52 protein-coding genes, 1 tRNA gene and 10 pseudogenes (1 of these 63 cut by a window edge) are annotated in these 56,707 nt (G+C 70.8%); 42 read left to right on the top strand and 21 right to left on the bottom strand.

Translation table 11 applies throughout. The annotated features are described in order from the left end of the window. The 13 genes from OO52_RS23470 to OO52_RS23410 form a co-directional block, all read left to right on the top strand. Window positions 1-546 carry the 3' end of a nucleotidyltransferase domain-containing protein gene (locus tag OO52_RS23470; RefSeq protein ID WP_030646409.1) on the top strand. The gene continues 642 nt to the left of window position 1, outside the view, so 546 of the gene's 1,188 nt are visible here — the last part of the coding sequence; its start codon lies off the left edge, out of view; its stop codon occupies window positions 544-546. Then, window positions 543-1,415, top strand: a complete 873-nt coding sequence (locus tag OO52_RS23465; protein WP_030646411.1) for a hypothetical protein — start codon at window positions 543-545, stop codon at window positions 1,413-1,415. Before OO52_RS23470 ends, OO52_RS23465 begins: the two co-directional genes overlap by 4 nt. Next, window positions 1,412-2,539: a pyridoxal-phosphate-dependent aminotransferase family protein gene (locus tag OO52_RS23460; RefSeq protein ID WP_030646413.1), complete on the top strand. Its 1,128-nt coding sequence runs from the start codon at window positions 1,412-1,414 to the stop codon at window positions 2,537-2,539. The genes OO52_RS23465 and OO52_RS23460 overlap by 4 nt, the downstream gene beginning before the upstream one ends. 4 nt (window positions 2,540-2,543) lie before the next feature. After that, window positions 2,544-4,796, top strand: a complete 2,253-nt coding sequence (locus tag OO52_RS23455) for an FAD/NAD(P)-binding protein (RefSeq protein ID WP_030646415.1) — start codon at window positions 2,544-2,546, stop codon at window positions 4,794-4,796. Continuing rightward, window positions 4,793-5,518: a maleylpyruvate isomerase family mycothiol-dependent enzyme gene (locus tag OO52_RS23450; protein ID WP_030646417.1), complete on the top strand. Its 726-nt coding sequence runs from the start codon at window positions 4,793-4,795 to the stop codon at window positions 5,516-5,518. The genes OO52_RS23455 and OO52_RS23450 overlap by 4 nt, the downstream gene beginning before the upstream one ends. Before the next feature lie 62 nt (window positions 5,519-5,580). After that, window positions 5,581-6,123 carry a thiamine pyrophosphate-binding protein gene (locus OO52_RS23445; protein ID WP_048910655.1) on the top strand — a complete coding sequence of 181 codons (543 nt, stop codon included), beginning with the start codon at window positions 5,581-5,583 and terminating at the stop codon, window positions 6,121-6,123. Window positions 6,124-6,125: 2 nt separating this feature from the next. Beyond that, window positions 6,126-6,674, top strand: coding sequence for a thiamine pyrophosphate-dependent enzyme (locus OO52_RS23440; RefSeq protein ID WP_030646420.1), 549 nt, complete (start codon window positions 6,126-6,128; stop codon window positions 6,672-6,674). A 26-nt stretch (window positions 6,675-6,700) separates the two neighbouring features. Further along, entirely contained in the window at window positions 6,701-6,961 is a 261-nt protein-coding gene (locus OO52_RS23435; RefSeq protein WP_030646422.1) for a phosphopantetheine-binding protein, read from the top strand. Beyond that, a complete protein-coding gene (locus OO52_RS23430; protein WP_030646424.1) occupies window positions 6,958-7,971 on the top strand; it encodes a FomB family phosphonate monophosphate kinase in 1,014 nt (337 codons plus the stop codon). The genes OO52_RS23435 and OO52_RS23430 overlap by 4 nt, the downstream gene beginning before the upstream one ends. Further along, complete coding sequence (locus OO52_RS23425; protein WP_030646426.1) at window positions 7,968-8,822, top strand: membrane protein; 855 nt, start codon at window positions 7,968-7,970, stop codon at window positions 8,820-8,822. Before OO52_RS23430 ends, OO52_RS23425 begins: the two co-directional genes overlap by 4 nt. A 50-nt stretch (window positions 8,823-8,872) precedes the next feature. After that, window positions 8,873-9,361: a CYTH domain-containing protein gene (locus OO52_RS23420; protein WP_030646428.1), complete on the top strand. Its 489-nt coding sequence runs from the start codon at window positions 8,873-8,875 to the stop codon at window positions 9,359-9,361. A 209-nt stretch (window positions 9,362-9,570) separates the two neighbouring features. Continuing rightward, a complete protein-coding gene (locus OO52_RS23415; RefSeq protein ID WP_199819959.1) occupies window positions 9,571-10,869 on the top strand; it encodes a hypothetical protein in 1,299 nt (432 codons plus the stop codon). Window positions 10,870-10,948: 79 nt separating this feature from the next. Then, window positions 10,949-11,021 (top strand) — tRNA-Gln (locus OO52_RS23410). A 48-nt stretch (window positions 11,022-11,069) separates the two neighbouring features. On the opposite strand, the gene OO52_RS23405 is transcribed toward OO52_RS23410, so the two are convergent. Further along, window positions 11,070-11,729, bottom strand: a complete 660-nt coding sequence (locus OO52_RS23405) for a response regulator transcription factor (protein WP_030646432.1) — start codon at window positions 11,727-11,729, stop codon at window positions 11,070-11,072. Next, on the bottom strand, window positions 11,726-12,910 hold the full coding sequence (locus OO52_RS23400; RefSeq protein WP_037629347.1) for a sensor histidine kinase: 1,185 nt from the start codon (window positions 12,908-12,910) through the stop codon (window positions 11,726-11,728). Before OO52_RS23400 ends, OO52_RS23405 begins: the two co-directional genes overlap by 4 nt. Window positions 12,911-13,232: 322 nt before the next feature. Between OO52_RS23400 and OO52_RS23395 the strand changes: the two genes are divergently transcribed. Together OO52_RS23395 and OO52_RS49855 are read left to right on the top strand one after the other, a co-directional pair. Further along, complete coding sequence (locus tag OO52_RS23395; RefSeq protein WP_234339727.1) at window positions 13,233-13,784, top strand: hypothetical protein; 552 nt, start codon at window positions 13,233-13,235, stop codon at window positions 13,782-13,784. Window positions 13,785-14,002: 218 nt separating this feature from the next. After that, window positions 14,003-14,494: pseudogene (locus tag OO52_RS49855) on the top strand (transposase); the annotation flags it as partial. A gap of 94 nt (window positions 14,495-14,588) precedes the next feature. Here OO52_RS49855 and OO52_RS23385 read toward each other — a convergent pair. Further along, window positions 14,589-15,005, bottom strand: coding sequence for a hypothetical protein (locus tag OO52_RS23385; RefSeq protein ID WP_030646439.1), 417 nt, complete (start codon window positions 15,003-15,005; stop codon window positions 14,589-14,591). 258 nt (window positions 15,006-15,263) lie between these two features. On the opposite strand from OO52_RS23385, the gene OO52_RS23380 reads away from it, so the two are divergent. From OO52_RS23380 to OO52_RS52135, 3 genes and pseudogenes are all read left to right on the top strand, one after another. Continuing rightward, the gene (locus tag OO52_RS23380) at window positions 15,264-16,115 is read left to right on the top strand and encodes a hypothetical protein (protein ID WP_231406586.1); all 852 of its coding nucleotides are present in this window, start codon (window positions 15,264-15,266) and stop codon (window positions 16,113-16,115) included. A gap of 30 nt (window positions 16,116-16,145) precedes the next feature. Continuing rightward, window positions 16,146-16,244, top strand: a pseudogene (locus tag OO52_RS52885) (IS5/IS1182 family transposase); the annotation flags it as partial. Between the two features lie 21 nt (window positions 16,245-16,265). Then, window positions 16,266-16,400, top strand: a pseudogene (locus OO52_RS52135) (transposase); the annotation flags it as partial. Between the two features lie 47 nt (window positions 16,401-16,447). Here the strand turns inward: OO52_RS52135 and OO52_RS23375 are convergent. Together OO52_RS23375 and OO52_RS23370 are read right to left on the bottom strand one after the other, a co-directional pair. Then, on the bottom strand, window positions 16,448-17,251 hold the full coding sequence (locus OO52_RS23375; RefSeq protein ID WP_030646442.1) for a phosphatidate cytidylyltransferase: 804 nt from the start codon (window positions 17,249-17,251) through the stop codon (window positions 16,448-16,450). Further along, entirely contained in the window at window positions 17,248-19,011 is a 1,764-nt protein-coding gene (locus OO52_RS23370) for a pyridoxal phosphate-dependent aminotransferase (RefSeq protein WP_030646443.1), read from the bottom strand. Before OO52_RS23370 ends, OO52_RS23375 begins: the two co-directional genes overlap by 4 nt. Window positions 19,012-19,297: 286 nt before the next feature. Between OO52_RS23370 and OO52_RS23365 the strand changes: the two genes are divergently transcribed. Both OO52_RS23365 and OO52_RS23360 read left to right on the top strand, forming a co-directional pair. After that, window positions 19,298-19,771, top strand: a complete 474-nt coding sequence (locus OO52_RS23365) for a nuclear transport factor 2 family protein (RefSeq protein WP_030646446.1) — start codon at window positions 19,298-19,300, stop codon at window positions 19,769-19,771. 90 nt (window positions 19,772-19,861) lie between these two features. After that, window positions 19,862-20,329, top strand: a pseudogene (locus OO52_RS23360) (helix-turn-helix transcriptional regulator); the annotation flags it as partial. A gap of 513 nt (window positions 20,330-20,842) precedes the next feature. Here the strand turns inward: OO52_RS23360 and OO52_RS23355 are convergent. Then, the gene (locus OO52_RS23355; protein WP_030646450.1) at window positions 20,843-22,264 is read right to left on the bottom strand and encodes a hypothetical protein; all 1,422 of its coding nucleotides are present in this window, start codon (window positions 22,262-22,264) and stop codon (window positions 20,843-20,845) included. A gap of 181 nt (window positions 22,265-22,445) precedes the next feature. On the opposite strand from OO52_RS23355, the gene OO52_RS54015 reads away from it, so the two are divergent. From OO52_RS54015 to OO52_RS47705, 3 genes are all read left to right on the top strand, one after another. Further along, a complete protein-coding gene (locus tag OO52_RS54015) occupies window positions 22,446-22,574 on the top strand; it encodes a hypothetical protein (RefSeq protein ID WP_267885021.1) in 129 nt (42 codons plus the stop codon). A gap of 63 nt (window positions 22,575-22,637) precedes the next feature. Then, window positions 22,638-23,237, top strand: coding sequence for a hypothetical protein (locus OO52_RS23350; protein WP_030646451.1), 600 nt, complete (start codon window positions 22,638-22,640; stop codon window positions 23,235-23,237). A 250-nt stretch (window positions 23,238-23,487) separates the two neighbouring features. Further along, window positions 23,488-23,919, top strand: a complete 432-nt coding sequence (locus OO52_RS47705) for an HIT family protein (protein WP_037824788.1) — start codon at window positions 23,488-23,490, stop codon at window positions 23,917-23,919. Window positions 23,920-23,996: 77 nt separating this feature from the next. Here the strand turns inward: OO52_RS47705 and OO52_RS50940 are convergent, their stop codons facing one another. From OO52_RS50940 to OO52_RS52880, 3 genes are all read right to left on the bottom strand, one after another. Then, on the bottom strand, window positions 23,997-24,134 hold the full coding sequence (locus OO52_RS50940; RefSeq protein ID WP_158712545.1) for a hypothetical protein: 138 nt from the start codon (window positions 24,132-24,134) through the stop codon (window positions 23,997-23,999). Window positions 24,135-24,433: 299 nt separating this feature from the next. Beyond that, entirely contained in the window at window positions 24,434-27,052 is a 2,619-nt protein-coding gene (locus OO52_RS23345; RefSeq protein ID WP_158712544.1) for a right-handed parallel beta-helix repeat-containing protein, read from the bottom strand. Between the two features lie 448 nt (window positions 27,053-27,500). Further along, entirely contained in the window at window positions 27,501-27,731 is a 231-nt protein-coding gene (locus OO52_RS52880; protein ID WP_037629350.1) for a helicase associated domain-containing protein, read from the bottom strand. A 1,430-nt stretch (window positions 27,732-29,161) separates the two neighbouring features. On the opposite strand from OO52_RS52880, the gene OO52_RS23330 reads away from it, so the two are divergent. Both OO52_RS23330 and OO52_RS23325 read left to right on the top strand, forming a co-directional pair. Then, complete coding sequence (locus OO52_RS23330; RefSeq protein ID WP_030646454.1) at window positions 29,162-29,581, top strand: ester cyclase; 420 nt, start codon at window positions 29,162-29,164, stop codon at window positions 29,579-29,581. Window positions 29,582-29,806: 225 nt separating this feature from the next. Then, window positions 29,807-30,325 (top strand): hypothetical protein, encoded by a 519-nt coding sequence (locus OO52_RS23325; RefSeq protein ID WP_158712543.1) that lies wholly within the window; start codon window positions 29,807-29,809, stop codon window positions 30,323-30,325. 384 nt (window positions 30,326-30,709) lie between these two features. Here the strand turns inward: OO52_RS23325 and OO52_RS23320 are convergent, their stop codons facing one another. Continuing rightward, window positions 30,710-31,237, bottom strand: a complete 528-nt coding sequence (locus OO52_RS23320) for a GNAT family N-acetyltransferase (RefSeq protein WP_030646458.1) — start codon at window positions 31,235-31,237, stop codon at window positions 30,710-30,712. A gap of 525 nt (window positions 31,238-31,762) precedes the next feature. Here OO52_RS23320 and OO52_RS23315 point away from each other — a divergent pair. Further along, window positions 31,763-33,244 (top strand): CoA-acylating methylmalonate-semialdehyde dehydrogenase, encoded by a 1,482-nt coding sequence (locus OO52_RS23315; protein ID WP_030646460.1) that lies wholly within the window; start codon window positions 31,763-31,765, stop codon window positions 33,242-33,244. Here the strand turns inward: OO52_RS23315 and OO52_RS23310 are convergent. Both OO52_RS23310 and snpA read right to left on the bottom strand, forming a co-directional pair. Continuing rightward, a complete protein-coding gene (locus OO52_RS23310) occupies window positions 33,201-33,698 on the bottom strand; it encodes an SOS response-associated peptidase family protein (RefSeq protein ID WP_234339730.1) in 498 nt (165 codons plus the stop codon). The two genes, OO52_RS23315 and OO52_RS23310, sit on opposite strands and share 44 nt — an antisense overlap. A gap of 300 nt (window positions 33,699-33,998) precedes the next feature. Next, complete coding sequence (gene snpA, locus OO52_RS23305) at window positions 33,999-34,763, bottom strand: snapalysin (protein WP_051818549.1); 765 nt, start codon at window positions 34,761-34,763, stop codon at window positions 33,999-34,001. A 587-nt stretch (window positions 34,764-35,350) separates the two neighbouring features. Here snpA and OO52_RS47690 point away from each other — a divergent pair. The 3 genes and pseudogenes from OO52_RS47690 to OO52_RS23295 form a co-directional block, all read left to right on the top strand. Next, window positions 35,351-35,506, top strand: a pseudogene (locus tag OO52_RS47690) (FAD-dependent oxidoreductase); the annotation flags it as partial. A gap of 1 nt (window position 35,507) precedes the next feature. Beyond that, window positions 35,508-36,093: pseudogene (locus OO52_RS23300) on the top strand (SigB/SigF/SigG family RNA polymerase sigma factor); the annotation flags it as partial. A 292-nt stretch (window positions 36,094-36,385) separates the two neighbouring features. Then, a complete protein-coding gene (locus tag OO52_RS23295; protein WP_030646466.1) occupies window positions 36,386-37,402 on the top strand; it encodes a YihY/virulence factor BrkB family protein in 1,017 nt (338 codons plus the stop codon). A gap of 334 nt (window positions 37,403-37,736) precedes the next feature. On the opposite strand, the gene OO52_RS23290 is transcribed toward OO52_RS23295, so the two are convergent. After that, entirely contained in the window at window positions 37,737-38,171 is a 435-nt protein-coding gene (locus tag OO52_RS23290) for a MarR family winged helix-turn-helix transcriptional regulator (protein WP_030646467.1), read from the bottom strand. Between the two features lie 198 nt (window positions 38,172-38,369). Between OO52_RS23290 and OO52_RS23285 the strand changes: the two genes are divergently transcribed. The 4 genes from OO52_RS23285 to OO52_RS23270 all read left to right on the top strand — a co-directional run bounded on the left by OO52_RS23285 (window position 38,370) and on the right by OO52_RS23270 (window position 42,571). Further along, the gene (locus OO52_RS23285; protein WP_030646469.1) at window positions 38,370-39,530 is read left to right on the top strand and encodes a PP2C family protein-serine/threonine phosphatase; all 1,161 of its coding nucleotides are present in this window, start codon (window positions 38,370-38,372) and stop codon (window positions 39,528-39,530) included. Between the two features lie 152 nt (window positions 39,531-39,682). Further along, window positions 39,683-40,570 carry an STAS domain-containing protein gene (locus tag OO52_RS23280; protein ID WP_030646472.1) on the top strand — a complete coding sequence of 296 codons (888 nt, stop codon included), beginning with the start codon at window positions 39,683-39,685 and terminating at the stop codon, window positions 40,568-40,570. 103 nt (window positions 40,571-40,673) lie between these two features. After that, the gene (locus OO52_RS23275; protein ID WP_030646474.1) at window positions 40,674-41,120 is read left to right on the top strand and encodes an ATP-binding protein; all 447 of its coding nucleotides are present in this window, start codon (window positions 40,674-40,676) and stop codon (window positions 41,118-41,120) included. Between the two features lie 263 nt (window positions 41,121-41,383). After that, entirely contained in the window at window positions 41,384-42,571 is a 1,188-nt protein-coding gene (locus tag OO52_RS23270; protein WP_030646476.1) for a PP2C family protein-serine/threonine phosphatase, read from the top strand. Between the two features lie 24 nt (window positions 42,572-42,595). On the opposite strand, the gene OO52_RS23265 is transcribed toward OO52_RS23270, so the two are convergent. Then, the gene (locus tag OO52_RS23265) at window positions 42,596-43,093 is read right to left on the bottom strand and encodes a MarR family winged helix-turn-helix transcriptional regulator (RefSeq protein WP_030646478.1); all 498 of its coding nucleotides are present in this window, start codon (window positions 43,091-43,093) and stop codon (window positions 42,596-42,598) included. A gap of 694 nt (window positions 43,094-43,787) precedes the next feature. On the opposite strand from OO52_RS23265, the gene OO52_RS23260 reads away from it, so the two are divergent. Both OO52_RS23260 and OO52_RS47685 read left to right on the top strand, forming a co-directional pair. Beyond that, entirely contained in the window at window positions 43,788-45,455 is a 1,668-nt protein-coding gene (locus OO52_RS23260; protein ID WP_030646480.1) for a PP2C family protein-serine/threonine phosphatase, read from the top strand. 654 nt (window positions 45,456-46,109) lie between these two features. Then, window positions 46,110-46,490 carry an STAS domain-containing protein gene (locus OO52_RS47685; protein WP_078876938.1) on the top strand — a complete coding sequence of 127 codons (381 nt, stop codon included), beginning with the start codon at window positions 46,110-46,112 and terminating at the stop codon, window positions 46,488-46,490. A 153-nt stretch (window positions 46,491-46,643) separates the two neighbouring features. On the opposite strand, the gene OO52_RS23250 is transcribed toward OO52_RS47685, so the two are convergent. Beyond that, window positions 46,644-47,900: an APC family permease gene (locus OO52_RS23250; protein ID WP_234339732.1), complete on the bottom strand. Its 1,257-nt coding sequence runs from the start codon at window positions 47,898-47,900 to the stop codon at window positions 46,644-46,646. 277 nt (window positions 47,901-48,177) lie between these two features. After that, window positions 48,178-48,447, bottom strand: a complete 270-nt coding sequence (locus OO52_RS23245; protein ID WP_051818551.1) for a BTAD domain-containing putative transcriptional regulator — start codon at window positions 48,445-48,447, stop codon at window positions 48,178-48,180. Window positions 48,448-49,466: 1,019 nt separating this feature from the next. Here OO52_RS23245 and tpg point away from each other — a divergent pair. Continuing rightward, a pseudogene (gene tpg / locus OO52_RS47680) lies at window positions 49,467-49,694 on the top strand (telomere-protecting terminal protein Tpg); the annotation flags it as partial. 243 nt (window positions 49,695-49,937) lie between these two features. Here the strand turns inward: tpg and OO52_RS23235 are convergent. Further along, window positions 49,938-50,621 (bottom strand): hypothetical protein, encoded by a 684-nt coding sequence (locus OO52_RS23235; protein WP_158712542.1) that lies wholly within the window; start codon window positions 50,619-50,621, stop codon window positions 49,938-49,940. Between the two features lie 300 nt (window positions 50,622-50,921). On the opposite strand from OO52_RS23235, the gene OO52_RS23230 reads away from it, so the two are divergent. From OO52_RS23230 to OO52_RS23210, 5 genes and pseudogenes are all read left to right on the top strand, one after another. Beyond that, complete coding sequence (locus tag OO52_RS23230) at window positions 50,922-51,302, top strand: hypothetical protein (RefSeq protein WP_030646487.1); 381 nt, start codon at window positions 50,922-50,924, stop codon at window positions 51,300-51,302. 412 nt (window positions 51,303-51,714) lie between these two features. After that, window positions 51,715-51,921 (top strand): hypothetical protein, encoded by a 207-nt coding sequence (locus tag OO52_RS52875; RefSeq protein WP_030646488.1) that lies wholly within the window; start codon window positions 51,715-51,717, stop codon window positions 51,919-51,921. A gap of 189 nt (window positions 51,922-52,110) precedes the next feature. Next, window positions 52,111-52,230 (top strand): annotated as a pseudogene (locus OO52_RS52870) (IS5/IS1182 family transposase); the annotation flags it as partial. A gap of 78 nt (window positions 52,231-52,308) precedes the next feature. Further along, on the top strand, window positions 52,309-52,566 hold the full coding sequence (locus tag OO52_RS50935) for a hypothetical protein (protein WP_078876942.1): 258 nt from the start codon (window positions 52,309-52,311) through the stop codon (window positions 52,564-52,566). Between the two features lie 52 nt (window positions 52,567-52,618). Beyond that, entirely contained in the window at window positions 52,619-53,752 is a 1,134-nt protein-coding gene (locus OO52_RS23210; RefSeq protein WP_030646493.1) for an IS630 family transposase, read from the top strand. A 25-nt stretch (window positions 53,753-53,777) separates the two neighbouring features. On the opposite strand, the gene OO52_RS23205 is transcribed toward OO52_RS23210, so the two are convergent. After that, on the bottom strand, window positions 53,778-54,164 hold the full coding sequence (locus OO52_RS23205; RefSeq protein WP_030646495.1) for a hypothetical protein: 387 nt from the start codon (window positions 54,162-54,164) through the stop codon (window positions 53,778-53,780). Between the two features lie 94 nt (window positions 54,165-54,258). After that, a pseudogene (locus OO52_RS49840) lies at window positions 54,259-54,441 on the bottom strand (class I SAM-dependent methyltransferase); the annotation flags it as partial. 1 nt (window position 54,442) lies between these two features. Between OO52_RS49840 and OO52_RS49835 the strand changes: the two are divergent. Then, a complete protein-coding gene (locus tag OO52_RS49835; RefSeq protein WP_280923203.1) occupies window positions 54,443-54,703 on the top strand; it encodes an ATP-binding protein in 261 nt (86 codons plus the stop codon). 4 nt (window positions 54,704-54,707) lie between these two features. Here OO52_RS49835 and OO52_RS46115 read toward each other — a convergent pair whose 3' ends face one another. Both OO52_RS46115 and OO52_RS23190 read right to left on the bottom strand, forming a co-directional pair. After that, window positions 54,708-55,145, bottom strand: coding sequence for a hypothetical protein (locus OO52_RS46115; protein ID WP_030646499.1), 438 nt, complete (start codon window positions 55,143-55,145; stop codon window positions 54,708-54,710). Between the two features lie 120 nt (window positions 55,146-55,265). After that, a pseudogene (locus tag OO52_RS23190) lies at window positions 55,266-55,394 on the bottom strand (transposase); the annotation flags it as partial. Window positions 55,395-56,707: the final 1,313 nt, after the last annotated feature.

Genomic DNA, 56,707 nt, shown 5'->3' with positions numbered 1-56,707 from the left:
GGGCGTCCCGACATCACCGACTTCAACGTCGACATCTGCCACGACATCTTCCAGAAGAAGACCGGCATCTCCGTGCCCGCCGAGGAACTGCTCGACCGGGCCGTACCCACCGTGCTGTGCGGCGTGCCCGCCTGGATCCCGGCCCCGGACGACCGGCTGCTCGACCTGTGCTCCCACCTCCACAAGGAGGCCGTGAGCCTGCACTTCTTCGAGAACAAGCAGGACCTGCAGCTCAGCAAGTTCCTCGACCTCAGCCTGGTGGCCGAGGCCACCGACGACGACGCCTGGCAGCGGTTCCTGGAACGGGTCCGCCAGGTCGGTGCCGAGGCGATCGTCTACTACGCCCTGCACTTCACCGCCGTGCTGTACCCACGGTCCGTGCCCGCCTGGGTGCTCGACAAGGTGCGCCCGGACGACACCGACTACCTGGAGCAGTACGGCTCGCTCGACGGGCAGACCGCACGCTGGCAGCAGAGCTTCCTCGCGCGTCTCTTCGACCCCGGCCGGCACACCGCGGGCACCGCCTCGAATGTGCCGCTCCAGTGACCGGCCCCGGCACGCGGGCCGGTGAGCCGGGGCTGCTCGTCCTGAAGGTCGGCGGCAGCCTCCTCTCCGACAAGCGGCACACCGGCGAGACCGACTACACGGCGATCGACGACTACGCCGGGCTGCTCGCGGACCTGGTCGCCGCCTTCCCCGGCCGGGTGGTCCTGGTGACCGGGGGCGGAGCGCTCTGCCACCCGGTCGGACTGCGGATCAAAGCGGCCAAGGACGACCCCTACGCCGCCGTCGCCCTGACCGAACCCGCGTTCCGGATGCGCTGGGCGTGGACGACCCGGCTGCGCGCCAAGGGCGTGCGGGCCGTCCCGCTCCAGGCGACCTCCCTGCTCGAGGAGCGCCCCGACGGCACCCGGGCCTGCCACACCGCGGTCGTCGGCCGACTGCTCGCCCAGGGCGCGCTGCCCGTGCTGTCCAGCGACTGCTACCTCACCGCCGAGGGCACCCTGCGCATCCTCAGCAGCGACGACGTGCCCGCCGTCCTGCTGGACCTGGGCCTCGGCCCGGTCCGGGTGGTGGCCCTCACCGATGTCGACGGCATCCACACCGGGGGCCCCGGCTCCCCGGTGCTCGCCCACCTCGATCCCGACGACCTGGCCGCCGCACGCGCCCTGTTCTGGACGGACGCATGGGATGCCACCGGTGCCATGGAGGGCAAGGTCGAGGCGCTGGCCGACTCCGCCCGGCGCGGCGCCGAGTGCGTCATCACCCGCGGCGACCGCACGGCGGCCGACCTCAGGCACCTGTTCGCCCCGCTGCCGGACTGGCCGCGAAACGCCCCGCGCACGCTGATCTCGCGGCGCGCCCCGACCGACAGCGCCCTCTCACCCGCCCTCTCCCTGGAGAACGCCCCATGACCACCGCGCCCGACCGGCGAGACCGGGTCGTCCTGCTGAACCCGGGTCCGGTCAATGTGCACGACCGGGTCCGCGCCGCCATCGCCTCGCCCGACGAGTGCCACCGCGAACCCGAGGCCCAGCAACTCCTGGTCACCGTGGCCGACAAGATCGTCGAGGTGTGCGGCGGCGACGACTCGCACACCGCCGTGCTGCTCACGGGCTCGGGCACGGCGGCCCTGGAGATGGTCGTCAGCTCCGTCGTACCGGCCGACGGGCGGTTCCTCGTCCTCGACAACGGCCACTACGGCGAACGGCTGCTGCGCATCGCCCGAGTCCACGGCATCGACGTGGACCATCTCGAGTTCGGGTGGGCCAATCCGATCACGCCCGAGGCGGTCGACCGCTTTCTGGGCGAGAACCCCGGCGTCACGCACGTCGGCATGGTCCACCACGAGACCAGCACCGGCATGCTCAACCCGCTGCGCGAGCTGGGGGACGTCGTCGCCCGGCACGGCCGGTCGCTGATCGTCGACGCCATCAGCAGCCTGGGCGCCGAGGAACTCGACGTCGTCGCCGACCACGTCGACTGGTGCGTCGGCACCGCGAACAAGTGCCTGGAGGGGCTGCCGGGGATCAGCTTCGTCTGCGCCCCGCGCGAACGGTTCGCCGCGCTGGAGCCGCTGCCCGCACGCACCTTCTACTTCGACCTGTTCGCGGGCTACCGCGCCCAGGTCCTCGACCGCAGTCCCCAGTTCACCCCGGCACTGCAAGTCCTGCGCGCCCTCGACACCGCGCTGGACCTGACCCTGGAGGAGGGCGTGGCCGCCCGCGGCCGCCGCTACGCCGACCGGGCCCGCGAGATCCGCGAGGGCCTCGAGCAGCGCGGCATCGAACTGCTCCTGCCCCCGCACCAGCGGGCCGCCTCGATCACCAACGCCCACCTCGCGGGCGGCCTGACGTACGACGAACTCCACGACGGGCTCAAGGAGCGCGGCTACGTCATCTACGCCACCCAGGCGAAGTCCGCCGGAGTGTTCCGGGTGGCCAACATGGGCCAGCTCACCGCGGCCGACATCGCCGGCTTCCTCGCCGCTTTCGACGACGTCCTGAGCAAGCACGAGACCGTGAAAAAGGAGTGGTGAACCGGTGACGACCGACAATTCCCCAGCCACTGCACCGATTCACCTGGCCATCGTGGGCGGCGGACCCACCTGCACCTACGTGCTGGAACGTCTCGCCGCCCTGGTGCGCGCCAACGACCGGCCGGTGCCCCTGGAGATCGTGATCTACGACCTCTCGGGCGAGTTCGGCCCCGGCCAGGTGCACAGCCCCAAACAGACCAGGACCAGCTACCTCAACCGGGTCGTGGGCCAGGTGGCGTTCGCCGCCGACGAGAGCGTCGTGGAGGCCGGCCCCCTGCTCACGGCCGACGAGCGGCCCACCTTCCTGCAGTGGTGCCGCAGGAAGTTCCAGGAGACCGGCGACGCGCGCTTCGACCTGGTCGCCGAGGACTGGCCCAAGCGCTACCTGCACGGCCTCGCCCTGAAGGACCAGTTCGCCCAGTACGTCGACATCCTGAGTGCGGCCGAGGGCGTCTCCGTGACGCTCAGGCGGTCCGAAGTCGTGGACCTGGAGGAGCGCGGCGAGCGGTTCGCGATCCTCACCGCGGACGGAGCCACGCCGTACGAGGCGGACTACGTCCTCATGCTCACGGGACATTCCTCCAACCGGCCCGAGCTCGATCCGCGGCAGGCCGCCTGGGCGGACTTCGCCGGCCGGCACCGGGCCCACCTGATCCCGAACGCCTACCCGTTGGAGCGGTCCCTCGACCCGGCCCGCACCGGTCCCGGGACCACCGTGGCCTGCCTGGGCATGGGGCTCACCGGCATCGACGTGCTGCTGTACCTCACCGAAGGCAGGGGCGGCACCTTCGAGCGCGGCCCGGACGGCCGGCTGGAGTACCGGCCGTGCGGACGCGAGCCCGACTCCGTCGTCGCCTTCAGCCGCTCCGGACTGTTCACCTTCGCGCGCCCGTACAACGAGAAGGAACGCGACATCGCCACCCTCGAGTACAAGGGACCGTTCCTCACCACGGCCGCCGTGGCCGAACTGCGCGCCACGGTGGGCGTACCCAACATCATCGGCGGCCACGAAAAGCGCCAGCTCGACTTCGAGGCGCACGTCTTCCCGCTGATCCTGCTCGAGATGTCGCTGATCTACTACGGCACCCTGTACGGCACGGAGTTCCGCGCGGCGGCGATCCGCGCGGCCCGGCCGGCGTACGAGAAGTTCCTCGCGGACGCCGACGCGTTCGCGGACCACCAGGAGGCGGCCGCGTTCCTGCTGGCCCCGCTGGAGGAGCTGGCGCGGTCCACGGCCGCCCGGGTGGACGAGGCACTGGCGGGCCGTACGGACCCGGCCGGCGCTCCACGGGACGGGCAGCCTGCGCTCGCCGGTCTGCTCGGTTCCTTCCTCACCGTGGTCCACGGCGCCGACCAGGCCGCCAAACTGCTCGAACTGGCAGACGCCCCCGCGCAGTTCGCGGCCGCGGTGGCCGCCGCCGAATCCCCGTGGCGGCACCCCCGGCGCGCCGCCGAGCACCGCTTCTCCTGGGAGCGGACGATCAGCCCCGTCCCGCGCGGCGGCTACGCGAACGCCGAGGAATACGTCGAGACCTTCCTCGACTTCCTGGACGTGGACATCCGCTGGGCGGCCCAGGGCAACCTGAGCAACCCGGCGAAGGCCGCCGCCGACGGGGCCTGGCGCGACCTGCGCGGGGTGGTGATCGACGCGGTCGACTTCGGCGGACTGCGCGCCTCCTCGCACCGCACCTTCCTCGGCGTGTACACCCCGCACCACAACCGGCTCTGCCAGGGCGCCTCGGTCGAGGCCATGGAGAAGGTGACCGCGCTCATCCGCTCCGGTCACGTCGACATCTCGGCCGGCCCCGGCGCCCGCGTCGAAACCGACGAGGACAGCGGCCGGTTCCGGGTGACCGGCCCGGTGACCGGCACCGTACGACAGGCCGACGTGCTGGTGGACGCCCGTGTGCACTCCTTCGACGCGGAGCGCGACGTGATGCCGGTCTACCCCAACCTGCTGCGCCGCGGACTGGTACGCAAGTGGGTCAACCCCGGTGTGGGAGAAGGCGACTTCGTGCCCGGTGGCCTGGATCTGACCCCGGAGTTCCATCCGGTGCGGGCGGATGGCACGGTCGAGTCGCGGATCACTTTCCTGGGCCCGCCCAGCGAAGGTGTGATGTACCACCAGATCGGCGCTCTCCGTCCGAACAAGGACCACCACGTCATCCGGGACATCCTGTGCTGGATCAACGCGTTCATGCCACAGGGGGCCCCGGCCGGCACGGAGACGAAGGACATCGAAAGGACCCCCGCATGAGCAACACCCCCTACAACGCCCCGGAGTACGGCGGCATCGAGATCCCGGAGCGGCTGAAGGAGATCACCGCGGCCCACGAGCGGCTGCGCGCCGAGGCGGCCGGCCTCACCGAGCAGGACGCCCGCGCGGCGATCGAACTGCCCGGCTGGACCCGGGGCCACGTCCTGATCCACCTCGCGGACCTCTCCCGCGCCTTCGCCCGGCAGGCCCGGTACGCCGTCGAGGGCCGCACCATCGAGGTGTACGACGGCGGCCGGCCCACCCGTGACCGGCGCATCGAGGAGCTGCACGACCGCCCCGTGGAATGGCTGCGCGAGCAGCTGGAGGAGGGCCTGACCGCCCTGGAGGAGGCGTGGGCGGCGCTCGGCCCCGACGGCTGGGACCTGCCCTGCGCCTACCGCAATTCGCCGCTGTTCGCGACGCAGTTGGCGTGGTGGCGGGAGACCGAACTGCACGGCGTCGACCTCGGCGCGGGCCACCGCTCCGAGGACTGGAGCGCCGCGCTCTCGGCCCATGTCGTCGCCTTCCTGCAGCCCCGGCTGCCCGAGGGCACCGTCCTCGTCGCCGAGGACACCGGACAGGAGTGGCGCAAGGGCGCCGGCGACGGCACCGAGGTGCGCGGCTCCCTGCGGTCGCTGGCCGCATGGATCTCGGGCCGCCCCCACTCCGTGGCGCCCACCACGACAGCCGCCGCCCTGCCCGAACTGAACGCCTGGCCGTAACCGGCCCGTGCCGCGCGCCCGTCGGGGCGCGCGGCACCCGTACCCGGAAGTGAGTTCACGTCATGACCGTCACCCAGATCGAACCGGCACCGGCCGGGCAGCTGGACAGCCCCGCACAGCAGCTCGTCCGCGCCTTCGCCGAGCGGGGGTTCACCCACTTCACCGGGGTGCCCTGCTCGCTGCTCAAGGGCGTGTTCCAGGTGCTCGAAGGCAAGCAGGCGCCGCTCGCCGAAGGCCTGACCTATCTGCCGGCGCCGCGTGAGGACTCCGCGCTCGGCGTCGCCTCGGGGCTCGCCGCCGCCGGAGCGAGGCCCGTGGTCCTCATGCAGAACTCCGGTCTCGGCTACTCGCTGAACGTGCTGACGTCGCTGAACCTGATCTACGACCTGCATGTGCCGTTGATCGTCAGCTGGCGCGGTCACGACGGCAACGACGCCGTGGAGCACGACGTGATCGGCCGTGAACTGACCAACCTGCTGGACGTGTTCGACCTGAAGCACACGGTCTTCGACCCGGAGAAGCCCTACGCCTCCGTCGACCGGTGCCTGGCGAAGGCCGAGGACGGCCGGTTCACCCCCGTCCTCATCGTGAAGGAAGGCATCTGACCATGTTCGGCATCCAGGACGCGATCCGCGAGGTCACCGAGAAGTTCCCCACCTCGCTGTATGTGTCGACCTGCGGGTTCATCACCCGCGACCTCTACAACACCGCCGACCGGCCGCAGAACCTCTACCTGGTCGGCTCCATGGGCATGGCCGCCCCCGTCGGCCTGGGCGTGGCCCTGGCGCGCCCCGACAAGCACGTGGTGGTCCTCGACGGCGACGGCTCCTTCGCGATGAACCTCAGCGTGCTGCCGTTGATCGCCGAGCACGCCCCCGACCTGGTCCACGTGGTGCTCGACAACGGACTGCACGAGAGCACCGGCGGCCAGCGCCCGGTCCGCATCGGTGACCCCGCCGCCCTCGCCCTCGCCGCGGGCTACCCGGCCGCGTTCAGCGTCGACTCGGCCGAGGGCCTGGCGGCCGTGCGGCCCGAGCGCGGTGTCACGTCCCTGGTGCACGTGAAGTGCGCCCCGCGCGGCGCGCACGCCGGCCGACGCGTGCAGTGGACCCCGCAGCAGGTGGTCGAGCGCTTCCGCGCCGAAGCCGCCGCCTGAACCCCGGCCCGAAAGGAACACGCGTCATGGAAGAGACGACCACGGCCCTGGAAGCGGCGGTCCGGGATATCCTGCTGCCCCTGCTCGGCCCGTCCGCGGACCCCGCCGCCATCGGCCCCGACACCGACCTGTGGCAGGCCGGCCTGGACTCGCTGGGCAGCGTGTCCCTGATGGCGGGGATCGAGGACACCTTCGACATCGAGTTCCCCGACGCCCTGCTCACCCGGGAGACCTTCTCGACCGTGAGCCGGATCGTCGCGGCGGTCGACAGCCTGGTGGGCTCATGACCCTGAACCTGCGCGAGCTGCCCCGGCGTTCGTCGAAGCTGGTGGACCTGAACCTGCTCAAGGTCAGGATCTCCTCCAACCTGCCCGAGTTCGACGCCTACGCGTACTTCTCCCGCGAAGTGCCGCCCGCCGAGGCGGACGAGCCCGCCGACTACGAGATCCACTGCGTGGACCTCGACCGGGACCCCTTCGACCCGGAGGAACTGCGGGCCCGCGCCGACCGCACGCTGCGGGCCAAGCGGTTCAGGGCCGGGTACTACCTGAACCACATCTTCGGCGCCCCCGCCCACCTGATCACCGAGGGACACCGGTCGTACGTCTTCGGGCACCGGCTGGAGCGCACGGTCTGGCCCTACTTCGTCAAGCGGATCCTGACGGACTTCGCCGTCGACCACGGCTATCTCCACCTCAAGGCGGGCGGGTTCACCTTCGGCGACGGCAGCGCCACGCTCCTCGTCGGCCCCAACGGCGGCGGCAAGACGGTCTTCCTGACCCAGGCGTGCCGCTCCGGGGCGCGGTTCCTGACGAACACCCACGTCCTGGTGCGGGACGGCGTCGCCTTCGCCGTCCCGTCCTCGGTCCGGATCCGGCGCGGCGCCGACTTCGACGAGCTCATCGAACGGCACCGGCTCACCCCCCATGTGGAGAGCGGCGACCACCTCGCGCCCCCGGAGCTGCTGTTCCCGGGCCCGCCCGCGGACACCGGCCGGATACGCAACATCGTGATCACCGACCACAATCCGGCCGGCCACCGTGGCTTCGAACGCATCTCACCCGACCAGGCGGCCCTGTTCCTCGACCAGTTCGCGTCCGCGGTGACCAACTACGGCCTCAAGGACGACCTCCTCGCGCACCTCGGCGGGGACTTCGAGAAGTTCACCGGCGCGCTCGCCGCGATGCGGAGCGGGCTGACCGAACTGGCGGCCGGGTCACGCTGCTTCCGGGCCAACGTCGACATGCTCGACCCGTCCCGCAGGTCCGAGGTGCTCACCGCGCTGGCCGCCGGGTGACGCCCCTGGTCGCCCTGGTGGTGCTGCTGGCGGCGGTCACCCACGCGAGCTGGAACGCGATCACCCACCGCATCAAGGACGAACTCGCCGGACTCACCCTGGTCGGGATCGGCCGCACCGCCTCGGGCGCGCTCCTCGCGGCCTGGGCCCCGCTGCCGGCGGCGGCTGCCTGGCCCTACCTGATCACCTCCGTCGTGCTGCACGTCGGATACCAGGTGGCGCTGATCCGGTCCTTCCGGCTCGGCGACTTCGGTCAGGTGTACCCCATCGCGCGCGGGGTGGCCCCGACCGTGGTGACGCTGTTCGCGACCTTCGTCCTGGGGGAGCGGATGGGCGCCGCGGCCACCACCGGCATGGTCCTGGTGACCCTCAGCCTCGTCGGCCTCGCGCTGTGGGGCGTCCGCGGCCGGGCGGGCCGGCCCCCGCAGTGGCCGGCGATCGCCATGGCGGCCACGACCGGGCTCACCATCGCCGCCTACACCCTCGTCGACGGCGTCGGGGTGCGCTCGGCCGGAGCGGCCCTCGGCTACATCGGCTGGCTGATGGTCCTCGACGGCACGGCGGTCCCCGTCTACGCCGCGGCGCGGCTGCGCGGCGGCCTCGCCGGACGGCTGCGGCCCGTGGCGGTGGGCGGACTGCTCGGCGGGGTGCTGTCGGTCGTCTCGTACGGGCTCGTGCTGTGGGCCCAGACCCGGGCCCCGCTGGCTCCCGTCGCCGTACTGCGGGAGTCCAGCGTGATCGCCGGCGCGGCCATCTCCGTCTTCCTCTTCAAGGAGCGGTTCGGCGGCGCCAGGATCGTCGCGGCGGGCGTCATGATGACGGGCATCGCCCTGATGCTCGGCACCACGTGACGCGTACCACCTGACCGGCGCCACCCAAAGGGAACGCGGAAGGGAACGGCATGGGCAGGGAGATCGAACGGAAGTTCCTGCTGCGCGGCGACGACTGGCGGGCGCGGGTCACCAGGACCACGCTGCTGCGCCAGGGCTATCTGTCCACCGACCCGCGGCGCGAGGTGCGGGTGCGGGTCGCGGACGAGACCGAGGCCTTCCTCACCGTCAAGGCCAAGCGGCCCGGCCCCGAGCGTGCCGAGTTCGAGTACTCGATCCCGGTGCCGGACGCACGAGAGCTGCTGGCGCACTGCACCGGCCGGCTCGTCGAGAAGCGCCGCCACCACCTCGCCGTGTCGGCGCCCGGCGAATGGGTCGTCGACGAGTACACGGGGGTCCACACGGGCCTGGTCGTCCTGGAGATCGAGTGGACGGACGCCGAGGACCCCTCCCTCGCCCTTCCGCCCTGGGCGGGCGACGACGTCACCGGCGACCGCCGGTACTCCAACGCGGCGCTGGCGACGGAACCCGCGGACGAGTCCGCCGGTCGGAGCGCCTGAGCCTGCGTGCTGCCGCTCATGCGACCTCTTGGTGAGTGAAGTCGCGCAGCAGGGTGTTTCTCCAGTGGACTTGGTGATGCCGACGTGCGGATAAGCAGTGGAGACCCAGTCGTGGTGATGACAAGGTGAGACCCATGCCGGCGCCCACATTCGAACAGCTCCTCCGTGAACTGCACGCCTCGCTCGCACTGCGCAAGCGTCCGGAAGACGTGGCCCGGCTCATCCAGGATCTGTACGCCGCCCAGGGCACTGACCTCGACACAGCGACCGAGGCGGCGCTTGCCAAGGCTGCTGAACACTCGCTGCGCAACCTCTGGCACGGCTATACCTCCATGCGGGAGGAGTTCGCCCGTCCGGTTGGCGCACATCGCCAGCTTGCCCGCGCGGCAGACCTGTTCATGAGCGTGCCGGACCTCCCGGACAACGCCGGGGACGACCCAGCCCAGATCGAGGCGGTGATCCGGCGAGCGGGTGCGGAGATCGGTCGCTCGTACGGGCAGAATGACTTCGGCATGGACCGCCTCAACCGGACCGAGCGCACGGCGGCGGGCCTCGGGGAGATCTCCAAACGCCAGTACAACAAGCGTTTCCGACTACTGCGCCGGATGGAAGCCAAACTGGCCCGGCTCATCCACGAGCAGCGCCGGCGCGAAGTGGTCCTCACCGGCAAAGGTGCCCTCGCCCACGTCCTGCCGTACGAGCTGTTCGCCACGGACCCGGACACGGCGGCCTTCATCGCCTACGTCACGGCGCGCGGCCACATGCGCAGCGTGTTCACCAACGGTCGGCAGCGTCAGGTCTACGACGAGGTCGCCGAGGCCCTGTTGCAGCGCCTGAGGAATCGCCCCGAGCGGGCCTGCTGGTACGCGGTCGCGCATGTGCACCCCACAGCTGAAGTGCTGGCCCATGTGTCCGACCAGGACCTCACCCAGCTGCTGGTTCGGTGGAACGGATTCCTGCGCCAGGTCGCCGACCTGCTGGAGGACGCCTGGTACCGGCATCCGCTGGAACGCGACACGATGATCGTGCGCCGTGGCGACGACTCGTCGACGTGGAACCAGGCCGCCCAGGCATGGAACACGGCCCGGGCCCACTGGTTCGCACTGCTGACCGAGCTGGGGCAGGACGAGATCCTGGATCGGATCTGCCCTGGCAAGGTCCCCCGTCTGATGGCGGCCGACGTGGCGTACTGGCACCGCATGAGCGGCGGCGGGCTGCACCCGGACACCTACGTCTGGGCGGACCTTCCTCTGCCCTGGGAAGTACTCCGGGGTGAGAAGGAATGCCCACGTTCGCTCGTCGAAGCGGCTTGCGCCCGGCATCGGGTGGACCCGGTAGCCGGCGCCTGGACTGCTCCCAGGCCAACGGCTGAGGCCGTCGCCTTCCGGCGGACACCCGAGCTGGTACACGGCGTCGCCGTCGCCGACCCGCTCATGGCCAGCGCTCTCCGTTCGGCAGGAGTCTTCTCCGGCAAGGGAAAGCGTGCTGCTGCTCAGGAGTGGACGTGACCGGCGGCAATCCCCGCGCGTGTCCGCCCCCGCAAATCAGTTGACCCGCACAGCGGGCCCGAGCAATGATCACGGTGGCGACGAGGAAGCTCTGCGGAGGAGCGCCCGGCTCTGATACCGGGTGGACGCAGGTTCGAATCCTGCCCTCGTCGCCTCTCCGCGTACTTCCCAGAACACGGCGAGGTCTCCGAGGTGCAGGTTCAGGGGTAGAGGCCGGCCCGGAAGGTGAAGGAGACCAGTTGGGCTCGGTCGCGGGCGCCGACCTTTGTCATGGCTCGGACCGCGTGTGTCTTCACGGTGAACGGTGACACGGACATCTGGGCCGCGATCTCGTCGTTGCCGAGACCGCTTGCGACCAGGACGACCACGTCCCGCTCCCTGGGGGTCAGAGCGCTGAAGCGTCGCAGCAGTTCCTTGTCGATCAGCGGGGGAGGACTGTCGGTCATGTGACCGATGAGCGCGGCGGTCGCCGCGGCCGACAGCGCACCTCCACCGCCCACCACCTCGGTGATTCCGGCGACGAGTTCGGCAGGGCTCACGGTCTTGCTCAGGAAGCCGTTGGCGCCCGCGCGCAGGGCGGCGAGGACGATGTCGTCCTGGTCGAAAGTGGTCAGCACGATCACCCGCGTCTTCTCGTGTGGATGCTCTGCGCGGATCCGGCGGGTGGCTTCGACACCGTCGATGCCGGGCATCCGGATGTCCATCAGCACCACGTCGACGGGGTGGTCCCGGAGGAAGGGGACGACCTGGAGCCCGTCGGAGAGATCCCCCGCGACGACGAGACTCGGGTCGAGCCGAAGCATCGCCCGGATCCCGGCCCTGATCTCGTCCTGGTCGTCGACGATCAGAATCCGTGTCATCGCACTACCTCTCCCAGCGGGCTGAACTCCGCGTGGACCCGGAATCGCCCGTCGTGACTGTCGATCGTCAGCCGCCCGTTGGAGGACTCGACGCGTTCGCGCATCCCCACGAGTCCGAGTCCGCTGCCCGGGTCGGAGCCGTGGGGTGAGTGACCGACGCGGTTCTCCACGGTGACGCGGATCCTGCCGTCGTGCTCGCGCACATCCACCGTTGCCGTCCCCTCTCCATGCCGGTAGGCGTTCGTGAGCGCTTCCTGAACGACCCGGTAGACCGTCACGCCGACGCTCGGCTCCACGAAGCCGGCCGGGATGTCGATGGAGGGCCGGACGTCGAGGCCGATGCTTTCGAAAGAGGCGATGAGTCCTTCCAGGCCGCTCAGCGCCGGGGTCGGCCGCAGCGCCTCGTCGCCGGAGACGTCGTCCCCGAGGCGGAGGAGCGCGAGGATGCGCTGCGTCTCGACGACGACGGTACGGGCGCTGGACCTGGCCGAGACGAGGGCCTGCCGGGAGGACTCGGCGTCCTCGGGCAGCCCGATCTCCGCCGCACCGAGGTGCACGCTCAGCATCGCGACCTGGTGTCCGATGACGTCGTGGAGGTCCCGGGCGATACGGAGACGTTCCTCGGTCACTCGTCGGGTGGCTTCGATCTCGCGGGTGGCGATGGCGATCTCGGCCCGTTCCTCCAGGGTCCACCAGTGCTCCCGATGGATACGGAGCGCGGCCCCCGTCGCACCTCCCGCCATGGCCGAGAAGAAAGCGGCGGCTCCCACGACCGCACCGCCACGGAATCCCCCGACCGTCATGAACGCCCCCAGGAAGAACGCCGCCACGATGCCGGTCCCGACCAGCGGCTGCTTTCCCCTGAGGGTGACCGAGAACAGCACGAGCACCGCCATCATCCACACCGACAGGGGGTCGTCACCCACCGCTGTGACGGCGAAGGACGCCGCACTCGTCACGACCAGGCCTGCCCACGGCTTCCACCACGAGAGGGCGACGCCGCATCCGGCGAGGAGCACGGACAGGGCCGTCGGCCAGTCCGCCCCCCTCACCGTCGCCGCCACGATCTGCCCGGTGAACACCAGACCCGCCACCGAATAGACGGCCCGGTGCAGCACCTCGGGGTGGCGGACCCACAGCGGTGCGGCCGGCCCGTCCTGACTGCTCTGCGCCTTGGCCATGAACCGATTCTCGTTCACGTGTGCGGCGGCCGTGTACTTCGAACGATGTAGACGACGGAGGGTGTGGACGACGAACGAGGCGGACGACGAAGGGTGTGGACGACGAAGGATTCGGTCGACCGAGCCGCTTCGGTCGCCGGAGACGGCAGAACCCGTTCCGTCGAAGGTGGATGGCAGAAGTACTTCGTTCGAAGTACGCGGCCCCTCCCGAGGCCGCTGAGACTCCTCATCGAGGCGACCGTCTCACACCGTCACGATCACAACGGGACACCCGATGACTCAGACCACCGCAACTGCGACCACTTCGGCCACGGCCACGACGATGTCCTCCGGGCTCCGATCGCTCCACCTGATCCGAGTCGCCTTCTCCCTGATCTGGGTGGCACTCGTCTTCACGACCTCCGCCTCGCTCGTGTCGGCGGACGAGCCGACAGTGATCGCGGCCGTGCTGCTCGTCGTCTACCCCCTGTGGGACGCCGTCGCCACGCTCATCGAGCGCCGCCTGGCCGGCGCCGGCTCCCCGAACGGCGTCAGCACCATCAACATGGGGCTCGGTCTCGCCGCCACCGCCGGTATGTTCGTCGCCGTCTTCTCCACCATCGGAAGGGCCCTTCTCGTGTTCGGCGTCTGGGCCCTCCTCTCCGGAGCCATCCAGCTCGTCGTGGCGGTCCGGCGCCGACGCACCGTCGGCGCCCAGTGGCCCATGGCCGTCAGCGGCGGACAGTCCGTCCTCGCGGGTGCCACCATCGCCGCCACGTCCGCCTCGGCGACGAGCAGCCTGTCCACCGTGGCCGGATACTCGGCGTTCGGCGCCTTCTGGTTCCTCGTCTCCGTTATCGCCCTGAGCATTCGCAGCCGACGCGAGAAGCGTTGACCACCGCCGTCGGAGCCACCGTCTCTCCCGGAGCCTCGGCCTCTTCACCAGAAGTACGACACCGCGGGAGCGTGCTTCAGCGACAAGCCGGTCGGCGAGGGGTCACGGCGCTCGGGCCCTGACCGCAGCGAAGTGTTCATCGGTGAGACGTTCCCGGGTCAGCGCGCCGCGTCCTCCTTCGGTTGCCGGCGGCGGGGTCGAATAGGGCGCTTATCGAGATGCAAATGCCGGACCAACACTGGGAGTTCATCGGGCCGCACCTGCCGATCGGCGAGAGTACGGCCCCTACCCCGAACGCCTGCGGCGGAAGTTCGAGGGCGTGATCCGGCGGTTCAAGACTGGCGGACAGTGGCGGGAGATCCGCAGGAATTCGGCGCCTGGTCGACCGTCTCCCACCGCTTGCGTCAGTGGCGCGGCGCCGGCGTGTTCGAGGCCGCCTGCTGGGGGGGGCTGATCGCGGAGGCCGCGAAGCGGCGCGTCCGACACGGGGCGCGCGCCGTGCCGGAGGGGTGACGGTCCAGGGGCGGGGCGGACCAGCAAGGTCCATCTCGCCGCCGACCGCACGTGAATTCAGATCCGCAGCCCCGTCGGCAGCCCCCGCACCCGCCCCGACGCGGTAGCCGGGAACAAGGCCTACTCGTCCCGCGGCAACCACGCCCCACCTGCGGAAACGCCGCATGAAGGCAGCCATCCCGGAGAAGAAGGACCAGAGACAAGCCCCCAGACAGCTACCTCGCCGGCCTCCCCTTGCACGCCTCGATGATCTGGACCAGGGACCTCACGCGGACCGCCCGTCGATCACGATCAACGCGCCTGGCCGTACGGGTTGAGTGCCCGGAAGCGGACGGTGTCGCTGCGACGGTCGAACCACAGCTTGGTGGAGTAGCCGCTGCCGTCGCGGTCGAGCTCGTGCGACCGGATCCACTGGGGGTTCTCCGGCCCCTCGCCCTTGAGCGGCTTCTCAAACCACGAGGTGAAGTCATCGGCGGGCCCTTCGGAGACGAAGGTGTGGGCCGCCGTCAGCTCGGCAAGTTTCCCCTGTGCCAGCCGGGCGAAGCCCGAGATCACCAGCTCCGGCGACGGTATGCCCCGATCGTTGTCCCGGCTGCTCACCCACTGGGCGTCGGTGAGCGGGCCCAGCAGCGGGAATGCCCGCCGTAGCGGTGTGGTGTCGGTGCGCCAGCCCCCTTGGCCCCGTTCGCCGCCTGCCGCAGGGTCCACCAGACGGGTAGGACTGCCGGCCCCGCCCCGATCCCGATCAGCTTCCGCCGGTCCAACGAGATCGCCCTCATGCCTGCTTCGGGGGCACCTTATCCGGCTCGAGCACCTCACCCGGAGCGGAGCAAGCAGCAGTCAGGGGTGACGGCGGTCACATGCCTGTGACATGAACCCGACGATTCCGGTACTCGTGATCTTTAGGGTTGTTCTCGCTGGTCAGAGCGGCCAGCACGTCAGAAGCCGATTCCGCCAGGAGCAGCCATGCGTACTGCACTCCGTACCACCCTCGCCGCCGTCGCCCTCGTCGGTATCACCACTGCTTCCATGGTCTCGGCCACTGCCGCCACTGCGCCCGCGCCGGCCGGGAGCAGCGCCTGCGTCACCGCCACGACCATCCCCTCCGTCTTCGGCGGCGGCATGAAGGTCCGGCTGGTCAGCAGCGCCGACAACGGCGCGTCCGCCACGCTCCTGGACGCCAAGGGCCACGCCGTCGCGACCGTCAACCAGAGCAGGCCCACCGACCTGGCCGACGGCCTGAAGATCACCGGAGTCCTCTCCGCCAAGCCCGTCTTCGGCCAGCGCAGCCAGGGCGGGCCGACCCCCTGGCAGTCCACGCCCTTCCCGGCCCTGTCCGCCGACTGCACCCTGCACGGCACGCTCTCCCGCACCCTGCGCCTCGACGCACGTACGACCGCCCAGATCTTCAAGGTCTCCGCCGACCACCACCAGGCCCGCGTCTTCCGGGACGGCAAGCTGGTGCGCTTCCTCGACGCGCACTCCCGCGCCGGTGCCGCTCTGTTCGGCAACCGCACGCTGGTGCTCGACCCGCTCGGCGCGACCGTCAGCTGGACCGGCGCCGAGACCGCCGTCAGCCCCCGGCTGGGCCGCTACAAGCTGGCCAACGGCGCGATCGTCAAGCTCGTCAAGCGCAACGGTGTCTACGGGGCGCAGCTGACCACCAGTCACGGCACGTTCCCCGTCTCGTACGCCAAGGGCCGCCCGGTCGTCCTCCAGGACAACGTCACCCTGGTCGTCCTGGGCGCCGACGGCACCCTCAGCAACCACATCTACACCAAGTCCGTCCAGAAGGCACCGGTCTACCTGGGCGCCTGAGCCATCAGTCCGAAGGGGACGGTCACGCCCTACACGGACCGCGGCTACGACCACGAGCCCTACCGCAAGCAGGGCTGCGCCCGCGGCATCGTGCCCGCCACCGCACGGCGCGGCACCGGGCACGGCTCCTGACCCGGCGTCCACCGGTGGGTGGTCGGCCGTGGTGGAGATCGACGGCCCCCGCTGATACCGGCCGATCCGGTCCGCGGGCGGCGGTGGGCCGGCCACCGCCGCACCCTTGAGGCACTCGCCTGGAATTACCGCACCAACTCGCCCTGGCGGGATCCGAGCAACTTCGTCCCGGACCCCGTACGAAGCCATCGCCCCGAGGCTCACTCCAGCACCAACAGCACCGCCAGAGCGACGAGGAGGGAGTCGATCCGGTCGAGGATGCCGCCGGAGCCGGGCAGCCACCGGCCGGCGTCCTTGGCGCGGGCGCCCCGCTTGACCATCGACTCCAGCAGGTCCCCGAGCGGACCGCCGACCGCCACGGCCACCGCCGTCTGCCACGTCAGGGAGGAGAGCACGGCCAGCGTGAGGAGACCGGCCGCGGCCCCGGCCAGCGTGCCGCTCCACCGCTTGGCGGGCGACAGCGGGGAGAGCCGGGGGCCGCCGAGACGGCGGCCCCCCGCGTACGCGACGATGTCGGCGATCGACACGGCCACGAACAGGACGAGGCCGAGGGCGCCGGACGACACGAGGCCCGCCAGGGCGCCCAGCCACACGAGCCCCAGCACGCCCGCCCCCAGGCGGCGCAGTCCGTGCTCCGCGTCGCCCGAGAGCAACGGCACCCCGGCGATCGCAAGCGCCCCGGCCGCCGCCACCCGGAGCACCTCCCCGGGGGCCAGCCAGGCAGTCAGGACGAGTCCGACGATCGCCGCGCTCAGCACCGTCCGGTCCACCGGACCCAGCCGGAGCAGCCCGCCGAACTCCGCCACCGCGACCACACCGACCACGGCCGCGAGCACCGCGATCCCCGGTGGACCGAGCCAGAACGCGGCGGCCACCAGGGGCACTCCGAGCGCCCACACGCACCAGCGGACCATCAGTTCACGGCGCCGGGTCGCCGCTACCGCGACGCCTCCGACCGCCAGTGCCCCGCCGAGGTACGGCACGAGACCGGCGACTGTCGTCACCGGGAGCCCCGTCCCGGCGTGCCCGAGACCACTGCGGCCGGCGTGCGCAGCGCGTCCAGGGCGCTCTGGCACGCCGCCACGATCCGCGCGTTCTCCGCCGTGTCGCGGACGGCGATCCGAACGGTCCGCCCCTCGTACGCCGGGGACATCGGCGACAGGTCACGCAGGAAGACGTCGTGCCGCCGGCACTCGCGCACCAGCCGCGCCGCGCTCGGTCCGTCCGGCGGCAGGGTCACCGTGAGGAAGTTCGCCACCCCCTCGTCGACCGAGGAAAACCCGTCCAACTCCGCGAGGTCGTACGCCAGTTCCCGGCGCAGCACATGGGTGCGGGCCCAGCGCTCCGCGTAGTACGCGGGGTCGCGCAGCGCCGTCACGGCAGCCAGCTGGGCCGGCAGGCTTACGGGCCACGGCGGCGTCCAGCGTCGCAGCTCCCCGGCCGTCTCCGGACCGACCACCAGGTACGCGGCCCGCATCCCCGACAGCGCGTACATCTTCGACAGCGAGGTGCAGACCACGACCCGGGCGTCGACCGAGGCGAGCGCGGCAAGCGAGTCCGCCGGATCGGCATACCCCAGGTAGGCCTCGTCGATCCACCACCGGGTCCGCACGGGCGAGGCCTCGATCACCGCGCGCAGCGCGTCGGCCGGGGCGTGCCGGCCGGTCGGGTTGTTCGGGTTGACCACCACCACGAGGTCGTACCGTCCGTCGCCGGTCGCGGCGGCGAGCCGGGCCGGGTCGAGCAACCAGCCGTCCTCCCGGCGCAGTGGGAGCCGGTCGACCCGGCAGCCGATCACCCGCTCGGTGACATGGGCGTACTCCCCGTAGCCCGGATCGAGCAGGAGCACCCGGCTCCCCGGCGTCAGCCACCGGCCGAACGCGCGGAAGATCAGATCGGACGAGCCCGCCCCGACGACCAGCGACTCCACCGGCAGCCCGCGGACCCCGGCGATCTCCGCGAGCAGTCCCTCCGCGCCCGTCGGCGGCGAGGTCCGGGCCGCCCACCCCGGATCCTCCGAGAGGACCGCGCGGACCCCTGGGGACGGCGGGAACCAGGCGTCCAGCACATCCGCCGCGACCACCTCGTGACGGCGCGTCAGGGTCCGGAAGTCGGTGCCGATCGCCGAGAAGAACGCCCCGCCGTGCTCACACCCGTCCGCACGCGGCGCGAAGGGGACGTCGAGCCGCCAGTCGAGGCCCGTCCGCAGCCGTTCCAGGATCCGGCCGTGGCACTCCGCGACCGTCTTTGTCAGCTCGGCCACGGAGCCGCTGAGGACCTCGAACGAGACCGCGCCCGAGCGGACCGTGCGCCCCACCGGCCGCAACCCGGCGGCTAGGTACATGCCGAGCAGTTCCGTGCGTCCCATCGCCACCACCCGGCGCCCGCCCCGCGCCGCGACCCAGCGCAGCGCCGCGTACATGAGGAGTGGCGCCGCCGCGGTGGACCGCCAGTGCTCCTCGACGGTCAGGACGCGGATCTCGAACGGCGCCTCCTCGGTCAGGAGCGGCAGCTCCTCGCGCGTCAGGTACTTGTCGAGGGAATAGCGGCCGACCCACGGCGGGGTGAGGCTGACGAAGCCGATCCGCGTCTCGCCGCGCGCGGCCACGAGACAGACGTTGTCCCCGTCGAGTCCGTCACTCAGCCTTCCCGACGGATTCACCGGATGCTGGCCGAGCTCCTCCGCGTACACGCGGTGGCGCAGTTCGTGGATCCAGTCGTGATCCCGAGGCGTGGCGGTGCGCAACTGCAGGGCGTCGTCCATGTGTATGTTCCCCCGTGACGGTCCGGCGTTCGCGCCCCAGCATGGAGGAGTCCGGCAGACGGCACCTGAGTACGCGTACTCAGCTGGACAGCGGATGAGGTGGAAGCGGTCCACGCTTCCCATGGCCTTTGTCGGCGGCGCAACAGGGTGCACAGGCCATGCGGGTAGCGTGAGACACCTCGGGTGCCACCCTCCCAACCCACACCACTCGACACGTCCGGCGCGCGCGGTTCCCGCCGGCACCCGGGACACCGCGCCGAAGGCCGCCCGTGCCGCTCGGAGAAACATGTCCACACTCACCCCCCAGCCCGCCGACCCCGCGTCGAGCCACCGGGCCATCGAGAACCTGATCGCGCGGTACGCGGAGCTGGTGGACGACGGCGATTTCGCGGGGCTCGGCGCGCTCCTCGCCGACGCCACGTTCACGGGCAGTGGCGAGCCGGTGAGCGGGCGCGCTGCGATCGAGAAGATGTTCCATGACACTCTGATCGTCTACGCCGACGGTACGCCGCGAACCCAGCACGTCACCACCAACATCGCCCTTGAGGTCGACGAACAGGCGGGCACGGCAAAGGCACGTTCCTACGTCACCGTGTTCCAGGCGCTGCCCGACCTGCCGCTGCAACCCATCGCGGCCGGCCGCTACCACGACCGCTTCGAGCGCCGTGACGGGCAGTGGCGCTTCGTGGAACGACGGGCCCGCATCAACCTCGTCGGCGACGTGAGCCGCCATCTGCACCAGGCTGCCGCACAGCGGTAGCCCCCGCCCGGGACGGTACCCCGCGACAGCAAGACGCTCGCGTATGCGGTTGAGCTCTGCGGCTATGGACCGTCTCGGCTCGGGCGACCGTCAGTGCTGCGCGCGTGGCTGGACGACCCGGCTGCCGAGACCCCCAACTGGCACCACGCGCAGAGCGACCCGGTGGTGGGGCCTGCGCTGCGGATGCTGCACGACGACCCGGGACGACCGTGGACGGTGGCCGCCCTGGCCGCCGGGGCCGGGGTGTCCCGAGCCGTGCCGGCCCGCCGGTTCACCGAGCTCGTCGGGGAGCCGCCGATAACGTACCTGACGAGCTGGCGTCTCACCCTCGCGGCGGACCTGCTGCGCGACCCGGACGCGACGGTCGGCGCGGTGGCCCAGCGGGTGGGCTACGGCAGCGCGTTCGCGTTGAGCGCCGCCTTCAAGCGGGAGCGCGGCCTCAGCCCGCAGGAACACCGGGCACGCGTTCCCCTCCTGCCGCGGGGACACGGGACAATCGGACAGCCCTTGCGGTTGGAGGCGGCTCAGCCGCCGATGGCCTCGGCAACGGAAGTCTGAAGCCCTTGGTCGTGGGCCACCGGATGCGGGGGATGGTCGCGGTCCACCGCTGCGGATGAGCACCTGCACGACCGGGTGCCGGCCGCCGGCCGCGAGTACCGACGCCGCGCGCGGGGGAGTGGTGGGATCGGGCGGTCGAGGTCACCATGCGGCTGCTGGCCGGCCGCCCTCGCGCTGCAGGACCGTCCGCCCGAGCGGGCCACCCCCTGGACCTGCGGGCACGCGCGGCACTGGGCCTGGCCCCGTCCGCCGACGGGATCGAACAGGTCCTGTCCGCACACACTGACGAGGTCGACGGTCACGCCACCGGCCGGGGTCGAGCCGCTCGCTTCCCGCTGGGGGTGTGGCACTGGTCGCCGTCCCTGCTCGCCCCGCTGACCGCCGCCCGGCTGATCAGCGAGGGGTCAGCTCTCCACCCAGCTCACCCTTGCCCGCCGCGGCGGGGCATCCCGTAATCACTGCGTGGTGTGAGTGCCTCCGACGTGGACAACGCGGTCTGGTTGGCCCAGGTACTCAGCTACCCACCGCGGCCTCCCACTTGCGTCGGCGCAACTCGTAATCGCTGAAGAGGTGCCGGCTCCGGTCGAGCAGTTCCCCCACCTCTGCCTCGAGGGTGCGCACGTCCGCCGACGGATGCCAGCGCTGCACGGATTGCCCGGCCCAGGTGCGCAGCTTCTCATCCGGGTCCTCCAACAGACCGACCGCCACCCGTAGCGCCACGATGCCGCCGTACGCGTCGAGCAGCCGGAAGGCGCCGACGCGGACGTGCCGCGGCTGCTCGGAGCCGGTGCGCTCCACTAGCCAGTCGGCGGGCAGTTCCTTCGCCGAGGGAAGCAGGGCGAGGGCCGCCTCGCGGACGACGCCGGCGGCGGAGTCGTCGAGGAGTGGCCGCAACTGCTTCGTATCCACGCAGTCCAGTGCCCGCAGCCCTGCCACCGCCCGCGCCCGGACCCCGGCCGCCGGGTGCGCGAGCAGCGGCCGCAGCAGCCCGGCATCCGCACGGTCCCCGCACTCGGCCAGTCCGATGACCGCACCCGGCGGCAACTCCGGGTCGTCCGGCGCCGCACACCGCTTCCGGTACCAGGCCGCCGGATCACCTCCCTGCTGTCGCACGACATAGCGGGCGCAAGCACGCACCAGCGCGGACCGGTCGCTGAGGAACGACGCCGCCTGCTCCGACCGCCCAGCCCGCCGCAGGGCGGTGACGCCGGCCGACCGGGTACGCGGGTTGCGCGCGGACAGCAGTGGAGGCAGCACATCCTCATACGCCTCCCCATCCCCCAGAGCCGCAAGCGCCGCTGTGGCGCACAGGTCCTGGACCACGGTGTCCTCATCCTGGGCGGCGGCGCGGGCCAGCTCAGCGGGACGGAGCAGCCGGCCCTCGACGGCGAGCCGGTACACGAACCGCCGGACGATGCGGTCGGGGTCGGTGTAGAGAGCGACGAGCTGCCCGGGAGACGCCCGGCGCAGGGTTGGACCGAGCAGATCGACGCCGAAGGCACCTCTGTCGCGGCGGCCGACGCGGAGGATGAGCGGCGCGAGGTCGAGGGCCGAGTCCACATCCAGGGCCTCGCGCAGCCGCTGCCGAGCGCACTCGCGCACCGGGCCGGCCCAGTCGGCGCAGCGGATCACGACCAACGGCAGCAGACCGGGATATCGGGCCGACTGACGCACCGCCTCCTGACGGATCCGCCCGTCGCGGTGGCACAGGGCGAGTGCGAGCTGAGACTCACCGACCTGACTCAGGTCAGAGGGCAGCGGAACGGAGTGCTCCCAGTCCGGCAGCAACTGCGGGCGGTACCAGGCCACCTCACGCACTCCAGCGTCCAGTACGAGCCAGTCACTGGGATCGGCGACATCAAGTGCGCGGTGAAGTGGCGCACCTTTCGCCAGCTGCATCGCTGCCGCTGTCCCGTCCTTGACGTCCTCGAGCATCCCCGCCCCCTCCAGCAGCCGTACCGGGTGATCGTAGGGTGCAGGGTCCGTGCAGAGCACGCGATATGTGGCTCGCGATCGCCGAGGGCCACCGCTCGACACCCGCCCAGCAAAAACCGAACACGGGAGCTGATACGCGGGCACCGGCATCACGCCACCCCCGGGAACCCGGCTGCGGCACGTGAACTTCGACCAGGCCCTCAGCGCCTTCCTGTACCAGCGCCCCTACGACAGCAACGCGAGCCGCGCGGACCTGTGCCTCAAGAAGTGGGCCTTCGACCGACCTCACTCCGCGTCCGGAGGCTCTTGAACCGACAAGCGGCCGAGGAATGAGTCGTGAGAGGGTGCGGTTCGATGCGGGAGAGGGGGAAACGTGGGGCTGATCCACGGCTACGACATCTATCTGCGTCCTCGACATGTCGCCAGGGCATTGGCCAAACTGGCCGAACTGGCGCCACCGGCCCGTGCCGTGCCGCCGCTGGAGGTCACCCTGCCCGACGGCGAGCGGCTCGCCCTCCCGTTCACGTCCCAGTTCAAGAGCGAGCCGGTCGACTGCTCCACGCACAGCACGCTCGAACTCGAAACGTCCCTCATGTTCGACGTCGATGACGCATTGCGTGAGTACGCGCAGAGGAACGGTCTTGAACCCCAGACGGACGGGCGCGTCCAGCTCGGGTACATCTACGCGACGATCCGGTTCGAGTCCCTTCTGCACCCCGGCTACACGTCGGTGGAGTGCTGGGCGGCGACGTCGGGGATGAGCCGCTTGTTTGCGCAGTCGGCCAACATCAGGAAGGTGTTCACCGACCTCACCGCGGACAGCGCAGGAGTGTGCTGCCTGTTCGACACTGGCGACGGCGCCCCCGAGCAAGTGTGCTGGCTCAACGGTGAACCCACCCTGGAGATGGTTTCCGGTCCCCGCTTCCCAGATCTGCGAGCACTCGTGGCGACCTGGTTCGACTCCGAGAAGTGAGCATCGATGCTCCCCCTGTGAGGCCACGAGATCGTGATTACGGCTCTTGGGCCCGGCGTCGGCGTCGGGCTGGTGCACTTGTCGTCTGCGGTGAGCAAGAGCGCAAAAAGCCGTTCGCGCTCGGGCTGAAGCCAGACCCCCGCAGTGTGCGAGCTCTGGGAAGTGGAAATGTCTGTCTGCGGGACGGCTTGCCAGACTCGTTGATCCAGCCGGGTGGGGCGAGCGTGAGGTGACTGCGGAGGTCTCCAGAGTGAGTGACTGCACCTTCTGCAAGATCGGGCAGGGCGAGATCGATGAGGACTTGGTCGCCTATCGCTCGGGGAACGTCTTCGTCGTCCCCGCGCTCAAGCAGCGGCGGAACAACCCTGGTCACGCCCTTGTCCTGCCGGTGTCACACATGACCGGCCTGCATGACGTACCAGCTGATCTCCTGCATGAGATCTTCGAGGTCACAGCCAGAGTGACCTTGGCGGTGAAGGACGCCTATGGGGCTGTCGGCAGCACAGTGACGCAGAACAACCATATTCCAGGTCAGGTGCTTCATCACGTGCACGTTCATGTCGTCCCCCGGTTCGAGAACGACGGCTTTCGTATGCCGGACCCAGCACTGCGTGAAGCACCACGAGAGGTGCGACTTGCCCGAACTGCTGCCCTCAGGAAGGCGTTGCAGCCGGGCGCATGAGCCCGGCAACGGTTGAGGTGGGCCGCCGACCGTGAGGTCGCCGGCCCACCCGGAAGTTCGGTCGTCCAGGCACTGGGTCAGTGGGTTCTGCGGAGAGGGATCACGTCCGGTCCGGTGGGCATGGCGGGCCGGGCGGCTTCCGGGGTGGCCGGCAGGGAGACGATGGTGACCGGCCGCTGGCAGTGCGGGCAGTTGCGGGTCGCGGTTGGTTCCATCGGATCCCGGTCAGCGGGGTGGCGCAGGTTGCCGATCCGGACGGCGGGTTTGTTCCATCTCGGCAAGGCGCCCCCGCGCCCCCGCCTCCCCGCCCCGAACTGCCGTTCCCGCCCCTGAGGGTGCTTGACCAGTTGGTCGTGTCGTACGGCGCCGGTGATGCCGTACGCAGTCGGCTCGGCTGCGGACAGGAAATCGATTGCGGCCCTGGACGGACGCCAACGGCCGGGGGACATGAGACGTCGGACGCCCCGGAGAGCTCCGGGGCATCCGCGAGTGGACTCGACGGCCTGTTGTGCGGTCAGCTCACGGTGTTGAGGCTGTAGTCGCCGAGGAGATCGATGTCGACGTCGACGGCGGTGGAGCCGGCGTTGTAGAGGTCGATCTCGCCGTTCGTGCCCACCTTGACCAGCGCGGCGCCGGCCGCGGGGTGTCCGCTGGTGTAGTCGGCCGAGTGCACGTCCGGTCGGGTGGTGCCGTCGGCGTAGGCGACGAGGTAGCCGCTGCCGGTCGGCGAGGGCACCGTGAGATTGAGGTCGACCGCGCTCACCGCGTTCGCCGGTACCCCGTGGGCGCCGGTGACCTTGAGTCTGAGCGTGGCGTGAGCGCCCAGCTTGGCGGTCCTCCCGCCGCTCCCCGTACGGGTGTTGAGAATCCGGACCGGGCTGACCGGCTGGAACGTCGCCCCGCTCGCGGTGGGGCCGTACCAGCCGACCACGTCCGCGACGAGGTGCGCCGAGGACTTGCTGTTGTTGCGGAGGACGACCTTGCCGTTGATCAGCGGGACCATGGGGACGACGATTTGGGCGGAGGCGGTCTGCCCCGTGGTCCAGTACGGGCCGGACACACCGGAGTTGACGGTGCCGGCGGGGGAGGCGGTGAGGCTGCCGGAGCCCTTGGTGGCGGTCGCCACCACGTTGAGAACCACGGCGTTCGCGTCGGCCGGGACGCCGTGGGCGCCCGAGACGGTCAGGGTGACCGAGTGGCCGCCGGTGACCGCCCCGGTGTGGCCGCCGGTGGTGCCCCGGGTGTCGAGCAGACGGATCGGCTTGGCGGGATGGTAGGTACGGCCGAACTGGGCGTGCGACTGGAGGCCGAGCGTGGCGACGTTGACGGTGACCGGGCCGGAGCTGCCGTTGTAGAGGTCGATCGCACCGGTGGGAGTGACCTTCACCGTCGCCTCGTTGGAGACCGTCCGGCCGGGCTCGAAGCCGACGGTGGAGGTGCCCGGCCGGGTGGTGCCGTCGGTGTAGAGGGTGAGGGTGCCCCTCGCCTCGGCACCGCTGGTGACGATCTGCAGGCGCGCCGCGTCGACGCCGTCGGAGTCGGCGTGCACGGTGGCCGCGGAGAGCTTCAGCACGCCGTGGGCGGGGATCGTCCTCTCGGCGTCATGCTGCGCGGTGATGGGCAGGAAGGCGTCCGCGGCGTGCACGGTCACCTTGGCGGTGGTGGTGCGGCCGAGCAGGTCCGTCTGTGTCAGCGTGGCGGTGTACGAGCCCGCCGCCGGATACTGGTGCTCGATCTTCTGGGGGCCGTCGGCCAGGTTCTCATGGTCACCGTCACCGAACGTCAGGACCCGGTAGGCGACTTCCCACGCGTCCGCCGGCTGCGCAACGGTGAACGACGCGTCCCCGGCGTCCACCTGCCCGTCGGCAGTGGTGACCAGGGCGCCGGACAGCGAGGCGGCCGGTGGTGTGGCCGTACCCGCGTCGACGGCAGCGGGCCAGACGGTGCGGCTCGACCCGTCGGCGTCGGTCACCGTGATGGCCGGGGCATACACGCCCGGCGTGGTGTAGGTGTGCGTGATCGGGGCGCCCGGTGCCCGGGTGACCGGGGCGCTGCCGTCCCCGAAGTCGACCGAGTACGTCGCGATGGACTTCCCCCACGAAGTGGTGGCGTCGTCGGTCTTCACCGAGGTGACGAACGGCGCGACGCCCTTGGACGGCGACGGCATGTCGTCGCCGGGGACGGTGATGAGGTCCTGCCGTTCGACGGCGCCTCGGTCGTGGTGTGTCGTCGGGCCGCTGCCGGTGTCGTCGACGAGAGGGTCGTCGACGACCGGAAAGCCGTCTATGTCGGTGGTGAGCTCACCCGGTGCGTCGGCGTCGGCGGAGTCGACGAGCGCGGAGTGCTCGGGCGGCGCCGCGGTGGTGGGCACGTTGAGCCCGTCGATGTCGTGCGCGCCCTGCCCGGTCGCGTCGTGCAGCGCCACGGAGGTGGTGTAGGGGGTGCCGGCCCACGCGTACTCGGGCCGCGGCCGGGCGAAGGTGCCGACACCGTTCGCCGCCACGTTGTAGTCGCCGGTGACCTGGTCGGCGGATGCGGCGGACACGGAGTAGAGCGGAGCCGTGGGTGCCGGACAAGTGTCGGTCTGCTTCGCCGTGGCAGAGGCGACCACGTTGTTCTCCACGGTCCCCGAGCTCGCGCCTTCCAGCGAGATCCCGGTGGCGCACGGAGCGATGACCGTGTTGCTCGTCACGGCGGCTCCGGACGTTGCCGTCAGCACGATCCCGCCCCGCCGCGGATTGGTCACCACGTTGGTGGTCACGGTGACCCGCGAGGCTCCCGGCTGCGCCTGCACGCCGTAGGCGTACCCGTCCGGAACCCAGTTGCGCGACACGGTCACGTCCGAGGAAGCGCCGTCCACGCTGACCGCGGTACCGGTGCCGCCGGTCGACGGCGCCGGGCGGCGGAACGACAACCGGTCGAGGGTGACGCCCGTGGAGCCCGTCACCACCACCGCGTCCGCGCCCGCGTAGCCGATCCCCAGCGACTGGAAGCGCACGTCGTGCACCGCTTCGAACGTCAGCGCCGGTGCGGACCCCTTCGGCGTGAGGACCGCCGGCGAGCCGCCGGGGACGAGGGCGGCCCCGGTGAACGTGATGGGGGCGTCCTCGGTGCCGGACCGAGTCAGGGTCACGGACTCGACGTAGGGAAGGCCGTCCGGCGATTCGAGACGAACCGTCTGCCCCGGTACCACCGCGTCCGCCGCTGCCTGCACCGTGCAAAAAGGCATGCTCGCCGAGCCCGTAGCCGTGTCGCTGCACACCCCGTCGTGATTCACATACAGCGTCCCGGCCGGGCTCGGCTCAGCCGCCGCCTCACCGGTTCCCCAGCCGCTCACCATCCCCGCCACGACGAGAACGGCCACGGACACACCAGATGCGGGGCGAGGTCTTCGCATATGAGCTCCAGGGAAGGATCGGCGGTGCGGATGACGGCACCGGGGTCTGATGCGCGGGTCATCGACCCACCACTCGAGAGGCGATGACGTGGTGGGAGCAAGCCGCCGGTCGCAGGCACGACCTGCCGGTCCCGGACGGTTCGGCTCAGGAGCTATGCGCAGCCCTCATGATCTCAGCCCCACCCTAAAGGAACGGCCACGATCCGACCTGGCCTTGCTCAAGTCGTCCGGCGTAACGGCGAGTTGCACGCCAATCCGCCAATGCTGCCAAGCCGGCCTCCCCGCCGGTACGACGGGTCGGCTGCTCCCAGCGCATGCCGAGCCGGTCCAGCTCGGCGCGGCGCTCGGGGGTGAGTCTGTCGGCCCGGCGGCGGGTGTTGTCCAAGAACGTCCCCAGCTTGATGTCGACCTCCACGCCGCCGATGTCCAGACGCTCGGTGCGCTTGCGGGCTGGGCACAGGTGTCCTTCGCGGGCGTGGCCCTGCCGGGCTCCGCGCAGGTTGAACGCCTACTTGCCGGCCGGCGTGAGCTTGGCCGTGCGTTCAGCGGGGCTGGCGGGCGCCAGGCCGAGTGTGCTGCCGAGTAGCCACTGCTGCGCGGGTCACTGGCCGTCTCGGGGAGGGTGCCGAATCGGTGGCTTCTCCTGGCGGGGCTGGTGCTGGCCGTGGCCGCACTGGCCCTCTCGCGGGTGCGCCGCTGGCGGATCCTGCCGGCCCTCGCCCTGTTCGCGGTTGTGGTCCTGGTGGCAGCACGGTGTGCCGGGCGTCGGTGCCCGTCAGCCGGGCGGCCGTGCCCCGGGCGGCCTCTTCCGCCCGCATCAGGACGTCCACGGTGGTGTGGTCGGCGGTGGCGGACTCCTCCAGGGCTCGCGCGCTCGCGGCCACGGCGTCCCGCGACGGCGGTCCGAAGCGTGCGAAGTCGAGGTACCCGGCGGGTGTGTCGAAGTGGGCGGCGTACGACGTGAGCACGGGGCTCGTCCCTCCGGGCCGATGCGGTGCGGTAAGGGCGGCGCGGTGGGTGAGGACCGTACGCGTGCCGTGGACCGCCTGCTCGTCGCCCACCATCACGCGTGTCGAAACCGGCCCCGCACCGTACGCGGTTCACGGCGCGCGGTTCTCCGCGGGGTGCCGGTTCGCGTGGGGATCTCCGTCATTCCGCCCCGCGACCCGCCACGCGCATCATCCGGGCGAGGGACGCGCCGAACCGCAGCACGCCGCTTCCGGCGGCCGAGCTGATCCGGACGCGCGGGGCGCCTCGTCCCGCCTCCAGCAGGTTCGCCGAGCGGTTCTCGCGGTGGAGTCGCCGAGGCGGCTCGACCTCTCCGATGGCGGGTGAAACGAGCGTGGTCGCCGTACCAGACGGGCCCCAGAGGTGGTTCGCCGGACTGGCCGTCGACGGGGACGCGCGTCAGGTTCGCGGACGCGAGCGGCACGGTGATCCCCGGCTGCCCGCATTCGTTCAGCGCCAGGCAGAGGGCAGGCCGCATGAACCTCGGCGTCGGGCGCCCCGCCGCAGCTCGGGTGACAGTCGTCCGCCGTCGCCCGAGCACATGCCACGGCAGCGCACTGCTGCTCATCGCCTGCCGGAGTGCCCGAGCGTGGACACAGGGGGAGACTGGAGAGACCGTGGCACAGGGTCGCTGCGCCGGGGGCATACGTGTGCCGGGCCCGGGTGTCTGCTGCGGCCCGGTCGGCCGGGGAGCGGGCTGGGTCATTGCGGTGGGACGCGCGGCAGTCGCCCGGCGAGTCCGCAGACCGACGGATTCCCCGCCTCCCCGCACCCGCGGGTGCCCGGCGAAGTCCGGCCGCTGCGGACCGGTGGCCCACTCGGCGCAGGAGGAGCGCTATGTCGAGACAGACGAACATCGCCGCCCAGACCGCCTTCGCAGAGGCCGTCATGTCCGGGAACCTCGACGCCCTGGACAGGGTCGTGGCGCCCGGTTCGATCGATCACGACCCGGCCCCCGGCCAGGGGCCCGGGCCCGCGGGGTACAAGGCGATGTTCGGCGAACTCCGCGCCGCCTTCCCGGACCTGAACGTGGCGGTGGAACACCTCGTGGCCACCGATGACGAGCTGGCCTTCGCCTACACCATCAGCGGAACACACCTCGGACCGCTGATGGGGCACCCGCCCACCGGCAGGAAGGTGAGCTACCGGGGCATGCAGATCAGCCGCTTCGACAGTGACGGCAGGCTCGTCGAACGCTGGGGCAGCAGTGACGAACTGGGCATGCTGCGGCAACTGGGTCTCACCGGCGCCGGGTGACACCGTGGACGAACACGCCGCGCCGGAAGCCGCCCAGGCCGCCCGCGGCGGGCCCCGGGAGGCCGTCGGCGCCACGGCCTCCCGGGGCCCGGTGATCAGGCCCGGCCGCTCAGGGCGAAGACCTTCACATGGCTCACCGCCGTCGAGGACACCGACTCCGCCGTCCGCTTCGGGTCGACGGGCAGGGCCACGTGCCGGATCCGCACGGTCCGCCCGTCCGTCCCGTTGACGTGCTACCGGGTGGAGGCGCTCACCGAGCGCAGGCGGCCGCTGGTGGTGTTCACCACCAAGTCGATGCTGCGGCTGAAGGACGCCACCTCCGGGCTGACGGACTTCACCGGGGGCTCCTTCCGTCCGGTCCTGCCCGGCGGAGCGGTCGACGGTGCCGCGGTCCGGCGCGTGCTGCTGTGCTCGGGAAAGGCTTCTACGACCTGGATGCGTACCGGCGGAACGCCGGCCTGCGGGGCACTGCGATCGTCCGGCTCGAGCGCCTGTAACCCCATCCCCGACGCCGAACTGGCCGCGGGACTCGCCCGCTTCCCTCGTGACACCGAAGTGCGGTGGGTGCAGGAGGAGGCCGGCGACCAGGGCGCGTGGTCCTTCGTGAGGCCGCACGTGGAGCGGTGGGGGGCGGACCGCTCCCTGGAACTGGTGGGCCGACCGCCCGCCACGGCCCCCGCGGTGGGCTCCAGCAGGCGGCATGCCGCCGAGCAGAAGGAACTCCTGGAGGCAGCCTTCCGCTGACGGCTCCCGGCCCGCCCCGGTGGATCGTGTGGGCTTCCGTCCGCACCGGGGCGGGGACGTGGCGCAGAGGTCGTCCCGCACACCGGCCCTCGCGAGCGCAGCCGGGGAGCCGCTGAGTGCTGGGCTCCTGCGCTGTCGTCCTCAGGGGTGAGGAGGGGCACCACGTCGGCGTCTGCACGAACGCGTTGGTCTTGGTCATATGTGTGCTGCGGATGGGTGTCGCCTGGCGGGATGTTCTCGCGGAAACCGCGGGGTGCTCCTGGCTGACGACCTGGCCACGGCTGCGGGACAGGACCGAGGTCCGACTTCCATCAGGGCCTGCTCGAACGGGCGTGCCGCCTCATATGCCTCTGCCGCCTCAGGCCCTCGCTGTGCAACGATCACTCAGTCGCCCAGGACCCGCTCCCACAACAGCCCGTCCTGCCAGCTCCCGTCAAGGAAGATCGAGGAGTGCGCGATGCCGTACGGGCTGAACCCGTTGCGGCGCAGCACCCGCTGCGACGGAAGGTTCTCCAGATTGGTGGACGCCTCGGCGCGGTGCAACCCGAGTTCGTCCGTCATCACCCGGAGTGCAAGCCCGACGGCGCGCCCGGCGTGCCCTTGATTCTGGGCGACACTGGCGATCCAGTACCCGACGGACCCGCGGCGCAGGTGCGGCTGCGGCAGGATGCCTCCGACGGTTACCTGCCCGATCACCTGGTCGTCGGAGAGCACCACGCCCGGCCATACCGTGCCGGCTCGGTATCCGGCCAGCAGCCTGTCGATCCGCTCCGCCTGACCCTGCGGGGTGAAGAAGCCGGCCGGCTGGGCCGGTTCCCACGGCCGGAACGCCTCGAAGTCCCGCACCCGATGTGCGGCTATCGGGGCGGCATCGGCGGGCTCGATCAGGCGGATCCTGGTGCTGCTGCGCATGGGCTGATCCTCGTCGCGGCGTGTCGGATGAGACCGGCCAGCCTATGCGGGCCGCAAGAGCCGACACTTCTCGCCAAGCGCTTCATTCTGAGATGACCTGCTCGACCGCGCGTCCCTCATCACGGGCGACACCGCCTTCGCCTCCGGCTCCGGGGGACGAGGCGATCGGTAACCCGGAAGACCGCAGGTCCTCGGCACCATCCGCAACGATCTCGACGTCCTGCGAGATCAAATCGTGGAAAGCTCCGAGCAGACCCTGGTGGCACGCCCGCACCGACGTTCGACACGCGAGTGATCCCTCCCACGACACTTCTGGACACGAGGCAGGCACTTCGGGCCGTGCGGCTCCGCAGCGCCCGTACGCGCGGATCGGAGAAGTAGCTTCGACGTCGGCAGTCCTGCTCTCCCGGGCGGTGCGGACGAATGTGGTCGGACCGCGACCGCCCGGCTTACCTCAAGGCCCTTGTGGTGGCCTACCGGAGCCGCGTCGCTGCCCCCACCGTCACCTTCGAAGGAGTTCCGCCCATGAAGACCGTCGTCCACTGGATAGGTGGCAAGCCCTTCGGAGACGCCATGGGCGCTTCCGGCACCTGGGGCCCCGTGACCGACCCGGCGACCGGAGAGGTCACCACACGGGTCGCGATGGCCGGGGCCGCCGAGGTCGATGCCGCGGTCGCCGCAGCGAAGGAGGCCTATACGACCTGGCGCATGTCCCCCCTCGCGCGGCGGATGGCGATCCTCTTCCGCTACCGCCAGCTGCTGGACGCGCGCCGGGACGAACTCGCCGCGCTGATCACCGCCGAGCAGGGCAAGGTCCACGCGGACGCGCTGGGCGAGGTGGCCCGGGGCCTGGAGATCGTCGAGCTGGCCTGCGGGCTCGGCACGGCCCTCAAGGGCGACACGTCCACGGAGGTGTCGGACCACGTCGACGTGGAGTCGCTCCGCCAGCCGCTGGGTGTGGTCGCGGGCATCTCGCCGTTCAACTTCCCCGCGATGATCGGCATGTGGATGTTCCCCATGGCGATCGCCTGCGGGAACACCTTCGTCCACAAGCCGAGCAGCAAGGCCCCCTCGGCGTCCATGCTCCTCGCGGAACTCGCGGCCGAGGCCGGTGTGCCCGACGGTGTGCTCAACATCGTTCACGGCGACGAGGCCGCCGTGAACGCGCTGCTCGACCACCCGGACGTGGCGGCCGTGTCGTTCGTGGGCTCCACGCCGGTCGCCCGGCACGTCTACCGCAGGGCGTCCGCGAGCGGCAAACGCGTCCAGGCCCTCGGCGGGGCGAAGAACCACATGCTGGTGCTGCCCGACGCCGACCTCGACGCCGCCGCCGACGCCGCAGTGACCGCCGCCTACGGCTCCGCCGGCCAGCGCTGCATGGCGGTGTCCGTGGTGGTCGCCGTCGGCTCCGCGGGCGACGCGCTGGTGCCCCGGATCGCCGAGCGGGCCACGAAGGTCAAGATCGGCCCGGGAAACGAGCCGGCGTCAGAGATGGGCCCGCTGGTCACCAGGGCACACCGCGACGAGGTCGCGGACTACGTCGCGGGCGCGGCCGCCCAGGGCGCCGACGTGGTCCTGGACGGCAGGGACTTCACCGTCGAGGGCTTCGAGAACGGGCACTGGATGGGCATCTCGCTCCTCGACCGGGTCAGTACCCACTCGGACGCCTACCGGAACGAGATCTTCGGTCCCGTCCTGTGCGTGGTCCGCGCGGAAACCTACGAGGAGGCCATGCGCGTCATCAACGGTTCCCCGTTCGGCAACGCGAGCTCGGTCTTCACCCGCGACGGCGGTGCGGCCCGCCGGTTCAAGCTGGAGGTCGAGACCGGCATGGTCGGCGTGAACGTGCCGATGCCGGTGCCGGTGGGCTACCACTCCTTCGGCGGCTGGAAGGACTCGGCCTTCGGTGACCACCGCATGTACGGCAGCGAAGCCGTCCACTTCTACACGCGCGGCAAGGTCGTCACGAGCCGCTGGCCGGACCCCGCCGAGACGGCGGCCGGTTAGGGGCCCGATCTCGACGGCGTCCACGGCCCGAAACGCCGGCGGCCGGCATGCCCGCCCCTAAGCGGTGGGAGTGTACGACCATCCGCGCGCCGATCTTCGACTCCTTCGCCCACGACGGCACCAGCCCCCAGCGCAACGCCCGCAGCTCCCTCACCCGTGCCGCACCACCGCCCCCTTCGCGCGGGGCACGCTCCAGCACGGCCCACACCTCGTCGGTCGGCGCGACGTTCCAGCTCGGTGCCAGCGCCTCCGTGCTCGGCCAGTGGGCGGCATGGAACAGCCGCGACGGCCGCTCGGTGTCCCCGGCCGTGAGCGACAGTACCGGCGAGTACAGGTCGCCGAGTCCGCCGGCGGCCTGGACGTAGAACGCGACGACCGTCTCGTTGAACGGGTCCTTTGGGTCGTGCAGCGCCGCGGCGGTCGTGTGGTCCGGAACGACCGCGATCGGCGCCACCACGCGGCCGCCTGCGGGCTGTGCGCGGCGTTGCCGAGACGCTTTTTTACTGTCGGTAGAGATAGGTGTGATCGGGGGTGCGAGAACGGACGGCCCGGTCTGAAAAGCTCAGGGGCCGTGCACATGACCGGTCGGATCTGCGGGTCAATGCCTCACCTGCCCGAGGGTCGTCACGCTGGCGAGGCGGCGCCCCGGTCATAAGGCCGGGGCGGATTTCTTCGCGGCCGGCAAGAATACTCAGACGACCGCCTTGACTGAAGCCGTCCGCGACAGCGAGCCGCTGCCCACTCGGGGACCTGATCAACTCCAGGGCGTACCGGGGAGTGGACGCCACGGGCCGTTGCCCGGCGTCACAATCCGTACCGACGGTGCAGCGCTTGGGTCACCAGCAGGCTGGTCACCCGTGCCCGGGGCCGGCGCGAGCCCGGTGGCCCACAGCTGGTCGACTCGCGCGCGCTCGGTGGCGTTCGGGTAGCGGTTGGTGCACGACGGGCCGGGGCCGCCGCCCGACATCAGCTCACTGCACGGCCCACTGTAGTCGTCCGGAAGACCCAGCACGTGTCCCGTCTCGTGGGTGACGACGCGGATCGAATCGTCCTGCTGGTTCTGGGCATAGTCGAGGAAGATGGAGCCCTTTCCGTGGCCATCGGTGTCGGCATGGGACCCCCGAGGGTCGTTGCCCTCGTAGTAGGAGAAGTCGGCACCGCTCGAAGCCTCTTCGAGCTTGACGTTGGACTCGGAGCTATTCCAGATCGAGGCCGCGCTCGATATCTGTGAACGGAAACTCGGCGCCTTGGAGGCGTCGTAGTAGAGAGTCACTGCCTGCGCGCCGGGCTGGGCGGCGCGCCTCTCGGCGACCGACTTGAGCACAGCCTCGAAAAACGCCTTGTTGTTCGCGGCCTCCTCGGCCGACCCGTAATACCGCGCCACAGAGGTACCGGCTGAAACGGACGGGGCGGCGGCCGGCTCTGCGCTCGCCGGTACTGCCGCGCCCAGCGCGCTGGAGGCCAGACCCACGCCGAGAGCGAGGGAGAGGAGTCTCGGGGACGTTCGGGACAAATTCACGTGGGGGGCTCCTGCTCACTCGGTGACGTCGAGCGCCGCAGTGCGCGGTCTTGTCGGCGTGAACACCGGGCCTCAACTGTGGCGACGTCCTGTGGGTCGTCATTCTTAGAACGGCTCAACAGGGTGCGCAACGGGTCCCGCCACTACGTCGCCTCGTAGGCCCCAGGACCTCGCCAGGGCAGCGCGCAGGCCTCCCGTCAGGACATGGCGACAGGAGGACAGGCTGTCACGATGTCAGAAGCCGTAAACCACGCTGTAGTTGCTATGCAGACCGACCGGGCGGAGTTTCAGGATGCACGACAGGATCCACATTTATGCGAAAGTGGATAAAACTTCCAATATGCGCCGTATCGCGTCTACTAAGAGCGCAGGTTGATTGGCGGAGCGCCGTGACCGACGTCACGGATTTTTAGTTGGCCTCCGTTTCGTCGCGCCCCCTGGCCCCGAGTCCTCCCCCGGGAGTCACCCTCGACGTCTGGCGCCATCCTTCACCGGTGAGCCACCGCCACTCTTCCCCGTCGGCATCGGGCATGCCGCTGTACCGGACGACGGCGGCCGGTTCCAGGCGGTGTACGCGGGCCAGTACCATGCGCACGCGTGAGGACGGCGCGGGGCTGGCCGAGCGGCTGGCCGCGAGGCCGGAGCGGGTGCTGGTGATCGGCGGTGGCTTCACCGGCTCGGAGATCGCCTCGGCCTGCCGAGAACTGGGGCTTGAGGTGACCGTCGCCGAACGCGGTGCCGCCCGTCGGGATGATCGGCCTGATCAACGCGATCGACCGGTTCGAGCTGTCCCGCGAGGTCGAGTTCACCTCCTTCGCCGTCCCGTACATCGTCGGCGAGATCAAGCGGTTCTTCCGTGACACCTGTGGGCAGTGCACGTCCCGCGCCGGCTCCAGGAGGCCCGCGCCCAGCTCGCCCGCGCCAACGAGGAACTGCGCAGCCGGCTGAACCGCACGCCGACGGTGAAGGAACTGTCCGACCTGATGCGCCTTCGGAGGACGAGGTCGTCGAGGCCCAGCTCGCCTCCAACGGCTACAGGTCCGCCTCCCTGGATGCCGCGATCAACGGCAGCGAGGAGGGCGAGGCCGCGCTGGCGGACTTCATCGGTGACGAGGACGCGGCCCTCGGCCTGGTGGAGGACTTCCACGCCCTCGCTCCGACGATCGCCGAGCTCGACGAACGCGACCGCAAGATCATTCACTGGCGCTTCGTCGAGGAACTGACCCAGGTTCAGATCGGCGAACGGCTCGGCGTGTCGCAGATGCACGTCTCGCGCCTGATCACGCGTCTGCTGACCCGCCTGCGCGAAGGCATGCTGAGCACCACCTGACACCGGGGGGCCGCCGGCCGGACCTCCACCGGGTCCGGCGTCAGCGGCGCCCGACGGCGGCGTGACACGGGGTCCGTGGGGCAGCCGACGTCCGCGGCGGCGGACCACGGCCGGCCCGCACTGCCGATCACGGCCGGCCACTCCACACGGATGGAGAACCGGCCCGCCCGTTTCGGAACGGTGTGGGCGGAGACTTCTGATGGCGTGCGGTGCGCAGATTCGTCGCCCTTTGGCGCCGACCATCCGGTGCCTGCTCCCCGTGCGGCCGAGCGCCCTTCACCGGGGGTGATTCATGAGAGTTCTCGCACGCCTGGACGGCTATCAGAGACGGCACCGCTGGGTGGGCCAGCCGCTCGCCGTCATGTACAAGTTCTACGACGACCAGGCGTTGTACCTCGCGGCCCTCCTCACCTATTACGGTTTCCTCTCCCTCTTCCCGCTGCTGCTGATCCTCGTCGTCGTCCTGAGCACCTTCCTCAGTGACGACCCGCATCTGCGGCAACGGGTCCTGGACTCCGCCCTGAGCGAGTTCCCGGTCATCGGTGACCAGATCGGGGAGAACATCCGCTCCTTCCACGGCAACGGCGTGGCCCTGGCCGTCGGCATCGTCGGCAGCCTCTACGGTTCACTCGGCGTCGCCCAGGCCGCGCAGTACGCGCTCAACAAGATCTGGGCCGTGCCGAGGCACGCGCGCCCCGATCCGCTGCGGTCACGCCTGAAGGGCCTGGTCTTCCTGCTGCTCCTGGCACTCGGACTGTGTGCCTTCACCCTGCTGTCCGTGGCGGGCTCGGCGACGGGCGTCCTCGGCGCACGGTTGCGGGGTGCGACCTGGATCGCCGCCACGGCCGGTTCCGTGTGTCTCAGCACCATGCTGCTGCTGTTGAGCTACCGGCTGCTGACGCACCGGCCACTGCCACTGCGCCGGCTCCTCGGGGTGGCGCTGGGCGCCGCCGTCGCCTGGCAGGCACTGCAGTGGGTGGGCTCCTACTACGTGAGCCACGTCCTGCGCGGCGCCACGGCCACCTACGGCCTGTTCGGCATCGTGCTGGGGCTGCTCGCCTGGCTTTATGCCGGGGCGCTGATCTTCGTCACGGCCGCCGAGGTGGGAGCCGTGCAGATCATGCGGCTGTGGCCGCGCAGTCTGCTGACCCCGTTCACGGACCGGGTGCACCTGAGCCCGGCGGACCGCCGTGCCTACCGGTCGTACGCGGCGACCGAGGCGTTCAAGGGCTTCCAGAAGATCCGCGTGCACTTCGAACCGCCGCCCGACGACACGCGGTACGACCAGCCGCCCGACGACGCCCGGTGAGACGGTGAGTCCCGCGCGCGGACGTTCGCACCGACTCGGACGGTTGCGGGCGGGGGCCTCGCGTGCCATCGGCTCCTTGCAGAGTGATCGATTGCCCTTACCGGGTGACTCCGAGACGCTGCTCACAGCAGGCGGCGGTAACGGCGGGGTATCCGAACCGGGAGACTCACGGACCCGACTGTTGCCGTTTGACAACTATGGCCGTGAGGCAACAAAGTGTCGGAGTCGTGACGCACGGGGAAGGAACCGCAATGCTCCGGTGGACGGACGTCGCTCCGTGCGCCGGCCATCCAAGCCCTGAACCGCGGGGGCGACCGGTGGCCGGGCCCTGTGTTCAGGCCGTCTGGTCTCCGGCGTCCGGCGCGGTGTCGTGTATCTGCAGTGCCGCCGTGTTGCAGAACGCCTCGAGTCCTTCCAGGAGCGCGGTCCGCTTGGCGACGGGCATCAGCTCCAGGACCGCGTGCAGTTCCCGCTCCCGGCGCGCACGCAGGTCGTCGAGGAAGGCGCGACCGCGGCTGCTGAGGTGCAGCCGCACCTCGCGCCGGTCGGCCGGGCTGACCGCTCGCTCCACGAAGCCGGCGGCCACCAGGCGGTCGCACAGCCGGCTGGTGGACGGAGGAGTGGAGGCGAGGGCATCGGCGAGGCTGCGCAGGTTGATGCCGTCCTGGTGTTCGAGCATCAGCAGGACGCGCATCTGGGACGGAGAGGCGGGCGCGGTCGAGGCCCGCCCCCAGAGGACTTCCAGCAACTCCACGGCCGTCAAGGTCACGCGTGCGACTTCGGCGGGCTCTGGGCGGGGGCGGAAGACAGTCACCGTCACACTCTCGCAGGCACTGGGACGGCCGCCAGCGTACTAGGTGCCGGGAGCGGCAAGAGATGGTTCGGACGAACGGCGCGATCGGACCCCGGGTGGCCTCGTCACCCGAGCCGGGCCCGTGCCCGTCGAAAGATAGGTGTTTTTACCGTCGTGAACAGATTTGTGACCGCCGAGCGCGCCCTGCGCACGGCGGCTCCGCACGAGTTGTTCGTTGCTGTGCGCGGTGTCCTGGCCAAGGAGTACGCCGCGCGCTCCGTCGAGTTGTACCTGGCCGACTACGGGCTCACCGTCCTGCAGCCGGTGTCGGTGGCGCCCCACGCGGCGGAGCCGGTGTCGGTGTACGGCAGCGCCGCCGGCCGTGCGTTCGGTGCCCAGGAGCCGTACGTGGAGGTGCTCCCCGAGGGCTCCGCACGCGTGCATCTGCCGGTCACCGTGCGAGGGGACCGGCTGGGCGTGCTCTCGGTCACCCTGCCGGACGGGGACGCTGAGCCCGGCCGTCTGGACGAGCTCGCGGACATCGCCGAGGTGCTCGGACACGAGATCGTGGTCGCCGAACGGGACACGGACGTGTATCTGCAGGCCAGGCGCAAGGACCGGCTGACCCTGGCCGCTGAGATGCAGTGGCAACTGCTGCCCGGTCGCGCCTGTTCCCGCCCCGAGTACGAACTGGGAGCGCAGCTGGAGCCGGCGTACGCCATCCACGGTGACAACTTCGACTGGTCCGCCACCGCGGACCACCTCATGCTCTACGTCACCAACGGCATGGGGGAGGGCATAGAGGCCTCCCTACTGACCAACCTGGCCATCAACGCGCTGCGCAACGCCCGGCGGGCCGGTATCCCCATCGACGACCAGGCCGCCCTGGCCGATCAGGCGGTGTACGCCCATTACCAGGGGCGCTGCTACCTCTCCGTGCTCATGTTCGACTTCGAGCTGGCGACGGGCCGGGCGAAGGTCGTGGACGCCGGCTCACCGCAGTTGCTGCGGCTGCGTGACGGATCGGTCGAGCGCGTCGCCTTCGAGGCGCAGCTGCCGCTCGGGATGTTCGAGGAGACCGACTACGTGGCGCAGGACTTCCGGGTCGAGCCGGGGGACCGTCTCGTCTTCGTCAGCGACGGGGTGCACGCGGTGGCCGCGCCCAAGGGGGAGGCGTACGGGGACGCTGCACTGGCTCGGGCGATCACCTCCACCCGTCTCCTGCCGGCCGCCGAGGTGCCGCGCGCCATCCTGCGCGAGCTGACCGGCCACCGGGGCCGCTCCGTCCCGGACGACGACGCCCTGGTGGTGTGCCTCGACTGGCACGGACGCTGATAGAGCGCCAGGGCGGTCGCGTCCACGCGCGGCGGATGTGTCGATGCTGTGTCGTTTCACCGCGCCCGCAGCGCCCATGCTTGTCATGAGACAATAATTGCCGCTGTTGTGCCCGGCGGCGTCGGCCCAGTGGCCCGTCGCGGAGGGAGACGATGCAGGTGCCGGAGCAGGCCGTGGAAGGGCCGGCGGCGCGGGAACTGGGGAACTTCCTGGAACGCCGCCGCGAGCAGATAGCCCAGCGGTGGGCGGACGTGCCCCTTTTCCGCACCGTGTTCACCGTGTCCCGCGACGAGGCCGTGGGGGCGTGCAAGGTCGTGGTGGACGCTCTGCGCGAGGTCGCGTCGAGCGGCCGGCTGGAGAACGTCGCGGCTTCCGGATTCGACTCGGCACGCGAGCAGCTAGGACGCATGGCCGCCTCGCGTGCGCGCCGGGGCGTCAGCCCGACGCAGATCGGGAACGAGGCCGCCGGCCTGCGAGCGGCGGCCGCCGAGTTGCTGCGCGGTGAGGACCTGCCCGATCGCGAGGCCCGGGAAGCTCTGCTGGCCCTCACCGCCGTGATGGGGACGCTGCGGCTGGTGATCATGGAGACGACGGTCCTGGCCGGTGACGAGCTGATAGCCCGCCAGCGGCAGCAACTGCTCGAGGTCGCCACCCCCGTGATCAGCCTCTGGGAAGGCGTCGTGGCGGTGCCCCTGATCGGCACGTTGGACAGCGCCCGCAGCCAGGTCGTCATGGAGTCGCTGCTCCAGGCCGTCGTGGAGCGGCGGGCCCGCCACGCGATCCTCGACATCACCGGCGTCCCCGCGGTCGACTCGCTGGTCGCGCACCATCTGATGCAGACGGTCGCCGCGGTGCGGCTGATGGGTGCCGAGTGCATAGTCTCCGGCATCCGCCCCGCCATCGCGCAGACGATCGTGCACCTCGGCATCCACCTGAGTCCTGTCCTCACACGCGGCTCGCTGGCCGACGCCCTGGAGTACGCGCTTGCCCGGCAGGGCATCGAGGTCTCCCGACGCGCGGCCGGTGCGACACCGCGATGACCGCCCCCCTCCCGGGAAGACGGCCCACTGCCCCGCCGGCGGCCCCGTGGGCCGTCCTCCCGGCCTCCCGAGGCCGTCGAATCGTTCCTCCGGGGGGCATGTGATGCCCGCCTCCGACCCCGCCGCCACGACCACCATGCCCATCGGCTCCGACGCGGACCTGGCGTGGGTCCGCCACCGGGTACGCCAGTGCGCGGCCGGATTCGGATTCGGTCTGGTGCAGCAGACGAAGCTCGTCACCGCGGCCAGCGAGCTGGCCCGGAACACACTGGTCCACGGCGGCGGGGGACACGTCGAGATCACCCCGCTCGCCGACGGCCCGAGGCGGGGGATCCGGCTGGCCTTCACCGACAGCGGACCCGGCATCGGCGACGTGGACCTGGCGATGACCGACGGCTACAGCAGTGCCTGCGGTCTCGGGTTGGGCCTCGGCGGGGCCAGGCGGCTCGTGGACGAGCTCACCGTCGACAGCCGGGCAGGCCAGGGCGCCGTCGTCACGGTCGTCGCCTGGGTGACCGGCGCACCCGCCGACCGAACGGGCGACAGGTGACGCGGGCGCCGGATCTGCCGGCCACGACTCCTCCCGGGTGCGGCACGTGCCGGCCGGCAAGGCCCGGGGGCATGCCGCCCGGACGCTCCTCCCACCGCGGCCGCGGTGCGACGGCACCGAGCGGGCCGACCGGTCCGTCCCGGCACGCCCGGTGCCGGCCGCCCGCTGACGGCCCCGCGACCCTCACCGCTGCGCCAATCCCGCCGGAAGCCGTCCCGGAACGCGATAGCGTGGAGGTCACACGGGGAGAGGATGGAGAAGCCGTGAACACCTCTGGACCGGTCCCGTCCGTGGAAGCCCAGCTGCGCGCTGCTCCGCCCCACGCCCTGGTGGCCACCGCCGACCGCCTGCTGGCGCAGCGCTTCGGCGCCCGGGACGTGACGCTCCTCCTCGCCGACTACGGCCTGAGAGTCCTGCAACCCGTCACCGATCTCCCGCACACCGGTGAACCGGTCTCCGCGTACGACGGTCCCCCCGGTACCGCCTTCACCACGCAGAAACCGGTGATCGAAATCACCGCCGAACCGGCCACCGAGCTGGTTCACCTGCCCATCACCGTACGCGGTGACCGACTCGGCGTGCTCTGCGCGCGCGTTCCCGACACCTCCACCGATCCGGGTACGGTCCTGCGGCTCGGGGAATTCGCCACCGCACTGGGCCACGAACTCACCACGGCCGGCCGGGACACCGACCTGTACCTCCTGGCACGCCGGACCCGCCGTCTCACCCTCGCCGCCGAAATGCAGTGGCAGCTCCTTCCGGGCACCGGCTGCGTGCGCGACGAGTACGTCATCGGCGCCCACCTGGAGCCGGCCTACGCCATCGGCGGCGACAACTTCGACTGGTCCACCAGCGCCGACCACCTCACCCTCACCGTCACCGACGGCATGGGCCAGGGCATCGACGCCTCACTGCTCACCAACCTCGCCGTCGGGGCGCTGCGCAACGCCCGCCGTGCCGGGATCGGCCTCGCGGACCAGGCGTCCCTCGCCGACCAGGCCCTTTACTCGCAGTACCGAGGCAAGGCGTACGCCTCCACCCTCCTGCTGTGTTTTGACCTCGCCACCGGCCGGGTCCGTGCCGTGGACGCCGGGTCCCCCCAGCTGTACCGCCTGCGCCGAACCAGGATCGAACGCGTCGAACTGGAGGCCCAGTTGCCGCTCGGCATGTTCGAGGAAACCCTCTACGAGGAGCAGGTGTTCCAGGTCGAAGCGGGAGACCGCCTGGTCGCCATCAGCACCGGCGCCCACGGCACCCGCTCGGCGACCGGAGAGGTGTTCGGCGAGAGCGTCCTGCGCCAGATCCTGAGTGCGACCCGCGGAGCACCACCGCATGAGACGGCCCGCTCGGTCGTCGCCGGCCTCCTGGAACACGTGGGCCACCAGGACCTGCTCGCCGACGCCGCCGTCGTCTGCGTCGACTGGAACGGCCGCCCCGGTGGGACATCCTGAGAGAGCGCGGCGGGACGGCCGTCCCTACGGTGTCTCCGGTGACCCGGGCGGCACCTTCCCGTGGGCCGAGAAGAAAGCTTTCATGCCGCGGACCAGCGCCGCTCGCTCCGTCGGCGCCATCTGCGCCAGCACACCGGCCAGGGCCTGGGTGCGCCGACGGGCCACGTCTCCCAGCACACGGCGGCCCTGCCCCGTGAGCCTCAGCTGCACCTCACGGCGGTTGCGCGGGTGCAGCGAGCGCTCCAGCATCCCGGCCGCCTCCAGCCGGTCGCACAGCCGGCTTGCGGTGGGAAGCCCTATGTCCAGCCGTTCCGCCAGCCCGGTGAGGTTCACCTCCGGCGCCGTCTCCAGGGCCCTGAGCGCCCGCAGCTGGTGGAGGGAGAGCCGTACAGCCGCCTCCTGGGCGGCCGTCGACCAGAGGTTCGCAAGACTCTCCACGGCATCGGCGATCTCACGCGCGCCGGCACTCGGCACGTCACCCGAGCCCTCAGCGCGATCGTCGGCGCCGCCGGGAGAAGTCACGAACACATCACTTTCCGTAGGATCCGGGTACTGCGGGCACCATCCATAATCTCTCGCTGTACCCGAGCGCCCTGCCGACAAGCAGCGTTCGTGGCGCGGGACCACCCGGCCGCCCCGACAGGTGCACCTGAGCGGCCCGCTCGCCGCTCGGGCGGCGGCTTCGGGCGCCGCGTGACCGGCATCCGACGACCGGCTCCCTTCCCCTGTGCCGGAACGGCTGTCCGGCCGTCCGCGGCAGAGTGCCGCGCCCCCGGACGCGGGAGGCGACCGGGACGGCCCGCGACGCGCGGCCGACGACCGGGCGGGTCAGCAGCACCGGAAGCAGGATCCAGGCCGTCTCGTCAGCCCCCGCGACAGCCCGGCCGGCGACGTCGCAGTCCCGCCCGGCCACCGGCGTCCGGGGTGGCACCGACTCCCGTCCGGCCGCACGACCGCCACTGTCTTCCCTGAGGCGGATGCTCTCACCCCCGACGCTGCGTCATTCCCCCGGCCACGACTGCGGCTCCCCTTCCCCGGAACGTCGATGACATGCCCGTGACTCGGTCACAGGATCCGGGCGAAACGGATGCAAAGGTCCGGTGCGACTTTCCGGGACGGGTTGCGACGGCGGGTGCGGGTGCGGGACCGTTGCCGTACGACATCTGTCTCCCCATGGCAGGAAGGTAGTGAGGTACGCACGTGCGTGCCTCCGCTCGTGTCTTCTTCCCCCGGTACCTCCGCCCGTTCCCCCGATGCTGGCCACACGGTCGGCGCGGCCTGGACTGACGCCCCCTGTCCCGTTCTCATCGTCGACCGGCACGGCGGCCTCGTGGACATCAACGGCGCCGCCCGGAAACTCCTCCCCGCTGCCGTCCGCGGCGACTGGCTGCACGAGCACGTCCCGTCCTGGCTCACCGACGCCCACCAGCGCATCGGTGAGGGACAGCACGGCACGCGCGCCGAGCCGCTGAACGGGCCCATCAAGGAGCGCCACTACGAGGCGCACCCGACGGCGACCGACGACGGCGACATCGTGTGGTGGCTGGTCGACGAGACCGACCGCCGCCTGGCCCAGGCCGCGCTGACCGACGCGCAGACACGCACCGAGATCTTCTCGGAGGCATCCAGCACGCTGCTGTCCACGCTGAACGTGCCGCGCTGCATAGAGGTGACCGCCGCCATGGCCGCGGAACACCTCGCCGACGCCGCGGTCCTCGTCGCCCCGCCCAAAGGGCGGCGCCACCCGCTGACCTACGCCACCAGGGGCGGGCCGGCCACCCAAGTTACGCAACTGGTTGACGTTTCCGGCGTCCCGGGCCTGACCGAGGCCCTGCAGGGCTTCCCGCCGGTACCGGCCCGCTGGATAAACCCCGCCGATCTCCCCGACTGGGTCACCCCGGACGGTTTCGCCGGTCCGGTCGGATCCGTGATCGTCGCTCCGCTCCCCGGCCACGGCGTACCGGCCGGAGCCCTGATCCTGATGCGGGCCAGCACCGAGCAGTCCTTCACGGAAGGAGAGGAGGTCTTCGCCCGGCTCTTCGCCGCGCGCGCCGGCGCCGCCCTCTCCGCCGCCCGCCTCTATAGCGAGCAGGCCACCGTCACTGCCAAGCTGATGCGCGAGTTGCTGCCCCCGCCGCTGAGCAGCGTGAACGGCGTGGAGTACGCCGGCGGTTACCGCGCGGCCAAGGACCACGAACGGGTCGGCGGGGACTTCTACGACGTTCACCCCGGCTCCGACCCCTCCCAGGACACCCTCGTCGTCCTCGGCGACGTCGCGGGCAAGGGCCTGGACGCGGCGGTGCTCACCGGCAAGATCCGCAACACACTGCACGCGCTGCTGCCGTTGACCGACGACCATCAGCGGGTCCTCGACCTGCTCAGCGGCGCGCTTCTCACATCCCGTCAAACACGCTTCGCCACGCTGGTCCTCGCCTCCGTCCGCCGCCGGGGCAGCCGGGCACGGCTCCGGCTGACCAGCGCTGGACACCTGCCGCCGCTGATCCTCCGCGCCGACGGGACGGTGGAAGAAGTACACACCAGGGGGACCCTCGTCGGTGCACTGCCCGCCGTCACGGCGCACACGGTCGAGACGGTGCTCGCGCCGGGGGAAACCTGCCTGCTCTACACCGACGGCATCACCGAAGCGCGGGGCGGCCCGCTCGGCGACGAGTTCTTCGGCGAGCACCGCCTGCGCCGAGCCCTGTCGGAGTGCGTGGGCCTCCCGGCCGTAGCGGTCGTCGAACGGGTGCAGATGCTCGCGGCCCAGTGGCTGGGTGCCGGCCGCCACGACGACATGGCCGCCGTCGCCATCAGCGTCCCCCGGACCGGCCCCCTGACCGTCCTCAACGGGCGGTCCCGAGCGAGGAACAGGAGCAGCACGTGAGGTACCCCACCGTGACGGCCGACCCGCCGGACCGGCTGTGGGAGGCAGCGGCCGACGGCGACGCGCACGCGGCCGTCGACATACCCCACGAGACAGCGGCCGACGCTGTGGCGCGACCGCCACCGACGGACGGCCGGTCGCCACCCTCACCCACCGTCGGCCGGCGCCGGAACGCCGCGCCCCCTCTCACGGCCGGGTCACGGCCGGCTGCGTCGACGGCGCATGGCACGCCGTCCCCGCCCGGCTCGTCGCCGAGGTGCTCCGCCCGCGCGGCCGGCGGCTCGACCACCCCTGCGCCCGAACCCCCACAACTCCATCTGGTCGCCCACCCGCATCGCACCGACCCCCACGCCGTCCTGCTGCCCGGGTCGCCCCCCACCCACCTGCCGGCCGCCCATGCCGTCGGCGCGGACGCCGTGCCGGAAGCAGACCTAGGCCGGCCCGGCCCGGCGGCGACCCGCCAGGTGGCGGACGACCTGCCCCACCTGGCGGACCAGGAACACACCGCGTTCCCGACCCGGACCGCCGACGCTCTCGAAGCCAGGCACGCCCCAGCAGCCCCAGGAGTTCCGCCGCGTCCCGCGCCTGCCGCACGAGGCGGTGCCGCGGTGCTCGACCGCACCCCACGTCCCGTCCCCGGCCCCCCGTCCAGGCATGACCGACCCGCACCCCACCGAATTCACCCTCACCGTCCTCCGCGCGGCCGGCACGCTGACCGTGCGGGTGGGCGGCGAACTCGACTACGACACGAGCGACGGCCTGACCGACATGCTCGTCCGCCACCTGACAACCGACGAGGCCGGGCTGAGCGACGTACGTCTCGACTTCCGCGATCTGACGTGGATCGACTCCTCGGGCCTGACCGCGCTGGATGGTCCGTCGCCGTACCGAGGCCGTCGGCGCCACGCTGCACCTGGACCACCGGCCCGACGCCCTGAAGCGCCTGCTGCGCCTGACGAACGTGCTGGAACACCTCACCGCCCCCGTGACGGGAGAGGAGACCCGGGACAGGCGCCTGAGAACCGCGAGGAGTGACGGCTGATGCCCACCGACATCGATCCTCACCGAGCGGGCCTCGCTGTGCTGGCTCCGTGGCCGTGACGCGGCCAGGCGGCTTGAGCTGCCGTGTCGCCGTCCGGCACTGGCGCTGTGAGGGCCGGCCGCGTGGGCCGGAGGCCCCGGCGTCGCTCAGGAGGAGGCCCGGCGGCGGTGCCGGGCGGCGACCGCCCCCAGGATCACACCGACCGCGATGACGGCCAGCCCGCGCGCCCAGACATCGGCCTCGATCTGCGTGGCGAGCGCCAGGCAGGAGGCCGCCCCCAGGACGGGGACGACAGTGTAGGCCCGGAAGTGCGGGTGATCGGAGCGGTCGCGCCGTTGGACGAGCACTGCGGTGTTGACGATGAAGAACACCACGAGGAGCAGCAGCACGAGGGTGGAGGCGAGGCTGGCCACGTCACCGGTGAGCGCCAGCAGGAAGGACAGCACGGTCGTGGCCGCGATGGAGGCCCACGGCGTACGGCGGCCCGGGAGCACCCGGGTCAGGAAGCGGGGGAGGAGCCCGTCCCGCGCCATGCCGTAGGCCAGGCGGGAACTCATGATGCCGGTGAGCAGCGCGCCGTTGGCCACGGCGACGAGGGCGATGGCGCCGAACACCTCCGGCGGTACCCCGCCCGCCTCCTTCACCACTTCCAGCAGCGGACCGCTGGAGCGGGCCAGCGTCGCGGTGGGGACGGCGGCCGAGGCGACGGCACCGACCAGGACGTACACGGCTCCCGCCGTCACCAGGGCGCCGAAGAGGGCTCGCGGGTAGGAGCGGCGCGGGTCGCGGGTCTCCTCGGCGACGTTGACGGAGGTCTCGAAGCCGACGAAGGAGTAGTACGCGAGCACCGTTGCGCCCAGCACACCGGCGGCGGCTCCCGTGTGCGCGGTGCCGAGGTGGACGAGCCTGCCGGGGTCGCCGTCGCCGCGCAGGAACAGCCAGGCCCCGAGCCCGACGACGAGCAGGAGACCACCGACCTCGACGACCGTCGCCGCCACGTTGGCGCGGGTGGACTCGCTGATGCCACGGGCGTTCAGCAGCGCCAGGGCACACAGGAAGACGGCCGCCACCAGCACGACCGGAAGGCTGACGAAGACGGCCAGGTAGTCGCCGGCGAAACCCCGCGCCAGCGCGGCGACGGAGACGATGCCCGCGGCGAGCATGCAGAACCCGGCGAGGAAGCCGGTGAACGGCCCGTAGGCGAGGGTCGCATAGTGGGAGGCGCCGCCCGCCCTCGGGTACTTCGTGGCGAGTTCGGCGTACGAGGCGGCCGTCAGAAGCGACAGCAGCAGGGCCAGGAGCAGGGGCAGCCACACAGCGCCGCCCGACTCCGCTGCGATCTGGCCGACGAGGACGTAGACACCGGCGCCCAGCACGTCGCCGAGGATGAAGAAGTACAGCAGCGGGGTCGTCAGCGCCTTCTTGAGCGCGGGTGCCCCGCCCTGCGGCGAGCTGTCCGTCTCAGCGGTGGAAGGCGTGGAAGGAGTGGTAGGAGGTGTCACCACCCCCGCCTACCCCGTGGGGCCGGCCGCAGGTGGGGACGGGCGTGTGACGTGTGCGGACCGTCCCGGCACGGCCCGGTGTCCGCCGAGTCCGCCGTCGGCCGGACCGCCGTCGACGTCCAGGCGCCCGCCGCGCTTGCGGAGCCGGGGTCCCTACCCTGCTGCCGGTCGCCGCTCGTCACCGCGTGTCGGAAGGGTGGCTCAGGTAGGGGGCGAGCAGGCGGCGGTACTCCGTGGAGGGCGCCAGACCCAGTTCCCTGCGCGGCCGGTGCCGGTACGACGCGAAGTGCCGCAGTGCCTCGGTGGCGTTGCCCTCGGCGAGGTGGACGGCGGTGATGTCCCGGTGGGCGCTCTCCCGCAGCGGCTCGGCCTCGGCCGCGGTCATGGCGTACGTGAGCGCCATGCACAGCCGGCCGTGGTGCCGGTGGTGCCGGCCGATGGCCTCCAAGGCGTGCAGTCGCAGCTGGTGGGAAGTGTTCCCGGACGTCGGTCACCCAGTCGTCGCACCAGTGGGGGAGAAGGTCCTCGCACAGCACGGGCGGGATGTCCTCGCCCGGGGGACGCTCCGGGAACCGTGGGCCGCCCCGCCCGACGCGCACCACCAAGAGCACGTCGACGTCGCGCCGACCTGGCGCGCGGAAGGCGGCCCCGGCCGGAACCCCGGCGGGTGGCACCGACCCCCGTTACGAGAACGGGCCGCTCGCGGTCGTCGACGTCGACACCGACGGACAGGTGCTGGCGCACTGCACCGGCGGCCTCGTCCTGGACGTGCCCGCCAAGAGCATCCCGGCCTGGTGGACTGGACGCTGCGCGAAGCCGAGCTCGGTCAGCCGAAGCTCGCCGGGCCCGGCATGGACGCCGACCCGCTCCTCGTGCTCACCCAGTCCGCGCTGGAGCGCTACGGCCTCCCCCCACCCTCACCGATGAGGAACGGCTCGCCGGGCGGCTCCCGGAGAACCACAAGGTCATCAAGCAGCTGACGCGCGCGGAGTGGCAGCTGACGAAGCGCGGCTTCGGCCCTTGGGCGCGGATCTACCGCCCGGCCAAGGGTTCCGAGCACACCTGCGTGCAGCTGTGCATGCCGTCCTGGCACGCGCTCGACTCCCGCCACTCGGGCCACACCGCGCAGCTTCCGCCGGCGGACCTCGCCCGGCTCCTGGGCACCTATGCGTCCCGGTGACGACGCCGCGCGGCTCCACCGCCGTCACCGGCCTGGAGCTGATGACCGCCCTGCACCCGCCGACCCGCGCCTTTGAGCCGGACGCGGAAGGCCGCCGGCACCCCGAGCACAACCCCGGCTCGCTGGGCAAGGACCCGGTGGACTGCGCCCCGTGCGAGGCCCCCGACGGACACCCGCTCCTCAAGGACCTACCGCGCTTCCACGTCCGCGGCCCGGCGGAGAAGCTCTTCGAGGAGGCATACGACTGGGCGCGGCCCATGACGAATGCCGAGTGCACCCTGCGGCACCTCGGCTCCACCGACGAGGACTGCCTCCGGCACCTGACCGTCGCCCTGCCGCCCCACTACGCCGCCCGCCTCTTCGAGGCCCAGGAGCAGGGCGCCACCGAGCAGCAGCTGCGGGAGATCGCCGCCGAAAGGCTCAAGGAGGTCTAGTTCCAGGACAACGGCCGCCGCGCCGGCCGGCCGGAGCAAGTCCGCTTCACGGACATCGAGCACCTCGAGTTCGACCTGTAGCAGCCGCGCCCCGAACAGCCGTGAGCCCAGGACCGACGTGGTCCGGGGTTCGCTCGCGTATCCGCGGGGGACGAATGTTTCTGCACACGATGTCGTGTTCAAAGACGCCGCCGTACGCCGGTAACCCTGCACTTGCGGCCGGACCGGGAGAAGGACAGCCGACCAAGTGCAGCGAGAGTCGCGTCGACGAAGGTCCACACCAGCGCGGTCACCTGGGACGCCATGACGTCGGACAGCACTGCCTCACGCACCAGCGCCGCGTTGGATGCGGAGGCCGGCGACAGCCCGCGCGGCCCGCTCGCGCTCGTGGCTGTCGAGGGTGGTGTCGTTGGCGAGGCTGGTGAGCAGGCGGGCGGCTTCGTCCGCATGCCCGTCGACCCTACCCAGGGTCTCCGCGGGCCCCTGGCGATCCCAGCCGGACATGGTGGTGTCGTTGGCGAGGGTGGTGAGCAGGTGGGCGGCTTCGTCCGCATGCCCGTCCAACCCTCCCAGAGCCTCGGCGGCGGACCGAGGGGCGACGACAGGGGATGTGGTGTCGTTGGCGAAGGTGGTGAGCAGGCGAGCGAAGGTGGTGAGCAGGCGAGCGGCGTCCTCCGCATACCCGTCAACCTTGCCCATGGCCTGCGCGGCCCGCACACGGTCATCACTGCGGAGGGTGGTGTCGCCGGCGAATCCCGCCAGTAGGCGGGCGGCGCGCTCGCCGCCGAGGTCGGCCAGGGCCTGCGCAGCCGACACCCGGTCGTAGCCACGCAACGATCTGTCGTTGGCAAGGGTGGTAAGCAGGTGGGCGGCGTCTTCCGCGTGTCCCTCGGTCCTACCCAGGGTCTCCGCGGCCCAGCGGCGATCCCAGCTGGACAGGGCGGCGTCGTTGGCGAGGTTTGTGAGCAGGCGGGCGGCCGCCTCCATGTGTCCGTTCAGCTCTGCCAAGGCCTCAGCCGCCTTGACGCGGTCGGAGCCGTCGAGGGTGGTGTCCTGGGCAAGGTGGATCAGCAGGGCCGCCCCGGCCCCCCGCCGTCACCGCCTGTCCCCGACTAGCTTTGTCCAGTGTTCAGCTAATTCGTCCATATCAGCCGCTTGCCGCCCCATAACCAGACATCATTCCGGACAGGCACTGGTCAGAGCCGCTGAACAGCGAAAGATCCAGGCATCCGTTTATGGCTGGTGTCGCGTTTCGTTGGCCGACGGTGGAAGCGGAGCGAAGTTACTAGGCAGGGGTAGCGTTCCGGCATGACGTCAGTGCCGCCCCGGTTCCCGCCGCATCCGATCCGTGGCGTACGGGTAGTGCATCAGAAGCAGAACTGCGCGCCGCATTTCGCGGAGATCGAGGTGGATTTCGAGCCCGCAGCTGAGGGCTTCGTCTTCGAGGTGGCTCAAGGGCTCACGGTGGACTACGAACCGGCCGAGGCCCTGTCACGCTTCTTCGAGGCTGCCGCTGCGGGGATCGAAGAGCAGTTGAGCTTGCCCGCGCACGGACTCGTGATCGCCACCCGGGTGGTGCTGTGGCGCGCCCGCGCCGATACGTTCGGCTCTCATGAACTGGCGTTCAAGATCGCGGGTTATCTCGCCGCCCGCCAGGCGTTGGAACGTACGGGGTGGGCACGCCTGTGAGTGCTGTCCCTCGCGATGAGGTAGCGGAACCTCACACTTGGCCGGACCTTGACTGACAACAGGCGTGCTGTCCCGGGCGCGGTGACAAGTAGCGCGCCGAGTTGGTGACAACTGCCGTGCTTCGACACCGACCTGGGTGACGGACTTCGTGCTTCGGCACAGTTCGGTGGAGCGTCGTACAGCGCTCTGGCGGCGGCCCACTACGAATGCACCCCACGAATATGAGGCCGATGATGACCACGCCCTTGGCCGCATCGCGCACTGCGCGCCGTCCGCTCGCCCAGTGGGTTGCCGCGCCCCGAGAGCCGGTCGATCCGGCCCTCGAGGACGCCCGGTTCGACGCCCGGCCGGCGTCCCGGCACGAGGACCTGGCCGGCGACCTCCGCGGCCCGGCGGAGCTCGAGGAGTGGGAGTGCATCGACCATTCGGCTGCTGGTGCACCGACCCCGTCTGCTTCGACGTCTGGCCGTACGACCGGCTGGACGCGGCCTGCACCGAGCTCGTCACCCAAACCGTGCAGGCCGGCAACGGCGACCGCTACGTGGTCTGCGACGGCCACGCCCTGACCGCCCGCACCCAGACCACCGACGGCCAGGTCCTGCCCGGCCTGCCCGCCTGAGCCCCGATACGGACGGCACCGTGGACGACGACGAGTACCCGCTCGCCACCATCGTGGACAGGATCCGCGAGTACCTCGACCGGGCCGGGCTGCTCCACACCGAGGAGTTCCCCGCCATCAAGGACGACGTGGCCGAGCTGGCCCGCCGGGGTAACGGCACGACGGGCAGGGCGCCAGGGCATGTGCGCGGTGGCCTGGCTTGCAGGATGCCGCCGTCTGCACCGGCGCTACGAGCGCAAGGCGGAACACTTCCTCGCCTTCGCAGGCATCGCCGCCACCCTCGTCTGCTACCGGCGGCTGACCGGGTGAGGGACCTTACTAGAGGTCTGGCTGACGGCGTGCGAGGAGGATCCCCGCAAGGGTGCTCTCGGCCGAGGTGAGTGCCCTGTGTTCGTCGACGGTGAAGCCAGCCTCGTTGAGCCAGCCCATCATCCGGCTGTGCTGGCGACGATGGACGTGGACCTTCATCGGGTGGCCGCCACAGCCCTCCGTCTTCACCTTCGACGTGTCCCCGACATGGAAGCTGAGGAGCAGCCGTCCACCTGGCTGCAGCACTCGATGGAAGTGCTTGAAGACCGTGCCGATCTGCGTGTTGGGGATGTGGATCAGCTAGTGCTGCATCAAGCAACGTTCGCCCTGTTATGACGCGCCGTCCGGATGGTGATCCGCGCTGCGCGTTGTGCGTCATGCTGGGCAGGTGGCTGAGCGTGTGCGGGTCCGCGAGATCGATGACGACGAGGGGCAGCGACTGCTCCGGATCGTCCGCCGAGGTACCGGATCGGTGGTGACCTGGCGCCGGGCTCAGATGGTGCTGTTATCGGCCCAGGGCATGGACGTAGCCAAGATCGCCGAGGTGACGTTCACCAGCCCCGACCGGGTCCGGGATGTGATCCACAACTTCAACGCTGACGGCTTCACTTCGCTCTACCCGAAGTACAAGGGCGGTCGGCCCAAGACGTTCAGCCTGCCCGAGCGGCACGAGATCAAGAAGATCGCCAAGTCCAGGCCAGCCGAGCACGGCCTGCCGTTCTCCACCTGGAGCCTGGTCAAGCTGGCCGACTTCCTGGTCGCCGAGGGGGTGGTCGACGACATCAGCCACGAGGGCTTGCGCATCCTGCTCCGCGAGGAAGGCGTCACCTTTCAACGCCTGAAGACCTGGAAGACGTCGAAGGATCCTGATTACGCGGTCAAGAAAGCCCGCGTCGAGCACCTCTACGCCATCGCTGACGGCGAGGTCCTGCCCGAGCCGGGCGAACCCGAGGTTTTTTTCTGCCTGGACGAGTTCGGGCCGCTCAACCTCCAGCCCCACCCCGGCCGCCAGTGGGCCGAACGCGGCGGCAAGCACAAGGATCCCAGCCGCGGACCACGGCCGCGCCGCCGCGCGACCTACACCCGCCCCCACGGGGTCAGGCATCTGTTCGCCGCCTACGACCTGGGCAAGGACCAGCTATACGGCCACATCAAGAAGACCAAGAACCGCTCCACGTTCCTGGAGTTCTGCCGCTATCTGCGCTCCCTCCACCCCGCCGGCAAGCGCATCGCGATCATCTGCGACAACTACTCCCCACACTTGACCACCAAGCGCTGCCGCCGCGTCGCCGACTGGGCCGAGTCCAACAACGTCGAAATTGCCTACACCCCGACCAACAGCTCCTGGCTCAACCGCATCGAGGCCCAGTTCACCGCTCTGCGCTACTTCGCCCTCGACGGCACCGACCACCCCACTCACAAGGCCCAGGGCAGCATGATCCGCCGCTACATCATCTGGCGGAACCAGCACGCCACCGACGAGCGCCTACGCCGAGTCGTGTCCAGAACCAACGTCGCCTGAGACCGTGGGGCACCTGCGGCTGTAGTCAGCCCACAGAGACGACCAGTACCGCACTGCCGTCCTTGCCCTGGGCAGGCTCCCCGACCAGCGAGTGTCCTGCCGAGATGACGGCCGTCACGGCACGCAGGTCGTCCGGAGCAGCCGCGATAACTCGCACCCGTGCCTGGCTCGGACCCAGGCCGCTGATGTCGAACGAGACTGCAGGAAGTGCGCTTTGCGCGGCCCGCTCGTGCGTGAGTTCGCTGATCTGGAGTACCAGGGTGCGGCAAATCCCTTCCTCAGTGATCTGATCACGCATGGGGCCGGCATAGGCGAACGCGTCGGTCAGCGTCTCATCCACCGCGTCCACCTGCCTGAATTCATGGCCGACGATGGAGATGAGCGCGATGCCCGCGCCGAGCGTGTCCGTCATGGCGAGAGTCTTGCATCCGCCTCCGACAACACGGCACGGGGCACCTGCACCACCTGCCCAGCCGCCGAGGCGAACGTTTTCTGATGCGGCACTAGTACCAGGCGACCAGGCCGGCCATCGAGCCATTGCTGAAGTTGAGGTCCGTCATGGAGCCGAGTTCGAACCGCAGACGGGGGTGGTCACGCCGGGCTATCTCGATCGTCCCGGGCGATAGGTCGATCCCGAACGCGTCCACGCCCAGTTGGAGCAAGTGAGCCGTGATCCGACCCGGTCCACATGTGGACTACATCCCGTTCGACCAGGACGCCGCGAACCTGGTCTTCCAGCTCATAGCCTCGCGCTGCGAGCAGGGCTCCGTGATGGTGACCTCGAACCTGCCCTTCGGGCGCTGGGGAGAGACCTTCTCGGACGACGTCGTCGCGGCCGCGATGATCGACCGCCTGGTCCACCACGCCGAGGTCCTCACGCTCACCGGCGACTCCCACCGGACCCGGGCCCGACGCGAGCCGCTGGCCGAGGACCGGGCCGGACGGGAGTGAGCCGTCACAGCGTCCACCAGCAATAAAGACGCAGGCCCGCAGCGCGAGCCCGCCTGGCCAGGCCAGCCAGGGCCTCCACGACCACAGCTGCCGTCGACGCATCGAGTCCGACGACCCCACCGGCCGAGGACCAAGCCGCGGCTGCGGCCACAAGGTCGTCCTCTGAGGCGGAGACCAGGACATCGCACAACGTGTCCGACACGGTCAGCACGAACGGGCTGTCGACGTCCTCAGAGGACAGCAGCTGTCCCACCCTCGGGCGCTGGCTTGCCTCTTCATAACTGCAGCCGGTCATCACTGCTTCGACCTGGGCGATGGCATCGACCGGGTCGATGTCCTTGAGGAAGATTACGTCCAGCCCTGCACGGACCGGCCCGCCAGCCTCGATCACCGCAACGGCGGACTCATCATCGGCGGCACAGAAGTAGTCGGCGTCTGGCATGCCACGGATTCTGGCATTCGCCGCTGACGATCAACGCTCACGGGCCCGACCAGAGCGTCACACGATCAGGGGGTCGATTTTCGGAGACTGCCAGAGGGCCACTTTTCGCGAAGCGTTGTCATGCAGTACGTAGAGGATCCCGCATAGCACATCCCGGTCCGGCAGCGGCTTGCGGCCCGGGTACCTGAAGCGCCGCTCACGCTGCGGCAGCAGCGGTTCCAGGCGGTCCCACAGCTCATCCGACACAATTCACGGCGAACTCTCCACACCAAGCCGAAGACGCAACTTTCACGTCAGCACGGCCCTCCGGGCCGATCCACCTCATTGTGTTAGCCGCTGTAAGCAGGAACGGCTGGGGCGGTTTCACTCTCCGTAGAGCCAAGGGAGGCCTGGATGCTTCCAGTGTCCCCGCGGGGCGCCGGGTTCCGTGAGGCTGCGGTGACCGAGCCGACGCAGGCCCGCCACGCGGATACCGGCGGGTAGCGGGTCGGCGCACGGGTGCGGCCGAGGAGGTCGAGGGCGGCCCAGAATCCGTGAACGCCTCGGGCAACCGCACCCGCTACTGCGGTGCAGCTCGGTGGCATGACGTCATCAGTTCAGCGTGAGGCGGTAGTCACGTCACAGAAGTCGGCATCTGCCTCGTGAACGGGTCGATGAGTGTGGTCAGGAAGGCGGCGTTCAGGCTGTCGAGGAGTGCGGGAGGAACGCCTCCAGCGGGGCCTGCCTGATCGGGGCCCAATCGACATCGAAGTAACGCCCCGCAACCCCTCCCCAAGAGGCGTGCCCAGTGCTCGACAGAGCCAGGTGACCTAGCGCAGGCAACGGGCGTGGTTCCCGCTCCAGAATGGGTGTCTGCGCCAGTTCTGGCCCGGCGCGCACAGCGTGGTCTCGAACCGGGCGCAGCCGCCCTTTCGCATATGAGCACCGGCCTTGCGCTACTCCTCCAGCCAGGCGGTTACGGGGATCGGTCCTGCGCGGAGCGACTGAGACTGACGTGTGGGTAGTGCTGCGCTCCGGCGCTGGCGGGTGTGGCTGGATCAGTCAGCCCGGCGAGGCTGGCCGATCTGTGCTCCCTGGCGTCGCTCCACCTCCCACCGTTCCTCCAACGGCGATCCAGCGGTCGATGAGCCCAAGCTGCCGGACGGCCTGCTACCCGACAACGCACCAGGCGGAACGCAGCGCGTCCAGACGAGACAGCGACTGCTCACCACCCACCTGCTGTGCACGGTGCCGCCCACCATGATTGGGCGGCTTGGGTCACTCACCCGTGAGGTGGTCTGCGTCGAAGATCGGCTGCGGGTTGGCCCGGTCGCGTAACGCGGGTTCAGCGACTTGCCAACCAGCCCGTGAACCAGGTGCGAAAGCCGGGGCTCACCGGGACGAAGCCACCCCAGTCGGGATCGATCTGCCAGACCTGGCCGGCTCGTGGACCGTTCACGACCAGCCGTGTGAAGATGCCGCAGGGGGCTTGACCCCGGATCCTGGACACCCGAGAGACTTGGATCTTGAGTCCAGGAGAACGGATGTCCCGTGGTCATGAAGCACTATCCGCCGGAGTTCAA

Origin of the sequence: Streptomyces flaveolus (assembly GCF_000716535.1) — a bacterium.
GTDB lineage: Bacteria > Actinomycetota > Actinomycetes > Streptomycetales > Streptomycetaceae > Streptomyces > Streptomyces flaveolus_A.
Note: the sequence above shows the minus strand (reverse complement) of the source record. Positions and strands in the feature narration are given on the sequence as shown.

What these genes read in the sequence shown, in the direction of transcription:
- OO52_RS46115 (WP_030646499.1), bottom strand. Translation starts at nt 55,145, where the DNA reads ATGCCAGACGCCGACTACTTCTGTGCCGCCGATGATGAGTCCGCCGTT.
- OO52_RS23380 (WP_231406586.1), top strand. Translation starts at nt 15,264, where the DNA reads ATGCGTACTGCACTCCGTACCACCCTCGCCGCCGTCGCCCTCGTCGGT.
- OO52_RS23445 (WP_048910655.1), top strand. Translation starts at nt 5,581, where the DNA reads ATGACCGTCACCCAGATCGAACCGGCACCGGCCGGGCAGCTGGACAGC.
- OO52_RS23435 (WP_030646422.1), top strand. Translation starts at nt 6,701, where the DNA reads ATGGAAGAGACGACCACGGCCCTGGAAGCGGCGGTCCGGGATATCCTG.
- OO52_RS23450 (WP_030646417.1), top strand. Translation starts at nt 4,793, where the DNA reads ATGAGCAACACCCCCTACAACGCCCCGGAGTACGGCGGCATCGAGATC.
- OO52_RS23320 (WP_030646458.1), bottom strand. Translation starts at nt 31,237, where the DNA reads ATGCGCAGCAGCACCAGGATCCGCCTGATCGAGCCCGCCGATGCCGCC.
- OO52_RS23420 (WP_030646428.1), top strand. Translation starts at nt 8,873, where the DNA reads ATGGGCAGGGAGATCGAACGGAAGTTCCTGCTGCGCGGCGACGACTGG.
- OO52_RS23365 (WP_030646446.1), top strand. Translation starts at nt 19,298, where the DNA reads ATGTCCACACTCACCCCCCAGCCCGCCGACCCCGCGTCGAGCCACCGG.
- OO52_RS23440 (WP_030646420.1), top strand. Translation starts at nt 6,126, where the DNA reads ATGTTCGGCATCCAGGACGCGATCCGCGAGGTCACCGAGAAGTTCCCC.
- OO52_RS23430 (WP_030646424.1), top strand. Translation starts at nt 6,958, where the DNA reads ATGACCCTGAACCTGCGCGAGCTGCCCCGGCGTTCGTCGAAGCTGGTG.
- OO52_RS23405 (WP_030646432.1), bottom strand. Translation starts at nt 11,729, where the DNA reads ATGACACGGATTCTGATCGTCGACGACCAGGACGAGATCAGGGCCGGG.
- OO52_RS23315 (WP_030646460.1), top strand. Translation starts at nt 31,763, where the DNA reads ATGAAGACCGTCGTCCACTGGATAGGTGGCAAGCCCTTCGGAGACGCC.
- OO52_RS50940 (WP_158712545.1), bottom strand. Translation starts at nt 24,134, where the DNA reads ATGGAACCAACCGCGACCCGCAACTGCCCGCACTGCCAGCGGCCGGTC.
- OO52_RS23205 (WP_030646495.1), bottom strand. Translation starts at nt 54,164, where the DNA reads ATGACGGACACGCTCGGCGCGGGCATCGCGCTCATCTCCATCGTCGGC.
- OO52_RS23230 (WP_030646487.1), top strand. Translation starts at nt 50,922, where the DNA reads ATGACGTCAGTGCCGCCCCGGTTCCCGCCGCATCCGATCCGTGGCGTA.
- OO52_RS23395 (WP_234339727.1), top strand. Translation starts at nt 13,233, where the DNA reads ATGTCCTCCGGGCTCCGATCGCTCCACCTGATCCGAGTCGCCTTCTCC.
- OO52_RS23275 (WP_030646474.1), top strand. Translation starts at nt 40,674, where the DNA reads ATGCCCGCCTCCGACCCCGCCGCCACGACCACCATGCCCATCGGCTCC.
- OO52_RS47685 (WP_078876938.1), top strand. Translation starts at nt 46,110, where the DNA reads ATGACCGACCCGCACCCCACCGAATTCACCCTCACCGTCCTCCGCGCG.
- OO52_RS23355 (WP_030646450.1), bottom strand. Translation starts at nt 22,264, where the DNA reads ATGCTCGAGGACGTCAAGGACGGGACAGCGGCAGCGATGCAGCTGGCG.
- OO52_RS23295 (WP_030646466.1), top strand. Translation starts at nt 36,386, where the DNA reads ATGAGAGTTCTCGCACGCCTGGACGGCTATCAGAGACGGCACCGCTGG.
- OO52_RS23330 (WP_030646454.1), top strand. Translation starts at nt 29,162, where the DNA reads ATGTCGAGACAGACGAACATCGCCGCCCAGACCGCCTTCGCAGAGGCC.
- OO52_RS23370 (WP_030646443.1), bottom strand. Translation starts at nt 19,011, where the DNA reads ATGGACGACGCCCTGCAGTTGCGCACCGCCACGCCTCGGGATCACGAC.
- OO52_RS23400 (WP_037629347.1), bottom strand. Translation starts at nt 12,910, where the DNA reads ATGGCCAAGGCGCAGAGCAGTCAGGACGGGCCGGCCGCACCGCTGTGG.
- OO52_RS23280 (WP_030646472.1), top strand. Translation starts at nt 39,683, where the DNA reads ATGCAGGTGCCGGAGCAGGCCGTGGAAGGGCCGGCGGCGCGGGAACTG.
- OO52_RS23460 (WP_030646413.1), top strand. Translation starts at nt 1,412, where the DNA reads ATGACCACCGCGCCCGACCGGCGAGACCGGGTCGTCCTGCTGAACCCG.